Origin of the sequence: Salinivibrio sp. EAGSL (genome assembly GCF_013366455.1) — a bacterium.
GTDB classification, from domain to species: Bacteria; Pseudomonadota; Gammaproteobacteria; order Enterobacterales; family Vibrionaceae; genus Salinivibrio; species Salinivibrio costicola.
In genome coordinates, this window is the sequence record NZ_JABWMG010000020.1 from 1 (window position 1) to 57,671 (window position 57,671).

Annotated in this window: 41 protein-coding genes, 1 pseudogene and 1 riboswitch (1 of these 43 running past the window's edge); of the genes and pseudogenes, 11 read left to right on the top strand and 31 right to left on the bottom strand. The window is 48.2% G+C overall.

What is annotated here, in order from left to right; translation table 11 throughout:
• The 15 genes from HLG76_RS12285 to HLG76_RS15125 form a co-directional block, all read right to left on the bottom strand.
• Positions 1–199: hypothetical protein (locus HLG76_RS12285; protein WP_217706573.1), on the bottom strand; the 199-nt coding region annotated here is incomplete at its 3' end.
• Between the two features lie 693 nt (positions 200–892).
• On the bottom strand, positions 893–2,362 hold the full coding sequence (locus tag HLG76_RS12290) for a serine/threonine-protein kinase (RefSeq protein WP_077638404.1): 1,470 nt from the start codon (positions 2,360–2,362) through the stop codon (positions 893–895).
• Positions 2,359–2,961, bottom strand: coding sequence for a hypothetical protein (locus HLG76_RS12295; protein WP_254877688.1), 603 nt, complete (start codon positions 2,959–2,961; stop codon positions 2,359–2,361). The genes HLG76_RS12290 and HLG76_RS12295 overlap by 4 nt, the downstream gene beginning before the upstream one ends.
• The gene (locus HLG76_RS12300) at positions 2,909–4,594 is read right to left on the bottom strand and encodes an ATP-binding protein (RefSeq protein WP_077638405.1); all 1,686 of its coding nucleotides are present in this window, start codon (positions 4,592–4,594) and stop codon (positions 2,909–2,911) included. The genes HLG76_RS12295 and HLG76_RS12300 overlap by 53 nt, the downstream gene beginning before the upstream one ends.
• Positions 4,584–5,723, bottom strand: a complete 1,140-nt coding sequence (locus HLG76_RS12305) for a hypothetical protein (RefSeq protein ID WP_217706574.1) — start codon at positions 5,721–5,723, stop codon at positions 4,584–4,586. Before HLG76_RS12305 ends, HLG76_RS12300 begins: the two co-directional genes overlap by 11 nt.
• A gap of 20 nt (positions 5,724–5,743) precedes the next feature.
• Positions 5,744–6,592 carry a hypothetical protein gene (locus HLG76_RS12310; protein ID WP_175993748.1) on the bottom strand — a complete coding sequence of 283 codons (849 nt, stop codon included), beginning with the start codon at positions 6,590–6,592 and terminating at the stop codon, positions 5,744–5,746.
• Between the two features lie 10 nt (positions 6,593–6,602).
• Positions 6,603–10,889 (bottom strand): hypothetical protein, encoded by a 4,287-nt coding sequence (locus tag HLG76_RS12315; RefSeq protein ID WP_175993749.1) that lies wholly within the window; start codon positions 10,887–10,889, stop codon positions 6,603–6,605.
• Positions 10,890–10,909: 20 nt separating this feature from the next.
• On the bottom strand, positions 10,910–12,220 hold the full coding sequence (locus HLG76_RS12320) for a hypothetical protein (RefSeq protein ID WP_217706575.1): 1,311 nt from the start codon (positions 12,218–12,220) through the stop codon (positions 10,910–10,912).
• A 2-nt stretch (positions 12,221–12,222) separates the two neighbouring features.
• The gene (locus HLG76_RS14825) at positions 12,223–13,755 is read right to left on the bottom strand and encodes a hypothetical protein (RefSeq protein WP_217706576.1); all 1,533 of its coding nucleotides are present in this window, start codon (positions 13,753–13,755) and stop codon (positions 12,223–12,225) included.
• A complete protein-coding gene (locus HLG76_RS12330) occupies positions 13,755–15,899 on the bottom strand; it encodes a class I SAM-dependent DNA methyltransferase (protein ID WP_175993750.1) in 2,145 nt (714 codons plus the stop codon). Before HLG76_RS12330 ends, HLG76_RS14825 begins: the two co-directional genes overlap by 1 nt.
• 52 nt (positions 15,900–15,951) lie before the next feature.
• A complete protein-coding gene (locus HLG76_RS12335; RefSeq protein WP_175993751.1) occupies positions 15,952–16,335 on the bottom strand; it encodes a hypothetical protein in 384 nt (127 codons plus the stop codon).
• Positions 16,336–16,343: 8 nt separating this feature from the next.
• Positions 16,344–16,526, bottom strand: a complete 183-nt coding sequence (locus HLG76_RS12340; protein WP_158133152.1) for a helix-turn-helix domain-containing protein — start codon at positions 16,524–16,526, stop codon at positions 16,344–16,346.
• Between the two features lie 90 nt (positions 16,527–16,616).
• Entirely contained in the window at positions 16,617–16,820 is a 204-nt protein-coding gene (locus HLG76_RS12345; RefSeq protein WP_175993752.1) for an AlpA family transcriptional regulator, read from the bottom strand.
• A gap of 368 nt (positions 16,821–17,188) precedes the next feature.
• Positions 17,189–18,091 (bottom strand): homocysteine S-methyltransferase family protein, encoded by a 903-nt coding sequence (locus HLG76_RS12350; protein ID WP_175993753.1) that lies wholly within the window; start codon positions 18,089–18,091, stop codon positions 17,189–17,191.
• An 80-nt stretch (positions 18,092–18,171) separates the two neighbouring features.
• Complete coding sequence (locus tag HLG76_RS15125; RefSeq protein ID WP_077677444.1) at positions 18,172–19,272, bottom strand: methyl-accepting chemotaxis protein; 1,101 nt, start codon at positions 19,270–19,272, stop codon at positions 18,172–18,174.
• Between the two features lie 174 nt (positions 19,273–19,446).
• Here HLG76_RS15125 and HLG76_RS12360 point away from each other — a divergent pair, with 174 nt between their 5' ends.
• A complete protein-coding gene (locus tag HLG76_RS12360; RefSeq protein ID WP_077677445.1) occupies positions 19,447–20,472 on the top strand; it encodes an ion channel in 1,026 nt (341 codons plus the stop codon).
• Between the two features lie 23 nt (positions 20,473–20,495).
• Here HLG76_RS12360 and thiD read toward each other — a convergent pair whose 3' ends face one another.
• The 8 genes and pseudogenes from thiD to HLG76_RS12400 form a co-directional block, all read right to left on the bottom strand.
• Positions 20,496–21,365, bottom strand: coding sequence for a bifunctional hydroxymethylpyrimidine kinase/phosphomethylpyrimidine kinase (gene thiD, locus HLG76_RS12365; RefSeq protein ID WP_077660584.1), 870 nt, complete (start codon positions 21,363–21,365; stop codon positions 20,496–20,498).
• Positions 21,366–21,427: 62 nt separating this feature from the next.
• Positions 21,428–21,528, bottom strand: a riboswitch (TPP riboswitch).
• Between the two features lie 54 nt (positions 21,529–21,582).
• Positions 21,583–23,394 carry a bifunctional diguanylate cyclase/phosphodiesterase gene (locus HLG76_RS12370; protein WP_175993754.1) on the bottom strand — a complete coding sequence of 604 codons (1,812 nt, stop codon included), beginning with the start codon at positions 23,392–23,394 and terminating at the stop codon, positions 21,583–21,585.
• On the bottom strand, positions 23,391–25,262 hold the full coding sequence (locus HLG76_RS12375; RefSeq protein ID WP_175993755.1) for an ATP-binding protein: 1,872 nt from the start codon (positions 25,260–25,262) through the stop codon (positions 23,391–23,393). The genes HLG76_RS12370 and HLG76_RS12375 overlap by 4 nt, the downstream gene beginning before the upstream one ends.
• Positions 25,263–25,338: 76 nt before the next feature.
• Complete coding sequence (locus HLG76_RS12380) at positions 25,339–25,602, bottom strand: DUF3081 domain-containing protein (protein WP_025674936.1); 264 nt, start codon at positions 25,600–25,602, stop codon at positions 25,339–25,341.
• 18 nt (positions 25,603–25,620) lie between these two features.
• The gene (locus HLG76_RS12385; RefSeq protein ID WP_175993756.1) at positions 25,621–26,403 is read right to left on the bottom strand and encodes an HAD-IA family hydrolase; all 783 of its coding nucleotides are present in this window, start codon (positions 26,401–26,403) and stop codon (positions 25,621–25,623) included.
• A 458-nt stretch (positions 26,404–26,861) separates the two neighbouring features.
• The gene (locus tag HLG76_RS12390; protein ID WP_175993757.1) at positions 26,862–27,488 is read right to left on the bottom strand and encodes a GNAT family N-acetyltransferase; all 627 of its coding nucleotides are present in this window, start codon (positions 27,486–27,488) and stop codon (positions 26,862–26,864) included.
• 167 nt (positions 27,489–27,655) lie between these two features.
• Positions 27,656–28,534: a DMT family transporter gene (locus HLG76_RS12395; protein WP_077460821.1), complete on the bottom strand. Its 879-nt coding sequence runs from the start codon at positions 28,532–28,534 to the stop codon at positions 27,656–27,658.
• A gap of 326 nt (positions 28,535–28,860) precedes the next feature.
• Positions 28,861–30,839, bottom strand: a pseudogene (locus HLG76_RS12400) (replication initiator protein RctB domain-containing protein).
• Positions 30,840–32,199: 1,360 nt separating this feature from the next.
• On the opposite strand from HLG76_RS12400, the gene HLG76_RS12405 reads away from it, so the two are divergent.
• The 4 genes from HLG76_RS12405 (at position 32,200) to HLG76_RS12420 (ending at position 38,772) form a co-directional block, all read left to right on the top strand.
• Complete coding sequence (locus HLG76_RS12405) at positions 32,200–33,408, top strand: ParA family protein (RefSeq protein WP_077460967.1); 1,209 nt, start codon at positions 32,200–32,202, stop codon at positions 33,406–33,408.
• A 9-nt stretch (positions 33,409–33,417) separates the two neighbouring features.
• Entirely contained in the window at positions 33,418–34,389 is a 972-nt protein-coding gene (locus HLG76_RS12410) for a ParB/RepB/Spo0J family partition protein (protein ID WP_077460820.1), read from the top strand.
• Between the two features lie 102 nt (positions 34,390–34,491).
• On the top strand, positions 34,492–36,531 hold the full coding sequence (locus HLG76_RS12415) for a GNAT family N-acetyltransferase (RefSeq protein WP_175993758.1): 2,040 nt from the start codon (positions 34,492–34,494) through the stop codon (positions 36,529–36,531).
• Between the two features lie 576 nt (positions 36,532–37,107).
• The gene (locus HLG76_RS12420) at positions 37,108–38,772 is read left to right on the top strand and encodes a DUF342 domain-containing protein (protein WP_175993759.1); all 1,665 of its coding nucleotides are present in this window, start codon (positions 37,108–37,110) and stop codon (positions 38,770–38,772) included.
• 130 nt (positions 38,773–38,902) lie between these two features.
• Here the strand turns inward: HLG76_RS12420 and HLG76_RS12425 are convergent, their stop codons facing one another.
• Together HLG76_RS12425 and HLG76_RS12430 are read right to left on the bottom strand one after the other, a co-directional pair.
• Entirely contained in the window at positions 38,903–40,834 is a 1,932-nt protein-coding gene (locus tag HLG76_RS12425; protein WP_175993760.1) for an EAL domain-containing protein, read from the bottom strand.
• Positions 40,835–40,840: 6 nt separating this feature from the next.
• Positions 40,841–41,506 carry a transglutaminase-like cysteine peptidase gene (locus HLG76_RS12430; protein ID WP_077677452.1) on the bottom strand — a complete coding sequence of 222 codons (666 nt, stop codon included), beginning with the start codon at positions 41,504–41,506 and terminating at the stop codon, positions 40,841–40,843.
• A gap of 388 nt (positions 41,507–41,894) precedes the next feature.
• On the opposite strand from HLG76_RS12430, the gene pdxH reads away from it, so the two are divergent.
• A complete protein-coding gene (gene pdxH, locus HLG76_RS12435; RefSeq protein WP_021024053.1) occupies positions 41,895–42,533 on the top strand; it encodes a pyridoxamine 5'-phosphate oxidase in 639 nt (212 codons plus the stop codon).
• Between the two features lie 59 nt (positions 42,534–42,592).
• On the opposite strand, the gene HLG76_RS12440 is transcribed toward pdxH, so the two are convergent.
• The 3 genes from HLG76_RS12440 to HLG76_RS12450 form a co-directional block, all read right to left on the bottom strand.
• Positions 42,593–43,309, bottom strand: coding sequence for a PAS domain-containing protein (locus tag HLG76_RS12440; RefSeq protein ID WP_077460814.1), 717 nt, complete (start codon positions 43,307–43,309; stop codon positions 42,593–42,595).
• 498 nt (positions 43,310–43,807) lie between these two features.
• Positions 43,808–45,661: an SUMF1/EgtB/PvdO family nonheme iron enzyme gene (locus HLG76_RS12445; protein ID WP_077677453.1), complete on the bottom strand. Its 1,854-nt coding sequence runs from the start codon at positions 45,659–45,661 to the stop codon at positions 43,808–43,810.
• A gap of 164 nt (positions 45,662–45,825) precedes the next feature.
• Positions 45,826–46,011 (bottom strand): hypothetical protein, encoded by a 186-nt coding sequence (locus HLG76_RS12450; RefSeq protein ID WP_077669804.1) that lies wholly within the window; start codon positions 46,009–46,011, stop codon positions 45,826–45,828.
• A 323-nt stretch (positions 46,012–46,334) separates the two neighbouring features.
• On the opposite strand from HLG76_RS12450, the gene HLG76_RS12455 reads away from it, so the two are divergent.
• The 4 genes from HLG76_RS12455 to putP all read left to right on the top strand — a co-directional run bounded on the left by HLG76_RS12455 (position 46,335) and on the right by putP (position 52,749).
• Positions 46,335–47,108: an AraC family transcriptional regulator gene (locus HLG76_RS12455; protein ID WP_021024058.1), complete on the top strand. Its 774-nt coding sequence runs from the start codon at positions 46,335–46,337 to the stop codon at positions 47,106–47,108.
• Between the two features lie 241 nt (positions 47,109–47,349).
• Positions 47,350–50,472 carry a bifunctional proline dehydrogenase/L-glutamate gamma-semialdehyde dehydrogenase PutA gene (gene putA, locus HLG76_RS12460; protein ID WP_077669803.1) on the top strand — a complete coding sequence of 1,041 codons (3,123 nt, stop codon included), beginning with the start codon at positions 47,350–47,352 and terminating at the stop codon, positions 50,470–50,472.
• 22 nt (positions 50,473–50,494) lie between these two features.
• On the top strand, positions 50,495–51,205 hold the full coding sequence (locus HLG76_RS12465; protein WP_175993761.1) for an aldehyde dehydrogenase family protein: 711 nt from the start codon (positions 50,495–50,497) through the stop codon (positions 51,203–51,205).
• Between the two features lie 47 nt (positions 51,206–51,252).
• Positions 51,253–52,749 carry a sodium/proline symporter PutP gene (putP, locus tag HLG76_RS12470; RefSeq protein WP_077576158.1) on the top strand — a complete coding sequence of 499 codons (1,497 nt, stop codon included), beginning with the start codon at positions 51,253–51,255 and terminating at the stop codon, positions 52,747–52,749.
• Positions 52,750–52,833: 84 nt separating this feature from the next.
• Here the strand turns inward: putP and HLG76_RS12475 are convergent, their stop codons facing one another.
• The gene (locus HLG76_RS12475) at positions 52,834–55,785 is read right to left on the bottom strand and encodes a diguanylate cyclase (protein WP_175993762.1); all 2,952 of its coding nucleotides are present in this window, start codon (positions 55,783–55,785) and stop codon (positions 52,834–52,836) included.
• A 143-nt stretch (positions 55,786–55,928) separates the two neighbouring features.
• Between HLG76_RS12475 and HLG76_RS12480 the strand changes: the two genes are divergently transcribed.
• Entirely contained in the window at positions 55,929–56,663 is a 735-nt protein-coding gene (locus tag HLG76_RS12480; protein WP_175993763.1) for a GntR family transcriptional regulator, read from the top strand.
• Here HLG76_RS12480 and HLG76_RS12485 read toward each other — a convergent pair.
• Together HLG76_RS12485 and HLG76_RS12490 are read right to left on the bottom strand one after the other, a co-directional pair.
• A complete protein-coding gene (locus HLG76_RS12485) occupies positions 56,643–57,311 on the bottom strand; it encodes an HAD-IA family hydrolase (RefSeq protein WP_175993764.1) in 669 nt (222 codons plus the stop codon). The two genes, HLG76_RS12480 and HLG76_RS12485, sit on opposite strands and share 21 nt — an antisense overlap.
• Before the next feature lie 216 nt (positions 57,312–57,527).
• Positions 57,528–57,671: the 3' portion of a DUF1415 domain-containing protein gene (locus HLG76_RS12490; RefSeq protein ID WP_175993765.1), read on the bottom strand. 411 nt of this gene lie beyond the right edge of the window; the window shows 144 of its 555 coding nt (coding positions 412–555); its start codon lies beyond the right edge, outside the window; the stop codon is at positions 57,528–57,530.

Consider the following 57,671-nt stretch of genomic DNA (forward strand, 5'->3'; position numbering starts at 1 on the left):
TTTGCAACACTAAATGACAGTGGTTTTCTAACACCACCCAAGCGTATACCTTTAGGCCATCCTTGTTTAAAAAACGCAACGAGTCGAGCAAGATATTGACGGTGTCCGGGCGCGTGAATACCGGGATCCAGTGCAGCACGGTCAAGGTGACGAAGTGCGGTAAGTGAGGCTCGGTGATTTTATAGCGGCTTCTCCCCATGATTCACACTCCATATGCATTACCACGCCGGAGCGTGGGAACGAGGTACGACTTCTACCCGTTATTCACACTCCGTATACACTCCCACACCGGAGCGTGGGAACGCGCGAACAGCGCTCAAACCCAAACATAGGGCGCTTTATTCAGAATGCGCTCTCGATTAGCTTACAACTTCCTGCCATTTCGAGTAACTCGTAACAACATCATGTTTCGCGTTCTCACTCGTAATCTCTGCATTAATTTTTTCAGAGAATTTAACTCGTTCCCACGCTCCCGCGTGGGAATGCATACCTCGCTACCACTCACGACAAACCGCCAGCAACCCCGACGTACCCATGTAATCTCTGGCACTCTAATAACGCCAGTGTGCCGCGTCGTCGACATAGCCTCTTCTCTCGTTCCCACGCTCCTGCGTGGGAATGCATACCTTGCTACCACTCACGACAAACCGCCAGCAGCCCCGTCGTACCCATGTAAGCAGCTAAAGGTAGCCTTTCAGTGACGGGCATAAAGCAGCTTAAAGTGATCTAACCATAGACATAGAAGCCGACAAAACTCGCTACCTGAATACTCTGCTCTCCCTGCGTGGGAGGGCGGTTACGTGATTCTGTGATGAATCGTTGACATAGAACTATGAACACCCTCGTCATTCTGACCTCCTTTTCTCTAACCTCGAAAAGTTATCAACACAACTCACAACAGACCAATGTTGATATAAACCTGTTTTTTTTCAGTCAGCTTTTCGGAGTCGGGAAATAACCTCAAAGTGGCTTTAAGATAACCGACCGCTCCAGAGTAATCGCGCATTTGCTCACAAACCTGAATCAATTGAGTAAGCACGTGAAGCTTTCTTGGCGTGGCTTGGTTAACCTTTTCTAACAATGCTCGCGCTTCTGGATACTTGGCTTCAAGACCAAGAATGGAAGACTCTAAATACATGGTCGCGGAGTTTTCGTCTCCGACTTGCTTTCTCTGAAGCAACCAAAATTGAGCTTGATTAATATTTCTTAACTGCAGATTCGCCTTAACAATCAGCTCATACAACTCAGCAGATTGAGTGAGCTTTCCTTCAAGTAAACATGACCTATTGTTCTCGACCACTTTTTCAAAGTCGAAAAGCCTATTGTCCCGGTACAACGCAATCAACTGCTGGTGGAGAGCTTGAAGATCCTTACTACGGCTGTACTCTTGAGACGCTAACTGAGCGGCTTTCTTGTATGACTGCTCAGACATCGCCTCAAGAACCGCACTCGACCAATCTTGATCTGGTTTTGCCTGAAAAACAGGAGCGGTAGCTCCAATCTTCAACTGTTTCTGGGTAGCAGCATCGAATGCAGACATCAAAGCCGAGATAGTTGAAAAGCGCTCCTCCGGTCGTTTTTGCATACACGTGAGTACGACTTGCTCCAAATCCGCATGGATAGAACTATTAATCTCGGTAGGACGCTTGAAAGGTGCATGGCGCTGGACCTGGGCAGGGGTATCATGCGGCAACTTACCTGTCAGCAGCTGATATAGCAAAACACCTAAACTATATACATCTCCGAGCAATAGCTCTTCTAAACTTCCTTTACGGCTATCCACGTTGGAAAACTCAGGCGCGGAATACAACACTGTTCCACCGTTTTCCCGAGTGCGAACGTAAATCTCTTCCGGTAACGCAGAACTACCAAAATCGGTCAGTTTAACCAGATCACGTTCACCAACAAGGATGTTATGCGGTTTTATATCTCCATGTGAGATAGGGACTGGCAATTCAGACAAATACTGAACAGCACAAAGCACTTGTCGATAAATTCTGAACAACCTTTCATAGGTTTGGCCAAAATTGCGCTGTCTATCATCCAGTTTTTGCGCCAACGTCTGACTAGGGAAATACTCCATTTCAATATAGAACCATTCGTTATCGATTCGGCCCATATCAAAAATTTGTACAATGTTTTCGTGAGGCTCTACCTGCAATAACTCTTTACCTTCAGCAAGCTGACGGTCTTCCCTCGTTATATCTTTAGGTATTTTCACAGCAACAATTTGGCCATCATTTAAGCGCTCAGAACGCCATACCCAACCATGACTGCCATCACCAAGACATTCAAGCAATAGATATTTATCACCTAATCGCTTGTTTGTGCCGGGTAAAAAGTGTGCTGATTTTACATTCATATCAACACCTCATAGTGAATTCTATCCAAAGCGATAGTGTTTAGATTTTTAACAAACAGAAAACGGCTAAATACGACTTCAACATCGTTCGATGCCCTTACTTGGCTACCCGTGGATGAAGTAAACCCTGAGCGGCAGATCTCTTTAAGTTTTTGCGTATCAGGGGCATTCACTAGCCCCTGACTCCAAGCACTCAGCACCAAACTTTTCGGTGAATGGTCCCAACGTTGCGCTGCTTCCATTAAGTTCTTCAATTTCTCTTCAAGTTTTTGCTGGCCTCGGGAAGTGCCATCAAAGCGTTCAAACTCAATTAAACACATTGGTGTTGATGCGCTTTTATCAAACCAGCCGGAATCTGAACGAATATCGGCTCCAGAAGTGCCCGGCGCTGGGCACTCCACTACTGCCATATAAGATTGCTCATGACCATAAGTATTCCAAATACTGCAGCCCAAACTATGGACCAGTACATCTTGGTCCAATAACTCTCCGCTAGTCATAAGAGGAAACGCTTCACTTACCCAAGCAAGCGCTGGCATGGGCAGATTAGCCATTAAATGAACCCCAAACTCGCAATACTTCTGGAGATTCACCGCCATGAATAAGTGCCTTGCTACCGACCTTAACAAGTAGAGGGGCCGGAATAGACCGACCACAAACTAAAGCTTCACCGGTTGATAAAGTCGGTAGCTCATCCAAGTCGGCCTTGCTGACCATATCAGAAGCTTTGGCAATAAAACGCTGATCGTCTGGGTTTTTCAAACGCATGGTAATCAACGTATTGCACTGAGAGGTCACATCTGAGTCCAGTTTGGATGGGCGCTGACTCACAATGCCAAAACCGACACCAAATTTACGGCCTTCACCGGCAATTTTCTTAATGATCCGGTGACTTACTGCGTTACCACCAGCCGGCGCAAAGTTATGGCCTTCCTCGTACACAATAAAGCAAGGACGAAGTGGGTCTGTTTTGCTTGAAGACGCTTTTAGAATCTCACTGGAGAGCAGAGCACAAACGACTTGCTTCGCGGTATCACTCAAGCCTTGTAAATCGACAACGACCAACCGGCCTTGTTGATTACTTGGACGACCGACCATTTTATAAATGTCAGTTGGCTCGGCCATCGTTGCACTGTAAAAGCTTTGAGCTTCATTGAGCACGCGAGAGAGCTTCATTGATGCTACAGCAGCACTTCGACCTGACAAGGCTTTAGCTTCCGCTTCAGAGAGATCATCCCACTCTTTTAGCTCTTCAATGCCATCACCTAAAAAGTATCGTAGGCGGTTAATATCACGTGGTTCGGTTTTATCCACCGAGCGCCAATAGCGAATAGCCACATCCAACACACGCTGTTGCGGCTCGGTTAGCCCAGGTAAAATCTCGGCAATATCATCCATTTCAAAATGGTCGAATTGAAGCGCCAGTGGTGTGTTTTTGCTTGCATACTTGTGTTTAAAAGATTCATGCTGTGGTGAGAAAACTTTAATGCCCGCACCTGCAGCTTGTAACTTTTCAAAAGTATGTTTAATCAGAGGCAATGCTTCTTGATCGCGCTTATCGTCTGTTGCATCCAAAAGGCTAGAGAATTGCAGATTACCGCCAGCCAGAGCTTTGCCGTATTCTCCGTGAGGGTCGAACACCACGACAGTACCATTGTTAACGGCAACCAAGCGCTCAATAATACGGCCAACTGTGTAAGACTTACCTGAGCCCGTCATCGCTAGCACAGCCATATGCTCTGTCACTAGCTTGTTTACATCAATAAAGACCGGAACCGTATTTTCACCTTTGTCGTAACCAACCAGATTACCCATGTGCAAACTGGAGTGCTCGTTGAACTCGTAAAAGTCACTCAAAAACTGAAAATCAACGGTTTCAACTGCAGTACCGGGATTAAGCGGGCGACGCGGGATCTTGATCTGACGAGATACAGGATCGCGGTATCCCACCAGCTCTACCTGCGCAAACATGTTCTCACCAGTCACATTCGCGCCTGGCAACAACTCAAGCTCAGTCACGCCATCACCAAAGCCTGCGTTGTAAAGCATATTGGTTCGGCTGATCTTCGTTACACGACCTAATACGGCCACTTGCCCCTCGTCTTTACGCTCTTGGTGCATAATCCGCACAAATTCACCACGACGCACTGAAAACGAATCTTGCACCACCATAGTTAACTGGCTGGCATCGCCGGTATTACCGACTAATTTACCCAAAACTTTATAAGCCATTGTTCAATCCCTCATCCAAGCCAGCCAACCAGCCGGATTCAATATCATTATTCTTAAGTGCACCGTGCAAACCTTGACGGTAAAACTTGGCAAACTTCGGCAAAATGCCGAGCTGCTGATAGCCTAGTAATTGCGGCAAAGGCATGGCATTGCCTTTGTTCTGCATATCAAGCACCATCAATCGAGATGCCACTAAATCAAGATCTGCGCTCTGCCAATCAGGTTCATCACCAGCTAGCTGCACCATTTTGATTTGGCCACCACGTGCGCTGCGAAAATGAAAGCCAATTAGGCCTTGCTTCGCTTCGACACTTGGTTCTATGCGGTTCTCTTGTTCAGATAAACGAAACGCAATGGTCCGCGAGTAGTTACCTAAAATGCCATTAATAAAACGTAAATCCCCAACACCCACCAAACTTTCGTCCAGTCCAGCCAGATTTTGCATTAACTCACTAGAAAAACCGTCCGAATCTAAAATCTGCTTTCGCCCCTGCTCAGTGCGTAAATCTTGTTTGGCAATACTCACAATTGCACTAAAACGCTCGGCCAAAATGCTTGCTAGCACCACACCCGTCTTATTCCATGGGAACAGCTTTGCACGGTGGTTTTGCCAAAAGGATTCTATTGCTCGCTTGGTTTTGTCATATTCCTGCTTATGGCGAACATTCCGCTCCAGTGGCGCCATATCGCGCGCTAAAAACAAAGGAGTATCAAGTAAAATTAAATCACAGCGCTCTTTGCTCAACAGTTGTTTTTCAACCAACTGATACGCCTGGCGAATTTCAATCAGGTCAAGCCGCTTTCGTTGCGCTTCGAAATCAATATCATCCAGTTCAGATACTGAATCACTACCAGAAGTACTGACCTTGTTTTCTTCTATCAATAAATCTGTTCGTACAGCTGCGCTGGCATAAATAAATCCCCCCAGAGCTTTATCTAGGCACGATTTAGTGGCGATACCCGCCACGCTTAAATTCACTACAGTGGGCTTAGGAACAGCCTTAACTAAACCAGCATCACGAAACAGTGGTGCTACCTGCTCAATATCGCGAATTTGCTTAAGTAAACGCCCCGCACTGCCTGGTAAGCGAAGCTGGCTGTCTATGGCGAGTGATTGCGCTAAATTCATTGTTTTATTTTCATTCATTCTCATAGCGCTCCCGTATCTAACTGCTCGCTGAGTAGCGGTGCATAAGCCCAATATTGCGAAGCTTGTAAGCTGGCTTTGCCCGATTCAGTTAACCCCGCTTCATTGATAAAACCATGCAGCTGCAATGTTTCGCTCCGCTTAATGACATCAAGACTATTTACATCGAACATCAACTTAACTGTGTCATTGTCAACAAGTTCCGCCAAGCTCTTACCGTGTCCGGCGTCAAGCAGCAACAGCACAACCAAATCGTATTTGTCGGGCAAATACGCCGCCAGTTCTGCTTTTTCCTCAGCAACAGGTGTTGTGACGCCTGCATGATCAACGAACCAGTTTAACCAGTCTACTAAAGCCTCAGTATGATCAAGCAGATTTAACGACCACAAAGGCAAAGTCGTGACTGCAAACAAACCACTATTGCTGTGTTTTCGGACATAGCGAGTATGTACCACATCACCCGCCATATGCTGCCTCTGATCTGCACTACCAGCAAAACCAACAACGGCTTGGTTGGTTTCACTTGCCAGGACTGCCGTTAATCCTGAGTCTTCAGAGATCAAGCTAGCGGCTGCAAATGTCCAATCCAGTGTTGGTTGCAGTTCGGCAAACTCAACATGCTGTTCAGGCTGCGGGTTAATAACTAAAGCCGAACAACCCGTTTGCATCGCCCATTGGAACAAGCCAATTAAAGCTTGTTTCTCGTTCAACTCTTCAGCTTGCACCAACAACAAACCGCTGGCTGGTGGCGAGCTAAGCCACTCCGTATCGAGTGGTATTGCTCCTGCAACCGTTTGTAAAAAGCGCCCTTTACGATTGTTAGCCAATGCCGACGACAAATAAAAGCTCATCGCATGACCTCTACAATACTGAAGCAAAGGTTAAGCGCATTTTGACGATGCCTTTATTGACTAAACCTTGTTGCTGCTCAGGTGTTAATATCGGCTCTTGGTTTTGGCTTAACGCATCATAAACCGGCTTCCATTCTGCCAGCGTTAGCCCAGTGCCTTGTAAAATCGCTTCACCTTGGTTTTGCCAATCTGACAGAGTCTTATCACATACCATCACAAGCTCACTGACTCCTAATTTGGCGACGTCGTTTAGTGTTAACTCAGCAGGTAGCGGTTGCTGCTGGGAAGCTAATAGCGGCTTTAATACTGGCAACCAGCTATTTACCTGCTCGATGGCGGAACGTTTAACATTGTTTAAACGTTCCTCTATTTTTAATAACTGCCCTTGAATAGGCGCAATCTGTCCACGCGCCGATTTCATCAGCTCTTCCGGTAAATCACGTAATCCCGCGAACTGACCATTACGCAAACTGGCTTGCATGCTTTGACGTTTACTTTCAGCATCAACCGGCAAATCAGCAATTGCGTCTTCAATCAATTGCAACTTCATTACCAGTTTGGGAAGTTCAGCAATATCATCAGCATATTCATACGCAGCAGTTGCACTACTGAGCAGTTGCTGTAGTTTTTGAGCACGTTGGCTTTGCTCATCTAAGTTATTGATCAGCTTCTCAAAGCGCTCTTTACAATTTCGGTAGCTGGATAAAATACTGCCTTGGATTTCAGCCATCGGTAACTGCTGTTCTGTGTGCAGATTTAACCCGACTTCGGTAGCAAGGGCAGAAAGCTTGTCTTGCGCTTTACCCAAATCGAGTTTGCGTAGGTAGTGCAATAAGGTATCGCTGCCCGCCTGCTGCTCCTTTTTCCCCGTCACGCTGCTAGCATCCTCTTTTAAAGCACCATCTAAAATATGCCCAACCGTGCGCAATGTATTGGTATACAAACTTTTAGGGAAATGGCTGAGTGTTGCACAATCTGCGTCAACATCATTGATTAAGTCTGTGAGCCGATTACTGATGCGCTCAGCGCTTCGCTCAACAAACTCAGCAAATAAGCAAGCCTGTTCAACTCGCTGGTAGAGTGAGGTGCCTTTGTCTTCCAAATCCAGAATATGCGCATCTTTAAGCGTAGGTTGGCTACTGTTCAACGGCTTAACTTTGGCTACCAAGTCCAACACTTCAGCGCGCTTATTAACAAGCCCTGCTAAAATATGAGCCTCACCCACTTGGGTAATCTCTTCCAGCTGTTCCTCTTGTTGCTTAAGAGCACTAAAGAGTGTTTGTGCTTTTTCCAGCTGTTCTTTGGCTTCTACCGTGGCGTAACCCAGTTGGTTTTTACCTAGCGGCGCAAAGACTTCATTGATGCGGCCATAGCCATACACGCGGCTCATTACTTCTACTTTGGCTTTGTAACTGTCTTGGTCGTTACCACTGAACCAGTTTTGCGCCTCGGTAATTGCATTACCTAAACGGGAACGCGGGTAGCTTTCCCACGTTGCTTGTTTTTCATTTGGATTGGCTAAAGTGAGCAAATTCAGCTCGCCACACCACCACATCCAGTCGTTGAATACACCTTTGGCGGTAATATTGGTTTCAGCAACATAGGCAAAATAGAACTGCTGTTTAAAGCGTTCGAACTGCCATTTATGCTGTTTGTTTGGGTGAGCAATACGTGCTAAAAACAACGGAATTTGTGCTTGGCTGCGCTGTACATTATTTAGCTCTGTAAACAACCCAGCGTGCTCATCAGCGGTATAACCCTTCGCCATATAGCTCCCTGGCACTTTGAGTTTGTCCAGCAAACTGCTGAGCTCATCCACTGGCACACCATGCTGCTGTTGTAAATCCAGCACACCGTTAAGTTCTGGGCGTGCGATAGCTAGCTGATACCAACCTTTGAACAACAAGTCGCGATCATTCTGTGATAGCTTGCCGTCCACTTTTAGTGGCCATGCAATTAAGCCGCGCCTTTGCAAACGCTGGCGCCATTTATGGATTGCCTCGTTGGCAAAAGTACTCAGAGCATGCAGTTTGTTTTTAAACTTAGCCGTGAAGCTTTCGGGACACAAAGACACGCCATGTTGCTGGCAAACATCCACACTTAAACCAATACGCTCTAACTGGTCCGCCTCACTTGGGTTCACGTAGTGCAAAAGTATCGCATCGCGCAATTCGTTGTTTTCTTCTAGTCGGCTATATTGCTCCATTAAATGCGCAGAGGCCGTGAGTGCCAATACCGGCATACGTCCAGATTTACGGCAGAATTCGGTGGAAAAAGAATGAAGACTCTCCAACTCGTTTAGGTTGCTCACCCATGCAAACAAGGCTTTACCTTCTGGGTGCAACTTAAACCCTTCCAGCGTGAATAGGCCACCTTGGCGGCTTCTCGGCTCGGTTAGAATCGCCAGTGGCGCATCGTTTTGCCCGGCTTTGTTGTCCAACAGGCTCTCGTCAAAGCCCCAGTTGTTGTCCAGCAAACGCACAAAGCCAGTTACTCGAGTTAACGCTTTTATGATTGGCTTTTGGCTACTTTGTTTACCAAGCGTCGCCATAGCCTGTTCGTGACCATCGCCCATGCTTGGTTCTTTAAAGATCAGCGAGTTTTGTTGTGCACTTCGGTAGCGCAAATCCAAACGTAATAACATGGCCACGCTCGGGCCAATGTGGGTCGCTTCACTGGCATCTAGCTCGGCGGCTTCTCCGACCAACTTGTGCCATAAGGCATCGGCAGCGAATTCAATGGCAGGGTGATCGTACAATAAGCTCAATAAGTACTTAAATTCACCTTTAGACAGCGGCAATAACACTGCACCTTTATCACCACTGGCAGCCTGCTCTTTTATCGAGAACGTACGCAGGTTATCCAGCAAGGTATCTAAACTGAGCGCTTGGTCTACTGCAGGGTAATACCATTCATCGTTGTCGCGGCGAAATTTAGCTTGCTCGAGCGCTTGGCGACACTGCAAGCGGTCGATGCTCAGTTTCCGATAGTGCGCGGCTATTGGCTCTTGATCTTCATTCTTCAGTGCCAAAAGTTCCGTTGCTTGGCTTACATCGGCCAAACGCACAGGTAACTGGCCATAAAGCAAACTGCGGCACTGGCCTAATAAGCCTCTATCGCGAGTTTGAATCCCTTCAATCGCGCCTTTATCGAGTACATGCTTGGCCACACGGCCAGAGCCAGCCAACACCGCTTCAAATAATTCACCCACATCGTCAATGCTGCGGTCCGCTTGTTGATATTGGCTAAGTACTGCATCCACATTGGCCATAACCACGTTAAACCAACCGAAGTTAGCACCACTCATGGCATAAGCAGCTTCAACCAAACCCGCTGGGTAATCAAAACCCAGTTTGCCATCGTTTAGTAGGCTGGCGACATAGTCTGATACATCGGCAAATGCATTGTGCTCTAGTTCGACCAATTCAAAGCGGCGCGCCACTGATTGAATTTCTCGTAATTGTTGCCCCAAAAGTGGCGAACATAGCGCCACATAACGTAACCAAGGCAGTTTACGGCGTGGATCTTCTTCTTTAATGGCTTTACCAATTAAGCGAATGGCTTGGCCATCGAGGCGTTTGTCTTGTTCATCTTCTAAACCAAAGGTGGCGGCTTCGGCCACGGTTTCTAGCTCATCGAGTACGACTAACACATACTGCACACCAAAACGTTTGAGCACCTCGTAAGCCGCTTGCACTAATTCAACCACCAGGGTTTGGTCGGTGTAGAGAGCTTCTTCGCTGTGCTGTTTGTCCAGCTGCAGCGCCTCTGCCAATAGTGCAGCAGTAAAGCCAAACGGCATTAGGCGTTCGTAGGCTTGTTTAGCGATCTCACTTTGAATGGAGCCATCAAAGGATTGGGTCGCCAGTGGCAATAGCGCCTGGTACAAGCCAAAAGCAAACCAGTTATCGGAGTTTTGATAGTCTGATGCGACCTGCGAATAACGAATATACAAAGCCAAATACTTGTCTTGCGCTTCGCTATTAAACAACTGTTGATCGTGCAATTGGCCTTGCTCGTCACGTACAAACCACCCTTTCGAGCAGTCGTTAATTTGCGCCACCAGCTCATGGCCTAAACGAGATTTACCGCGCCCCCATTCCGCCTCTACGGCAAATACATGGGCAAAGCGATCATCGTCATGGTCAACCGTGTGTAAAAAGGTTTGAAAGCGCTTAAAAAAGCGGCTTTGACCAACCAATGGATCACGCGGCGGATAGTCCGACACACCCGTCGCCGCCCAGTGGTGTTGCTTGGCTAGCTTATCGACGACCACATCATCTAATTCAAAACTCATCACGAAAATCCTTTAACTGTTTATTCTGTTAGCCGAGCTGGCACTTTTTTGCTGGCATAGCTGGTTTGAGCCAGTTGCTTAATCGCCTGTTGTAAATGTTGGCTTTTATAGCCAAACAGCGGTGCTAGCGGCAGGCTGTAACAGGCATCGCTAAAATCTGGGTGAATCCGGTAATGGCCTGGTTCGCCTCGACCTGCTTCAGTGAACTGCCAAATTTTGTTTGCCAGTAACTCGGCAATTAATGGGCTAATTGCACGATTCAATCGCTGAAACTCTTCTGCGCTATTCGTTAGCGCGGGGTAAAGTGCGATATTTAGCTCGCCCAGCAACTGCATTAAAAACTCGGCCAAATTACCTAGGCTGACTTCATCACCATCAATGCCTTGCACCGTCACGTTCACTTGAGCTGGGGAAAAGGCATTTTGTCCGGCGGGCAGCGTCAGCAATAGACCGCCGCGCTGCTCGGCGGCCCATGCATCTTGCACAAAACTCACTAGGCTTAATAAAAACCACCAAGGCTGGTGGGCGAAGCGCTCAATAAGCTTCGCTCCATCATTGACAGGACGAGACACCAACAGCCAATCGTCATTGGGTTTAAGCGGCTGATTAAGGCAGTATTCGCTAAGCAAAGCGTCCGGCAGAACCAGCAAACGACCTCGACACCAGTTGTGGGCGAGCTGTTTTGCGCTACTATCGACCGGTTGGATAGGCGTTAAGGCTTCGGTTTGTTCACTCAAAGTGTGCAACTTAAAAAAGGCACGCAAAATACGGCATAACGCCGGTATAGCAGCGTTATCGTTTAGGCTGTGGCCGAGTAAGTCTCGCTCTAATTGCGCCAAGGGGCCTGCCACAATTTGTGGCGTAGCCCCGGTAGTAACACTTGTGTTTTCCAACTGCGCTAACACCCACTCACTGGCATTGCCCAATTGTTGAATGAGTTTAACCAACACCTGCGAGTCACTCATGGCTCCGGCTTCACGGCAGCGGGCAGCGGCTAAATTAAGCCAATGTGCGCGCACCTCTGGGTTTAACCCCAGAAGTGCTAATTGCCATTCACCTATTTGGCTGAGTTGGTTGTAAGCATCCAGCAAAGAGGCGCTTAGGCAATAGGCGTTGCTCTCTCCCTTTACATCACCATCTGTCTCGCCAGCTACAATTGGCTGCAACAGCTTTTCTAGCGTAGGAATGGCTGTCAATAACGCTGCGGCTTTATCGGTTGATAACCCGCCACAGGACAAAAGCTGACTAAGTAACTGGCAACCGCTTTGTGCTACTTCATGGGATAACAGGCTGCTGACTTGCAAATTGCCATCCATGTTGCTCGCCTCCATAGCTACTCCTCAGCCTCGGCTTGGGTAGCACTTTCCAGCAAGCGGTAAAGCTCATCGATATCGCTAAACAGCGGTGTCGCACCGTCAATACCGTAACCTTCACTGCTAAGTTTGCTTAAAATCGCTTGGTCTAAGCTGTTATCACCATCGTCCAAGGCTTGATGGGCTTGGTTCAGTTGCTGTTCTGTTAATTGACCTTCGATAAGGGTTTCGACTAGGTTTTTGGCAGCCTCGGTAAGTTTTCTTGCATAAACATAAGCAAATTGCGCATCCAGTAGCTTTTGGCCCCAGCTATCGACAAATTCTTGTTCAAATTCAGGAACAATAATGTTTAGTGGTACATCATCATCAATCGCAGGGTATGCACTTCCTGAATTCCAACGCATCAACTGAGTGGTCGCGTCATCAGTTCTTAACCACGAGTGATAAAAAGCAGCTTGTGCTAAAGACGAAAAGCGAAGCACGCTAAAGCCCGAAGTCGCAACCATTTCTGAGTCAGTTACGCTATCAACAATGAACCCAACATTCTTGCGATTTGGCCTTACGGTGGAAACCAGCACATCACCTTGCTGGACCTTTGTTTTAGCTCGTGAGGGTGCTCCAACTGTTTGCGTTTTTGTTGACGAAACTTGCCCCGTTGTAATGTCTAAACCGCCAATCTCATAATACTCGAACGTTTCAGCCTTCTTTTTATTCCATGAATCTTTGATTTGTTTTGCAACCAATCCAAGACGATTACAGCCTTTAGCCTTCATTTTACGTTCTAAAGCGATGTAATCTGGATGATAAAAAAGACTATCCAAGCGTTCTGGGACTATGTCCTTCGCTCTATAGCTTTTAGCCTCATATCGTTGGATTTCACGAATATATGCTGGAAGTAACTCTGCTGCTTGTTGCTGTACAGACTTCGCCCAAGCGCGAAGTTGCTCTGCTTTGCGAACTTTATCTCCGATATATTTCTGAGATTGTTGGTCAAATACAGGCACCGGAAGCCGTTTAACATGCTCGACAGATAAATTTAGCTGCCCCGTACTCCCATATACTCCTTTTTCTATCAACCTGTGACCAATAAAAGTGCTTAAGAATGCGCAAACATAAGCACTGTCAGCCTTGTCAATAGAAATTTTAAAAAGAGAATCATTAGTGTAAGCACCGGCTCCCAAATATATGCCAGCCCGTCCAATAGTTCCTGTACCCTGCCTTGTTAAAAGAACATCACCTGTCGACACTCTACTCTTCGAGTTTTTCTTTGCCCACTCATCATCGACGCATGTATCAGTAAAATCACTCACTACAATTTCACTTACTTGCTTTGATTTAAGACAAATTGGTCCTTTACTTGCGTAAACAGGAGTTGAGCCCTGCTGAATTTTAGACGCGCACAGCTGTTGAAGTGTTTTGTTCGGCAAATCAGATATTTTTTGATACGAGATCGTGATATCTGGTCTGTAAGTTTGTGCAGTTAAAAAATCTTCTAACTCTGAAGGAGTGATTTTGTTTATATGAAAATTTTCACGTAAATCATCAACAGCCATCACTCACCTCGCTTATAAGACGAGACAATCTTATCCAGATCGTTCGCCACACCGGCGTTATAGTCTTCGATATTGTTCTTCACCACATAGCCTAAGGTTTCAGCTACCGCCATAAACACGTCGGTTTGTGGCTCGGGTAAAAACTGCTCCGGTTGGTCAGGGTTAGCGTGGCGCTTTTGCAGATACAAAATCGAGGTTTTTGCGCCTGTACCTGAGAGCTTAAAGCAGTCGCTGGGTAGAGAAATTACTGCTTTAACGATGGCTTTACCGCCAACAAACTCGCCGGTTTGCTCATCTTTTTTGCCCATAATGTACTCGCGCACATAACGGTCGCCGGAGTTACACAAAATGCCATCAGGCAACACAATCATTAAACGGCCACCGGGCTTAAGCAGCTGCAAGCAGCGGTCGATAAATAGTACAGCGGGATCAATAGTGGCACTCACGGCCTGCCAGTTCCCTTTACCATCAGGTTTGCTACCAAGTGCCAAACCGGCTGGGCTAGGCTGCAGACTGTAAACTGGCTTTTTGTCGGTACCGCCAGTGCGGCGCAAGTCAGTGCGGTAACCCGCCCATTTAGGGTTGCCGTTTTCATCTAGCTCCAAATCGCCGGTATCTACCCACTTCATTTTTAAATGGTCGTAGTACGCATTGTAGCTATCCACCACTTTCTCAGTAGGACGAAATCCTCCAAGAATTTGCTCCATACTAGCTTCATATCTCTTTTTCGATTCTTTACCATTTTTGTCTTTTTTGAAGTCAGGAGTTCCAAAAGGCGGGTTGGTACAAATAAGATCAAAGCTATTTGGCTTCAGCGCTTGAGTCGTGAGCGAGTTATCGGTATAGAAAATTTGTGCTTTGGGTGCCCCTTGCAACGCCATATTGACGCGAGCCAACATCATCATTCGCGGTGCAGCATCGGCACCCGTAAAAGCATTGTCACGAAGCTGTTGCTTGAGTTCTTGTTTTTTGTCGTCGGCCAAGACCAGCTTAAAGTCGATCCATTTATCAATCTGACTGAGTGCCACTGAGCCAAAACCAAAGGAGCCACAAGTTGGGTCACAAAAACGAAAATCGCCATTGGCCAGTCGCGAGCGCATTTCATCGTCATCGTCGATATCGTGCATCGCGATTTCGAGCATGGCTTGTTTCACAGGGTTTGGTGTGAGGTAAACGCCAAGGCCGCCTTTGGATTCAAAGTTGGCTCGCAGGAAGACATCAAAGACACGACCGAGCAAATCACCAGACACATCGCCCAAGGTGCCTTGCTCTTTCACGGTTTTGCCATCGTTGGTTTTGACTGGCCCCAAGTTTTGAATGGCTTCAAGCAAATCTTGGTAGTTTTTGGCCACTGAGAGGCGCAAATGTGTGTCTTTACCAAAGATAGCGTTGCGCGAGCCATCGTCTGAGATCACTACGTAGTCTTCGTGACTTTTAAATGCTTCAAACGCAGCTTTGATTTGTTCTACCGCTTTATCACCGTGTGTGGCGACATACTCCCAATCGTATACATCACGAAAACGCAACGTATTACCGGCTTCATCTTTAAAGGTAAGATCTTCATCGTGGTGTACGCGGAAGCTCTCCAGAAATAGCAATTTAGCCACTTCTTCGATGATGTCGTTTTTGTCGTTCACCTTATCTTTGGTAACACGATAGACGTTTTCATGAAACGCATCAAAACGTTGCATCAAACGGGTGTAAACGCGCATAGACCAACGGAACGTAGGATCGCGTTCCAGGCGGTCAAAATCACGAAGCTCTTCCAGTGTTGGGAGTGCATCAACGCCATGAGTGCCGTCTGAACCATCCGCACCAAAAAGGGCAAGAATACGATGGTTGCTGCTATCTGCCACGACGGCAAAAACAGGCCAGTCGCCCTCAATATCACTTAACAGCTGATATGCCAAATCATCAAATTTTGCAGTATCAGCGGCATATTCCCAATGACCTTCAAGTAGAGAAACCAGCATGACAGGTGGCGTCAAGTTCCCCTCGACCAAGCCTTGAATAAGGCCCGCTTTGGCAAACTCATGCTCCGGCAGTTCTACTAATGGCTGAGTGAACTCGCTATGTTGCGCCACCAGCTTTTGAAATTGCTCGTTGAGCGCAATGGTTGGATCTATCTTTTTTTCTTTAGCCATGATGTCTTCTTAAAATCTGTTCTCTAATGATCATTTGAGTTGAATGCAGCAATTAATTTTCCAGAACCAAAAATGGCCCTTTGACTTGAAGCTGGCTGTGCTGCTGCACCAATTTGCGAATTTGTTGTTCTGAGGTCACAACCCCAGCAGGAAGCTTTTTCAACACTTGCGCCAAAGGCATTCGCCCACCTGCTTTCTGCAACAACTCAATGAGGTGCGAAGAAATATCCGTTGTGACGTTGTAATCTGCGCCTGGATAATTAATCTCGTTGTCGACTCGCAATGAAGCAAGCCACAGCCCCACTTGAGCTTGACTGAAGTTTAGTGTACGCCATAGTTCTTGGTGCTCATTAAAGATAACTTCTGCCGTTTTCGGCTGCGCTCTTAACTGCACAAGTAATTGGTTTAGCTTTGCTTTCTGAATCTCTTGGTCCACTGAGAGCCTCACCGATCAGTTTGTTGGATTTGCGTATTGATCCATGCATCTAAGTCTTCACGTTTGAAGCGCCAAGAGCCGCCGACTTTAAAGCCCGGTAGCTTTCCTTCGCTTGCAAGCCTATAGGCTGTTTTTTCAGCAAGCTTTAGATACGCTGCCAACTCTTTCAGGGTTAAAATTTGGTCATTCATATCAGAGCTTTAGCTTTCGCCAATCTAGCGATGAATAAGATAATGAGAGAATATGGGAAAATTGGGGAATGGACAATGATGAAGGGCAAATTATAGATCTCCATTAACAGCCATGCTATCCCTCTTCGCTATCCTTGCCATCACCCACTCTTCGACTTCACTTTCTACCCACGCGACCGTTCTGCCTCCCAGGGGCACACTTTTCGGGAAGGTGCCGTCTTTCATCAGGTTGTAGATGGTTGAACGGCCAAGGCCTGTCATGTGTTTTACTTCGCTCAATTTAATTAATCTCATGATGTTACTCCGTTATTGGACTCATGAGATTTCCGCGCACGTAAAGATTTACCGGTTTCACCCTCCCCTCTTGCACCCACTCCCCTAACCAACCTGATTTCAGATATATGTCATCGATACGCATAGCCACATCAATCACTTAAAGGAGACTCCCTATGCGTACATCACACACCCCTGTTCACCCCTGCAGACAACTACCCTGCCCATCAGCCATCTGAGTTGAACCAGCTCTTAGAGCACGCGGCGGAAGCGTGGGAACGAGTTGTGCATCGGCCACGGTATGCATTCCCACGCGGGAGCGTGGGAACGAGTGGTGCATCGGCTTCAGTATGCATTCCCACGCAGGAGCGTGGGAACGCGTTAAATCCTTAACCCCCCAACTGCGAAAACTTGATGATCTCGTGGGACTGCTCAAGGGTTTGCGCGAGGTGTTGGATGTGCGCGGGGGTGATTTCGCAGCAGCCGCCGACCACCAGGGCACCGTCGGCAATCCATTGTTGTACACGTTCGGTGTGGACTAAGGGTGAGAGATCTTCACGCGCTTCTAGGGCATCGGCTTTGCTGCCTTTGGCCATGTCTTCTACCGATTTAAAGGCGTTGGCATAGCCACCGACAATGTTAGCTTGGGTCGCCATTTGCGGCATGGCGGTGGTCAGCACGGCAGGATCGCAACAGTTTAGCATCACCGCGGTTGGGGCATACTCGGCCACGGCGTGCATCGCTTGTTCAAGTGACTCGCCCGAGCGCAAGGTGCCTGCTGCCTCTAACCGAAACGCGACGCCATAGGGTTTGCCTTGCTCTTGGGCCGCAGCACAGGCCGCGCGCGCTTCGAGGGTGTTGGTCATGGTTTCGATTAAAAACACATCCACATGAGGCTGCAAGCGGGCAATATGCAAAAACTCGGCTTTCATGTCATCAAAGCTGCGTTGCGGCTGGCCGAGGTAGCTGCCCACCAGCGGTGGCAAACAACCGGCAATATCGACATCGGCGCCTGTCTCATCCACGGCTTGCTGCAGCGCTTCAAAGGCTTTTTGATAAATGGTGTTGATTTTATCGCTCAACCCCGCTTTGGCCAGACGTGTGGGTGTCGCAGGATAGGTATTTAAGGTATGTGTTTTCGCGCCGGCACGGATAAAATCTTTGTGCACGTCTTTGACAATATTGGCATGTTTTAACATCACCGCAACCGACCAAAGCTTAGAGCTCACATCGGGGCCACGTTGATAAATTTCTTGCCCTAGGCCACCATCGAGTAGTGCAATCGACGTCATGGGTACTTCAGCCTCCTTCGGCCATCTTTCCTTGGTTTGACTTGAGATTACCATGAGCTCGTCGATTTAACACCCCGTTGTTACGCCACCTCTTCACTCCCTTCTATTGCGAGATGTTCAAGCTTATCGATCACCGTCATGCTGGCGTTTTCCATCTCTTTTAATGCGGTGACCATTTGATCCGGTTGTTGAGCATGAAACGCTGCCACCGCAGCCTTGGCATGGGTGTGCACTTGCTCGTGAGGCCCGGAAATGGCTTTAAACGTTTGCAACTGACCAAAATATTGCTGCCCTTCACCATGGTTATACCACTGGCCGAGTCGGCATTGGGTGTGATCGGTGACATCGTCCGCCATCATGCTGTCTTCGCCCAATACCACGCGGTATATCGCAAATTTAAAGCTGATATGGTCAAGTTTGGCCAGTTCACAAAAGGCGCGCAGTGCAGAGGCTTTAATGGTGGTGCGGCTGTGCTGTGCTTGCTCACTTTGGGTGGCCATGGCATCGGCAACCTGTTGGCCTTGTTCGCTGTATTGAATGGCTTCAGTGGCAAGGGTATCGGTGAGCGTGCACGCATGGCTGCTGCCCGCACGAATTTTTTCCACCAGCTGGGTAATATCTTGGGTGGCAGTGGACGTGCGCTCGGCAAGGTTGCGTACTTCATCAGCGACCACCGCAAACCCTCGGCCCTGCTCACCGGCGCGTGCCGCTTCTATGGCTGCGTTTAACGCCAGCAGGTTGGTTTGATCGGCGACATCACGAATCAAATTGACAATGCCACTCACCTCTTGTGCGTGTTGATCGAGCGAGCGAATCGCTTCCGACGATTGCTGACATTGCGAAGATAACGACTGCACATGGCGCGCAAGGTCATTGACTTGCTCGGCACATGATGCCGCTTGGTGGCTCACTTCGGTCACACGCTCTTTTTCACCGTTAATGGTGTCCGCCAAGGTGGCCAGAGAGGATTGGGTGGCGTTAATCGAATCACCAAAGTGGCATAAGTTGGCGTCGATCGCTTTGCCGGTTTGGCGTTTTTTCGCGACGGTATCCAGCTCTGCCTGCAATGCGCCTTTCTCTGCATTCAGCGCGTCGATGGTATGATTAATTTGCTCAATTTTTTGCTGCAGAGCAACCTGCTTTTGCTGCTCTTGTTCAAGTTGACGCCGAGATATAAACACGCTGACTCCTAATGACGTAATTAAGCTTTTTATAATATTTTAACGCTTTAAATTGGCTTTGTAGGATTATCCAAGCAAAGTGTGATCGCATTGACGCCAAGCGCCTGATTTACACTGTAAACCTGACGCAAATCACTTCATACTGCGATCACTGAAGTGAATGAGCGAAAATTTATGACCTTTTGGTTGCTTTTTAAACGTTGGATTATCAGTCGCTTCGCCCATTTGAACGGGCGTATGCTCGGCTTGGTGGTACTCGCCTATGGCGTGATTGGCTGGCTACTTTTATATGGGGCGGGCGAGACCGCGATGACCCAATCGCTGAGCCGCTATGTGTATTACTTGATTGTGACGGCCTCGACCGTTGGCTACGGCGATTATTCCCCCGTTACTGAGTGGGGGCAATGGATCACGGCTTTTTGGATTATTCCCGGCGGCTTAGGGTTGTTTGCGGTGGTGATTGGGCATATCACCGGATCACTGGTGGATTATTGGCGACGCGGGTTACAAGGAAAACGGAGTATTAGTGTGAAAAATCATCTTCTTATCTTAGGCTGGAACGGACAACGTACGATACAGCTTATTCGTTTATTGCAAAGCGGAGTGCACGGTGAGCGCCCGATTGTGCTTTGTGCGCGCGCAGAAATCGAAAACCCACTGCCTGGTGAAGTGGAATTTGTGCGCGTGGCAAGTTTTACCGATGCTGAAGGCATTGCCCGCGCCAAGGTCGAGCATGCCTCGAGTATTATTATTGATAACCCAGAAGATGATATTACTTTGTCAGCGGCTCTGTTCTGCGCACATAAAAATCCGTCAGCGCATTTATTGGCGTATTTTCAAGATGATGCGATAAGCCAAATCCTCAAACAGCACTACCCGCATGCGGAATGTGTGCCGTCGGTGTCGGTCGAAATGCTAGCAAAAGCGGCGGTGGATCCCGGTTCAAGTCAGTTGCATCATGAGCTTTTGAGCACGTCACAAGGGATGACGCAATACTGTGCCCGTTATCCGAGTAACGCAACAGAAATCGATACCGGCGATCTCTTTGGTCAGCTCAAGCAAGAATATGACGCCACCTTAATTGGGATCGACCAAGGCCAAGGTATTGTTTTGAACCCGCCAGTGGGGACAAAAGTATTGCCGGGCGACCGTCTTTTTTATATCGCCGCCCAGCGCTTGCCACATTGGTCCGCCGCGTAAGCACGCTATCTAATCAAAGTGCATTATTTAACGAGAGCGTGCGATTCAACCAACGCATGCTTGGATAAATAAACACTTTCATCAGCGGGGTAGGCGAAAAAATGATGTACCGGCCCTGCCCCTCTTCCAACGATTAACTGTTGGCTATGCGCTAAGGCGTCAGTGAGATAACGCTTAGCCGCTCGCCCGGCGTCAATGGGTGTCAGTCCCTGCGCATAAAACGAGGCAATCGCCGCCGACAGTGAACAGCCTGTGCCATGGGTGTTAGGCGTTTCAATGCGGCGCGCACTCAGGGTTTGACACGTATCTCGGCTAATCCACACATCCAGACTCTCTGGCGCATGATGCAAGTGCCCACCTTTTAGCATCACATACGGACATCCGAGCTTGCGCAGTGCCGGCACTAAGGCGTACATCTCTTCGGTGGTTGTCGGAACAGGACACCCGGTTAAACGCGCGGCCTCTGGCAAGTTGGGGGTTAAAATGGTCGCGCGCGGGATCAATGTATTGATCAGTGCATCCATGGCGTCATCATCTAATAACGGATCGCCGCTGGTGGCGATCATGACCGGATCGAGCACGACTGGTAAGTGCGGGGAACGCGCGAGCACAGCGGCTACTTCGCGAATAATCGCTTGGTTGGCGAGCATGCCGATTTTCACGGCACGTACCGGCATGTCGTATAACACAGCATTCAGTTGCGCGCGAACAAACGCTGGGTCGACCGGCGAGACGGCCTCAACGCCACAGGTATTTTGTGCAGTTAAGGCGGTGATCGCCGAGCAGGCATAGCCGCCCGTGGCTGAAATCGCTTTAATATCGGCTTGAATACCAGCCCCCCCACCGCTGTCTGAGCCGGCGATGGTGAGAATAACAGGTGGTGATTGGTTCATATTGGCCCCTTAATCATGAGGGGCGGAAGGAGACAAAACCACGCACGATGGCGCGACCTTGTGTGCTGAGCACGTCAGTTCCCTCCGCCAGTGCTAACTGGATCAGGTTCTACGGGTCCTGCTTTCGCAGTCTCAGCAATTGCTTGCTCCCCGACTAACACGGTCAGAATATAAACCTTAGTGATAAAGCGCAAGTATGATGGCGCTAATTGCGCGTTTAGGCCATCTCATTATTATTGCTGGTTGCATTGCTATTAATGGTTGCATTGCTATTGATCGTCGCATTGCTATTGATCGTCGCGTTGCCTTGATTGGCGGTTTTAAGCAGTTGTTCAAATCCTTCTTGGATTAGCGGCCGTGCGTATAAAAAGCCCTGCACTTGGTCGCAGCCAATGGTTTGTAGCACATACTGCTGGTCCTCTTTTTCAACACCCTCGGCGACCACACCATGACCAAAGCCATGGGCCAAATCAATCACGCTACCCACCAAGTGCTTATCACTGGCGTTGGTAGCCAAGTCTTGGATAAAGCTGCGATCAAGTTTGACCCAATCGACCGGTAACTGTTTAAGGTAACTGAGCGAGCTGTAGCCGGTGCCAAAGTCATCGAGGGCAATATGCATGCCTGCATCTCGCAATTGTTGTAGCTCTTTCAGTGCCACCGACATGTGCTGGATCAGTGCTGATTCTGTGACCTCTAATTGAATCAGATGCAAAGGGACATCAACTGCCTGGCACCGAGCTAAGACGCTGTCAGCAAAGCCGGGGCGAAACTGCTGGGCAGAAACATTGACTGACAGGTGAAAGCTATCGTTGATCAGTTTATTTTTTCGCCAACATTCAACCGCGGCTAAGGCCATCACCAGTACGTGGTCGCCCAGTTGGATCATGTCTGCGCTGCGTTCGGCGATGGGGATAAATTCCGCCGGACTGATGGCCCCAAGGGTCGGATGCTGCCAACGCAACAGCGCTTCCGCGCCTATCATCAAACCGCCGTCTAATCGCCATTTGGGTTGATACACCAGTGATAATTGTCCGCTTTGTAGTGCTGGCCCTAATTCGGTGCGAATCAAATGCGCGCGCTGAGCTTGGCTGTCAAGCTCAGGCTGATATTCGCCGATAAGTTGGTCATCCGTCGGAATCGCTAAAATGGCTTGACGAAACAGTTGCGCCACATCTTGTGTCTCAAGCTCCGTGCGGCTGATACCAATGTGGCAACGTAAAAACATTAAACGCCCATCGAGCGTGTGATGTCCGCTGATCAACCGATTGATGCGCGCGGCTTTTTCTACGGCATGGTTATCGTGTTCTTCAATCAGCATCACCAGTCGTGTGCTATCCCAAACGCCAATGCGATGTGGGCGCGCCACTGTACTATTGGCTAGCAGATTAGCCACTTGTTTGTATAGTGCCTCTGTCATTAAATGGCCTTGGTGTTTGGTCACCGCTTCCATGCCATCTAAGGCAATCATCATCACAGTCACCGGCCCTTTGCTCAGCTGGCGCTCAGCGGCATCTAATAATGCGCGACGATTTGGTAGCCCGGTTAACGGATGGGTCAAAGAAAGCGCGCGTAAAGCCGCCGTTTGTTTGTTAACCAGCATTTGCAGCCGTGCCGCTTGATCGCGCTCTTTACGGGTTTTCAATTGCAGATACAAAAGGTTTTGAATCCGTTGCAACACCTCATCGTGATCAAAGGGTTTGCTGATGTAATCAATCGCGCCACGGCATAACGCTTGGTTACGCAAATTCAGGTCATTATCTGCGGTGAGTACCATCACGGGCGGGCAATGCTCATCTAAAGCGTCATTAAGATCATCCAGCACCAGTAAGCCAGAGCGCTGCGGCATCCGCATATCGAGTAAAATCAGGTCAGGAACGGGGGAGAGAGCATCGGTAACAAGGCGAGGATCGGTGAGCCCATTCAGCTGTTGATAACCGGCTTGCTTGAGCATGGTAGACAGTAAGTGAATGTTTTCCGGTCGATCATCAATGATCAGTATATGTGCTTGTGACGGATCCTTTGTCATAGCCTCTCCTCTAATAATAATTGTATGGCCTCAGCCAAGTCCGCTGACGAGAGCGGCAGCGATAAACGTCGTAATGTCGGTTTGTTATGCGGTTCGTCGCATGGGTTGTCAGTCAGAACAATGAGTGGTTTGTCGCCAAATTGTGCTTGTATTTGTTCGGGCGTTGCCGCAACGCTATCAGCCGCTATAATGACTAACGATGGCGGAGAAGCGAGCGCAACAGCCTCAGCCAGTGACAGCTCATGCGCATGATAGAGTGTCAACATTGGCCAATCTTCAAAGCAATCGGTCATCAGGCGCTGGCGGGCACTGTTATTATCAATATAGAGCACGCGATGCGGCTGGCTCACGCGGAGACACGTACAACCTTGATCGTCAGGTCGCGTCGACGCTCGGTAAGGGAACGTTACTGCAAAACAACTGCCCTTGCCTGGCTGGCTTTTTACTGACATCTCGCCTTGCATTTGCACAACCAATTGATGGCTCACCGCTAACCCCACACCTGCCCCTTCAATCTGTGATTGTTCGGCGGCCAAGCGGTTAAAAGGCTCAAAAAGATGGTTTAACCGATTTTCAGCAATACCGATCCCGGTATCTGATACAGAGATCGTCAAGGTTGACGATGGTTGACTGGCTTCAACCCATACTCGCCCCTGAGGATGGTTATATTTAATCGCGTTGCTGAGTAAATTGATCAACACTTGTTTGAAACGGGTTGGATCCACATATAGGTCGCCACTCAGATTCGCGGGTAGGCACTCATCTAACTCAACGTGCTGTTGCTGTGCGAGCGGGAGTAGTGTTCGAACGGCATCACTGACAAGGGCGCGAACCGGATACCAGGTAACATTGACCACCGTTTTTCCTGCCTCAAGTTTGGCAAGATCCAGCACATCATTAATTAAGGTGAGTAAGTGGCGACCACTTTGGTGAATTTGATCGACATATTGCCGTTGCGTCTCCGTCAAGCGAGGAGAAGAGGATCGTTGTAGTAGTTGCGCATAACCGAGCACACTGTTTAAAGGCGTGCGCAGCTCATGACTCATGGCAGAGAGAAAATCACTTTTGGCTTGATTGGCGCGTTCTGCCTCGTGCTTCGCTTGCAGCAATGGTGTGGCATCATACCCAACAGTCACGATGGCGTAAGGCTCTCCCTCTACGTGGCGAATAAGCGTTTTAGCGAGCTTAAAAGTCCGACCATCTCTTAATGTCACATCTACATGAACGGGTTCACCATCGAGCGTCAGTTGGTGATCAAGCGCATTGAGGGTTTCGCGCATTCCCTCAGGCAAGGCACCATGAATTGCCTCAGCAAGCTGTTCAACATGCTCGACATTTAATGCTTGTAGGCAGGCGTAATTTGCAAGCGAATATTGTCCGCCCAGCTCTCGGACAAAAACAGGATTGGCGATCGCATTAATAATGGTTTTGAGTTGATTGCGTTCGTGTTTAATACGCGTCTGAGCCTGAGTCAGCGCGCGCATATCAGACATAATGCCAATAAACTCTCGCCGGTCTTCAACCCACACTTCACTGACCGCCAGATGAATGGGGACCACATGCCCCGCTTGATGCCGTGCCTCAACCCGCCGGCCGGTACCGATAATGTTTGCCTGGCCTGTTGTTATATATTGCCGTAAATAATGGTCATGCTTCCCTTGGTGCTCCGGCGGCATTAAACAATCAACATTCTTTCCGATTAGCTGTTGCGGGTGATAACCCAATAATCGGTGGGTGAACGGGTTCGCATCTAAAATAATGCCGCGTTCATCAATCACCAAGATCGCGGCTGCCGCGCTGTTGACTAACGCTTGATAATGGGCTTGGGTCCCGCGTGTTCGGTTTGTGGTGATTGGTTCGCTGTCCATGCTCCCTGCCTTTGACCTATAAAAAACGCCCCATTGTGGGGCGTGTGACGGTCCGGCATGCATTGCCTATCCGTCGCTATCTTTTATAGTTTTTGACTAGCGCATCGACCTTTTTCAGGAACTGCTCTTTAAGGTTCTCATGCTCGTAGTCGAGATGATACGTATTGTGAAACCCCACACGTAACTGTACCCCATTTCCTGCTAAATAAATGGTATAGCCGTCATAATCTGAGAAAGCGTCAATGCCATCCAAGCGGTGTCCATCTTCTATTTTCTCACCAAACTCCGTGACTATCTCAAACGCGCGAAGCAGATGGGTCGGATCGAGTTCGTTTTTCACGCTTCCCTCCTGGCTATATTATCGAAATTGTGCGCCCCCTTTAGGTCGCATCGCACGACCACGCAGTGAGCCCGCTAATACCGGTGGGGCGGTGACACCCTGTCCCGGTACACCCAAACGATTGGGCCTTGCAATGATATTGGGCAAACTGGCCAATGTATCAAGGGTAGTGTCCGGACAGGCCTTTTGGATCCCTGTACCGTAATTATAGCCATAGTTAACACAAATCACTGGCGAGCCAGCGGCGCGAGCCGCATGCACATCGCTGACCGAATCCCCCACCACCAGCAGTTCCAGGGGTGAAACGCCAAGTATGGCGGCCGCTTCGTAAATACCGTCCGGATCCGGCTTGCCAACAGACATTGCATCGGCACCCAATATCCGAGTGAAAAAATGCCCAACGCCAAGTGCTCTCAGTAAGCTGTTAGCATGCGCCGTTTGCATATCTGTGGTGCACACCATCGGGATGTGACGCTGCGATAAGGTTTCAAGGCACGCAAGCACGCCCGGGTACAGTCGAGTTTTTGGCGGTTTACTGCCTAGGTATGAGGACAAAAAGAGTGCGCGCGCTTGGTTTAGCACGCGGGTCGATACGCGCCCGTCGATGTGTCGAGTTAACACGCGGTGGATCAATAAATCCGCCCCATCACCAATCCAATCTTTTATTGCATGAGGATCTTCATCAGGCAAGCTTAAGCCACGTAACATACCGCTAACCGCCTCATACAGATCGTCAAAAGGGTCTGCGAGTGTGCCGTCTAAGTCAAAGCATACCGCAGAGACGCTCTTTAACTTAACCATAAAAACCCCTTTTTATTCATAATCTTAATAAAATTAAAAAAGATAGAACTGGATCAGAAATCGAATCCAACGACGTTTCAACGTTAGCAGAGAAGCTAGCGTCGTCCTATCAAAATACGACGGATAATATTTGGGATCATGGAAAAGAAAATGGATAAATGACCGGTAAAGTACAAACTTCAGTGTTGAATCAAGCCACTAACATCATGGTGATCAAAGTCACACTTTTAGATCTTGATTGGCGATGATACCGACGTTAAACCTGTATAAAAAACCGTCATATTTTTGACTTTTTATTAATAAGCGTGCTGGGTTTGCCACACTCCTATTCGTTGAGCGTGACGAGGGTGAATGGTCATTTGATGAAGGGGTGGATCACTGAACGGTAATGTCTCACCGTTCTTAATCGAGGGGGTGAAAGCGAAATGGCTAAGGCCTAGCGAGCGCCCAATCTAACTTCATGTATTCGGCTGGTACGCAACTGATGCGGCCGATTGGAGAGAAGCTGTTTGGGCTGCCGTTTTTTGTTGCGCGACGGGGACCTGGCTTTGCAGCCATTCTTCACGTAAAACGCCATAGCGCAGTGAATCGTAATATTCACCTTGATAGTAGCGGACAGCGCGTAAACGCCCTTCTTCGCGCATGCCTAACGCTCTGGCGCACCGCATCATGCCAATATTCCCGGACCAGGTCGTTAGGCCTATGCGATTCACCGCGTGGCGGGCAAACAGTTGGTCTAGCCATAGTGTCAGCGCTTGCCGCCCTGTTCCTTTTCCCCAACATGCGGGATCAAAGATGGTGATCCCCACTTCAAGCCATCGCGTGCGCTTGTCTTCCCAATAATAAGTGACGTAACCGACGGGCTTGTTATCAACGCAGATAACTTGAGCGGTATCTCCTGCGAGAAAACGCCGGAAAAGGCCAAACCGAAACGACCAATAGGATACCGGCTCAATAGGACTGTAAGGCGCGTCGTATTGCTTCCACGCACGGGAATGGTAGATATTATGCCAAAAATAGCGCGCTTCTTGACGCTGCGCTGCGCGAATACTCACCGCAGCGTGATGGGATAAGTCGACGTCCATGTAGGCTTATTGCTCTCCTGCTCCTTGTTACCATACGATCGGCGACGGCTCTGACACGTCAGAGCGACGCATGGTGGGGGTTACCCATAAAGGCATCCAGTTTAACTCAATTAACCACCACATTGGCTACCTCCGTCTCACTTTCTTTTTAAAAGTGTAGACGCTTATCAGCGTTGACGGACAGTTTGGCGCGTCGATTGCTGAGACAGCCCAACGCCCAATAAAACAAATCCTCCCCCGATAATATGATATGGCGTTAAGACTTCTCCTAGCCAGATGACGGCGATTATTGCCGTCATCACCGGTAATAGATTCATATACATTGCGGTACGACTGGCCCCATTGAGCGCGATCGCCTGTAGCCAGATTGCCGGTGCCAGCACCGATGCGCCTAAGGCGGCGAATCCCACTAATGGGTAGGCTTCAGTCGCAATATTTTGGCTGGGTGCCGCCAAAAGCACGGGGATCAGCATGATTACCGCGAATAAGGCCTGCACATAAACGGAGACCCAATTAGAAATCGCCATTGACCATCGTTTCAATAACACACAATACAGTGCATACGACGAGGCACAAATTAACATGAGCCCATCGCCAATGGTTGCCCCACTGGTCAACAACGTTAGCGGTTTTCCCATTGTCAGCATATAAATCAGCCCAGAGATAGATAACCCTGCACCGACAATGGCTCGCACTGTAAGTGGCTGAGACAGTAGTTGAATGCTCATAAAGAGACTGAGCATTGGGACCAAAGACATGATCAATGCCATATTCGTCGCTGTGGTGGTTTGCGCAGCAAAATAGGCGACAGACTGGTTTGTGACCATGCCAAGTAAGGCGAGTAAGGCAAGCCGCGGCGCGTAGGTTATCACCGCACGCCGCTGACGCCAAAGGGTAGGTAGGCAAAAGGGAGTAAGCACCAAGATGGCAAAGAACCAACGGTAAAAGGCCATCGCACCAGGTGCAATGACCGCCACTGACATTTTGTTTACGATGGTATTCACCGACCAAATAAAAACCGCGGCAAATGGCAACAGAACCGGCATAACTGCCTCATTGAAACGCGAATCGCGTGTAATTAAAACAGGCAGTTTACAGTGTAAATAGAAGAATGAAACCAAGTCGATAGAAACAGTTAGGGGGGGACTATGATAGGCGACCATGTCGAACGGGTTGTGCAAGCAACACAAGGTACAACTACGCGAAAAAACAATCGGAAAAAAAGCGGGCAAGGGCCCGCTCGGCAAGCATTTAGCCAAACGATGTCATAAAGACATCAAATAGGACAAAGGTATCTATCGGGATCTATATTAACGCCAATCCGTGAATGCATGTCAGTTATGCGTCAAGCCTGTGCAAAATAACGCGGTTGTTAGCCACTCATTGCAATGTCATCTAACGCTCTAAGCACTTGCCCATCCAGGTGGCCGTCAAACACGCGTTGACACACTTTACGGCGCACCGCTAACCCTGAGATTAATTTCTCAATAGATAGGTGACGTTCCTGCTGTTGCTGATTAAAAAATTCAATCGTACGGCTGAGTGTTTCATAAGGCACCACTTGATCACCAACGCGTAACCAATCAAGCTTTTCTAGATAACCTTGACACTCTTCAGTGATCACTGAAGACGGATGCCCTGTCATTGCTGAGAGCGCGGTGATACTGCGTTGTAACGCCTCTTCTGAGGTATATTTAGAGAGAACGATGGTCAGCTCGTCAGCATTGATCTCAACCAGATGCTTGCGTTGCTTAACACGGCGCCCCAAACGGCCGCTGGTTTTCTCTTTGCGTTGGATAGGCTCAAACTCGCCATCGATGATCCCGGACAGTTGATCAAGGTCTTGGCTGGGTAAGATCTCGTTGCGCAATGGGTTTGGCATGGTTGGCGCTAGCGAGCGTTTACCTTCGTTATACATTTTAGCGCGGGAGTAACGGATCACTTCATCGACATTACATTTAATATCCATCCGGTAATCCGGATATTTTTTTCATCGTCTTCGCGTGTCAGCGTTAGGTGATATCCCCAGAGGTTTACCGCAAAAATCGATTCAGTGACTTTGCCTTCTGCCAGTTTTCGAAGCTCTCTAATCAAATCACTCGAAAAACGTCGCCATTCAATGTTACGCGCCATTTTTTGGTTTAACTCGCTCAGTAGCATCGAATCTTCCAAACGACGTGACATACGGCTTCTGAAGAGCGAATAGAGCTGGAATACCAGTGTATGCTGACGCAAAATTTCAGGCGGGAACAAGAAGAAGTAATCACGCGTCATCAATTCTTCAAAAAACGACGGCTCCCACACCAGGATATACAGATTGGGTTTAATTTTAACTTCCCCATCTTCACCTTCTTTTGGTGCTTCCTCTGATGCGGTAATGGTCCGAGCTAAAAAGCGGAAGCGATCACTTTTAAACCCTTCAGGCATGTTTTCACTCAGCCAACGGCCGGTCAATTCGTGGAGTTGAAAATCCGTAAACTCTATTCTATCGATGCTTTCTCGGATTGCATCACGTGCCGGTCCACTGTCTTTTTTACCCCGTAGTTGCAAAATATCAGTGATGTAAATGGGGGTTTTATTGCCAATCGATTGGGTTTGTAGCTCGTAATTCGGTAAGTGGTGATCATGGTATTGCACGGTTAACGTAAATAATGCGAATAACGTCATCAGATCATCCACCGTCATGATCGACTTGGCTGATCGTGTCTCAATAATGGCTTTGGTCCCGCTGATCGCAACCATTGATTTTTGATAGGCTTTTTTTGTCCGTGGCGGCGCCAAAGCTTGATCAATGATCCCCGCCCAGCTTGTTGGAGAAACCAAAATCTGATCTTTTTCGCCAGGCATCATTGGGGGCGTTCCCAGTCCGTGCTCGCTCAGAAGTTGGCGGTTTACTTGCGTTTGTGCCAGCGCTTTAGAGCGTTTTTGTTTGACTTCATCTCGGCTTTTTTCTGTCATCAATCCCGCACTGCCAAGTGATGAAATGAGACGGCTTGGATTGACAAAGCGATGGAGCATCGTTTTACCTGCCAGCCCTTCTTCAAAACGAACCGGCTGCTGAAGAAAAAGGCCTAATTGCACCGCCGCACGTAATCGTTGCTGAATGGCAGCACGTGTTAATTGACCGTCGGTGGCGTCAACAAGTTCTGTGGTAGAGACATAGCCATCTTGAGATGAAAACCCGCGCACTGAAATCAAATTGAGCAGTTCTAAGATGCTTTTGGTCACCCCTTTAAAATGCTCATATTGCGCAAGCCAGTCGACCAGTTGTCCATGCACTTCGAAGAGATGCCCGTCTTTGTGGGAACGAGGTGCTTTTATTAATATTTTTTCCGGTTTACTGGCACTCATGTCAGTTAAGATCCTTCATAGCAGGCGTACTCAAAGCGCATTATTCTTTAATGTTGAGGTGACGAAAGCCGTAAATCGATCACACTTCCAGGGAAATCCTAATAAAAATAGATCCAAAAAGAAAGATCTTTTTTATTGCATCTTTTAACTGATCTTTATGATTATTCTGATCTAATTTGATGATCTGATCTTATGATCCGGGCGATGAAAAAACCGTAGGTAACTGATTTGTATGGATTATAAAACAACCCTTCTCGAAAGCATGATCAACAAAGCATTGGAGGCATGATCAACATACTTCACCAACGATGATCAAGTAAGGCCTGAACCAATGATCATCAGCGTATCGCATCAATGATCAAACAGTTACTGCATCAATGATCAAGTGTATTCCACACGTTATCCACAACCTCGGAACGCTTTTATTTGTTTAGATGATGTTATCAGAGCCAAACAGCCGTGTTTTCATCATGGAACAATGATCAAGTGATGCGAATTTTGCTCAATCAGACGGAATGCTGCCTATGTTGTGAGCAATGTGGCGAGAAAGTCGTGTCTCGCCTGCTCAAGTTGAAATGACATTAACAGTATAATCGCCATCAGTCAGCATGTGTCCGGATGCGGAACAATGATCATGTATGATGATCTTGTTGTTCAAGAGTCAGCCTATTTCTCATCAGTCGTACGATCGGAGAAGAAAATCGCGACGGATCGTCCTGGATCCCTTGGTACGCCTGACATTGTCCGTAAATTAGCGGTTTGGATATATCGTTCCGGTTAAGATACTGGCACTATTCAATCAGAAATATAACTTGATCATCGTTCCCAGGCTTATTGAGACATTGCGGTTGAATTTGCTGGTGATTTCATCGCAATACGTACTTGATCATGCTTCCTATCTACTCATGTTATCAACGAAAGCATGATCAAGGCTATTGAATCCATCGCTTTATTTTCCTTGATCATGCTTTCGGGAAATAGGATCAAATGGCATTAATGTTCATCGCACATCGCCAAAATGTGTAATAGAGGGTCGATCCTACTGATGATATCGATGAAAAATTGTCAGTTTAATGTTGAAATATCGACAACCGTAAATTAGCCAACCAAATACAAGCTTCCGTATTTATTCGCCATTTACATTGTAAATAAGTGACACTGTGACATTTTAAATCTTACTATGATTGGCTCTGATAATATTGGTTGAATTTGACATCAATGGTGATGATATTCAGCCCCACCCTATAATTACAATTGTGAGCAGGATCTGTATTTGATTGGCATTTGTTCACCTTTTTATTGTCTTGGATGGATTATGCTGTACAATCGACAATTATTTCTCGTGATGGCGAAAAAGAATATGGATAGGGAAAAGACGATTGAGAACCTCCGCAATATCGCGGCGCAGACAAAACAAGTGCAGTCTGATCGTGTGGAGATTGTCATGGAAGAGCGACACGATCAGCTCTTTCCGCCCATGTCGAAAGCGTTAATGGAAACACGTTCAGGGCTTACGCGGCGCAAGCTTGATGAAGCGATCTCTCGCATGGAGCAAGACGGGCATCAATTTACCAAAAATAATGCCAATCATTACTCCATTACCCTGGATGAAGCGCATCAAATTATGGACGCCGCGAATGTTCCGACGTTTCATGAACGTAAAGGCAAGACGCACAAACCTTGGGTTGTGAACATTCAAAACCAAAAAGGGGGCACCGGCAAGTCTATGAGTGCGGTGCACTTAGCGGCTTGTATGGCGCTGAATCTTGAGAAACGTTATCGCATTTGCTTGATTGACTTAGATCCGCAAGGCTCGCTGCGATTATTCCTTAACCCACAAATCAGTTTGACGGAACAAGAAGGGATTTATTCTGCCGTTGATGTGATGTTGGACAATACGCCCCAGGCTGCTGACAAAGATTTCATGATGCGTAATGTCTTGCTGCCGACACAATATCCTAATTTGAAAACCATGGCTGCCTTTCCTGAAGACGCCATGTTTAATGCGGAGGCATGGCAAGCGTTAGCAACCAGCCAGTCGCTGAATGTGGTGGAGTTATTGCAAGAGAAGGTGATTGATCCAATCAGTGATGAGTTCGACATCATTATGATTGATACGGGACCTCATATCGATCCACTGGTTTGGAATGCGATGTATGCGTCTAACTCTTTAGTGATCCCCTGCGCCGCGAAGCGACTGGATTGGGCATCGACGGTGAACTTTTTCCAACATCTTCCCCAAGTGTATGAGATGTTTCCGGAAGACTGGCACGGATTAGAATTTGTGCGTTTAATGCCAACCATGTTTGAAGATGATAATAAAAAACAGATTTCTGTCTTAACTGAAATGAATTATCTTTTAGGTGAGCAGGTCATGATGGCGACGATTCCTCGAAGTCGCGCTTTTGAGACCTGTGCCGATACGTACAGCACGGTATTTGATTTGACGTCACAAGATTTTGAGGGCGGTAAAAAAACGTTATCAACGGCGCAAGATGCGGTGCATCGAGTCGGACTCGAACTCGAACGTGTGCTGCATAGCTACTGGTCTCAGCTCAATCAGGAGTAAAAAAGAAAAATGGCAATTAAAACCTCTGATTTAAATGCGCGCTTGTTTGCAAAGGCGGATAAACGCCGAGCAACAACATCACAAGAAGCGCAGAGCGCGGCGAGCGAGAGAGCGGCAGTGATCGAGTTAGCTGTGGCGGGTGAGCGTACCGTCGAGTTCGAACTTGTTAAAGTCCCAGCGTTAACGATCCGAGATAAAACAACAGTATTTGATAAAAATGCGCGTGAGCAGTCGTTTCTTAACGAATTGGCATTATCAGATATTCTGACCACTTTAAAAGAGCACGGACAACAATACCCGGCTGTTGGGCGGTGGCTTGATGACGGTCGTATCGAGGTCCTCGATGGCAGCAGGCGCCGTATGTCTTGCATTATTGCAGAGCAGGACTTTCTGGTATACGTCGCAAAAGGGATCAGCACGCGTCATGCTAAGTTTTTGTCGGATGTCGCGAATGCGCACAAACCTTTATCCTTGTATGAACGCGGTAAAGAAATGCAAGCCATGTTAGACAGCGGTGACGTCAGTGATCAAAAGGCACTGGCGAGCGCATGTCAGTGTAGTGAAGCATTAGTCAGTGGTGCATTAAAGGCAGCCGCCCTGCCCTTGCCACTTTTGCAAGCTTACCCCAGTGTCTCTGAATTGGGGCGCCCGACTATCGTCAAACTACACCGTTTGTATTTTAGCCTTGATAGCCAATCGCAAGCGCAGTTGGTGGCCATGCTAGGTGAGACACCGTTATGGCAACAAGTTGATGCCCAAGGCGTGACACGCATTACGCGCGAAGTGACCCAGCGAATTGAGCAATATAAAGATGAGCTTGTGGCGCCGCAGCCGAGTGAAAAAGAACAAGCTCAAACCTTGTTAGAAGGACGCGCGTCTTATCGTCGTAAAGGCAATAATTTGAGTATCAATTTGAAAAAAGTGAGTGATCAAGATGCTGAGCAGATCTTGGCGCTGATAAAGGAACACTTTAACGGTTAACGCGTTCAAATCGAATAAAAAACGGCACGCCTTTGCGTGTCGTTTTTTTTTGCATGGTATCATCTTCTTTATCTGCTAAATCGACAAAACGGAACGCGTCCTATGGGGACATCAACGACCTCATCAACTCTGCAACAGTTTTTTGCAGATTTAATTCATTCCGCCACATTGCGTGCTCATCGACAATTGGTGTGTATCGATTATCCTCTCGATTTTATCGTGGCAGCCTTTGACGAGGCAGCTACCCCGCTGGTTATCGGTCATGCTGATGAAGGATTAAGTTGGCGTCAAGCGCGTCAAAAGCTGGGGCAAGAGTGCGGGCATATCGTGGTTGAGGTGGGCGCCGATTTTAATGCCGAAGCGTTTTGCGCTATTGCAGGCTGCTGTCGGGCGGGATCATTAATTCTTTTACGACTAGCGGCGCCAAAGGAGGCATTGCCGCCTTCTGTGCGGCGTTTAGTCAGACAGCTAGAGCTTAATGAATCGGTCGCCTTCTTTCTACGTCATCAGGTGCGTAGGCCCGCGGAGGTGTTGCCTTTGCCTGGCCAACATGAGGTGAGACAAGAGAATGCGATTGAGGCGGTCAAGAAAGTGGCCACGGGTCACCGGCGTCGTCCCTTGTTGTTAACGGCCGATCGTGGTCGTGGAAAATCGGCAGCGTTGGGAATCGCGGTGGCACAGTTAGTCATGAACAAACCACGAAAAATTTTGGTCAGTGCACCGACGCCCGCGCATGCCGCAACCTTGTTTAGTCATATTAAGTCAAGTTTGGGTATAGAGACCCAAGGTCAGGTAATTGACTATCAAGGCAGCGATATCCGCTATATTGCCCCCGATACCTTGTTACAAGAAACGCCGTTGGCGGACCTTCTTTTGATTGATGAAGCGGCGGCAATCCCATTGCCGATGTTGAGCCAATGCTTACATCAATATAGTCGCGTGGCCATTGCAACCACAGAGCATGGTTATGAAGGAACCGGACGTGCTTTTACGATAAGGCTGAAACAATTACTGGATGCAGAGCAACCACAATGGCGACCATTGAGATTAACTGCGCCAATGCGATGGGCGGATAACGATCCGGTTGAACGTGTGCTAAATGCATTATTCTTGCTCGATGTCGATCCGCCTGAGTTACTGATTAGTGACGACCAAAGCCAACCCGTTAAGTTGGATAATATCGTTGTTCAGCGTTTATCTCCCGCACAGCTATTGAGTGATGAAGCCTTACTGCGTTCATTATTTGCTTTGTTGCTGGCTGCGCATTATCAAACGTCGCCGAATGATTTAGCACGTTTACTTGATGACGATTCAATCATTGTTTGGGTGGGAAGCGTCGCGGGCGAGTTGGTCTCTGTGTGTGTGATCAATGAGGAATGTCGTCTTAGCGCCGACTTGAGCCGGGCGGTGGTTGCGGGGCAACGTCGCCTTAAAGGCCATCTTCTCAGCCAGTCGCTCGCTGCCCACCTCGGCGAACCAGCGATTTTGCACCAGAGCCTTTGGCGAGTTGAACGAATCGCGGTAGCCGAATCTTACCGATATCAAGGGTTGGGTCAGCAGCTTATTACTGCTGTGGCTCAGGAGGCAAGCAAGCTTGAGATATCGTGTCTCGGGGTGAGTTTTGGTGCGACGGCTCGTCTTAGTCGATTCTGGTTGAAGCAGGGGTTTGAACCAATAAAACTTGGCTTGAAGCGCGATCAAGCCAGTGGTTGTTATTCTTTACAAATGGTAAAGCCAATCAAACGGCTAGCGTGGTTGCAAGACGGTGTCGCCTTGTTTCGTCATAGCTTACCAATTCAATGGATGACAACTCATCAGGCCATGGAGGTTGATATTGTTGGCGCTATGATGTGCTTCTTATCTGATAAGCCACTGGCAGGCTGTATAGACCAACAGATTAAAGGATTTATTGCCGGGGGCGTTGGCGTTGATGCGTCATTGGCAAGCCTACAAATGTGGTTACGTCAGCACGTTAAAGCCTTACCTTCGCATCCAGACGATAATGCGCTCTATGTATTGATCAGTCGGATTATTCTTGGCCATTCGTGGTCTACGGTATGTGCGCGGTACGGACTGACGGGTAAAAAACAAGCTGAAGCGATGATCCGTGACTATGTTATGCGCCATGACGTCAGTGAGTGAGTCAGGCCGTTTTGATAGAGCTATTGGTTCAATTTACAGTGTAAAGATAAGGAAGCGCCAAACGTATCAATTTACACTGTAAATTCACATAAGGCTGTTAATAGAAACATATCTGTTAATGCCAACATAGCTTTCACTACAAATACCACGCTCCACGTAAATACCACATTCCATGTAAATGCAGTGCTCCATGTAAATGCAGTGCTCCATGTAAATACAGTGCTCCATGTAAATGCAGCGATCAATGCAAACATAGCCGCCAATGAAACGAGGCTCGGATGAGATTTACAGTGTAAATCGTCCATCATAGAAACTGAGAAACTTACTAAGTAGTGATCAAATAAATCCTATCGTGCTCACGTTTTTACTAGAGATCCTGCTCCCAAAATGACTAAACCTGTATAATTTATTACAAATGAGACATTTGCCCTCAGCGATCTACGACGTAGGCTAACCTAATCGTTGTTAAGGTTGTGGTGAGGCGTGGCGTTTCGTTTTATGACGAGACGAAAACAATGTCATACGGTTGGATCATCATATCGATAAAGCCGTAAGGCGTTTTTGGCAGGGAGCGACATGCTAGACGATATCCTCCGAGTTTCTCAGGATGGGCAACGTGTGTATTTATCGGCCGGTAATACTCAGCACACGAGTGATCAACCGATAGAGAAAAAACAAATTAAGGATTGGTTGGTGCATCACCAGGCCGACGCCTTCTTTTGTTTCGACGATACGATAGAGTCGGCTTTAACCAAGCTGAATACGTCCAACGATGATAGCGAGTCAGAAGACTTTATTATCGCCGAGCGACGGGATGCCACAATAGAAGCCCGTATCGCAGATGATAAGATGACGGCCTATCTTATCGTTAATGGTGCGTGTGGTGGGCGAGGTCTTAAAGGTGATGATATTCTGTCGACACTGCGTGAAGCAAATATTGTTCGTGGTATCAAAAAACCAACCTTACAAAAACTGTTGTCTGCTTCTGGACGATTAAAACCCGGTGAATATCTGGATGTGCCCGTAGCCTTTGGCCGACAGCCAGTGGCAGGAGAAGATGCGCACATTGTCTACTTAATAGAAGACCCCGCCGATCGCGTTCGTCGTCCAAGAGAGCGAGAAGATGGCACGGTAGACATGCGCGATCTCGGTGAAATGGTCATGGTGAAGCAAGGTCAACCTCTCGCAAAACTCGTGCCCGAAACGGCAGGCTATGAAGGCTTTACCGTAACCGGTTCAGTGCTCTCAACGTCATCAGGTAAACCGATGACATTAGCGGCCCACGAGGGCAGCGCATTCAGTAATAAAGATCCTAATATTCTTATTGCGACCATGGCAGGTGTCCCGCGTTTGCAAAATGACGGCGTTGCAGTTGACGATGCGCTGAGTTTAGATGTTGTCGATGTAGGCACCGGTCATGTCAATTTTGAAGGCAGCGTCGTCATTAAAGGCGATGTTGAAGTCGGCATGAAAGTGACAGCGTCGGGGACGGTGACAGTCGGCGGTGTGGTTGAGTCTGCCACGATTACCGCGGGAGCTGATATTATTGTTCAGAACGGTATTATTGGTCGACAAGTTGCTGCGGACTCAGACATCAACTGCATCTTAGTGGCTGATGGCAACATAGTGGCGAAATTTGCTCAATACGCGACCTTGTGCGCAAACAAAAACGTCGAGCTGACCTTGCATGCGATGCATTGTAATACGCAAGTGGGGCAGTCGCTTACGATAAGTGACACCACGAAGCGTAAAGGTACACTGGCAGGTGGGAAACATGAAGTCGGTGAAAAGCTTCAGGCGGTCATTGTGGGGGCCAGTGCGGGGGCACATACCTATATCCATTGTTTTCCGAGGTTACCTCTTCTCAAGCGGCAAATGGTTGAACTGAATAAAGATTGGGAAGATAAAACGGCGCAACTCGATAAAGTAAAAGCGGCGGAAGCGAAGCTAGAAGCGTTACCACCCGCCAAACGTGATGCGGCGATGGTCGAGCGCATTACCTCAACAAGAGATAACTTATTTGAAGCGCTTGATGAAATTGAGAAGGCGATAGAGGAAACAGATACCACGATAGAAGCGTCTTATCGTGCAGCCAGTATCACCGCCACTAAATCACTGCTAAATCGTGTACACTGCACCATTGGAGAAGAAAAACACAGTATAAACTCTGAGCATGGCCCTTCGGTTTTGTTTTATGATAATGCAGCGATAGAGCTGAAACCCTACCAGCAAAATAGCTAGCGTTGATTTGCAGTGTAAACGCAATTTACAGTGTAAATGTTTTATCTTCGGCGACGTATCGTTGCACAAAAAATCGCGTTACTGAGGTAACGCGATTTTTGATTTGAACGCTTCGCATGCGTCTAACCCTTTAGTTCTCTTTGTCCGTATTACTGAAGATATACCCTTGGAAGCCATTAACGAACAGTTCAGAAAGATGAGCGAGCTGCGCTTCTGTCTCAACCCGTGTGGCAATGGTCGTGATATTTAGATTGTGCGCTGTACGACAAATGGAGGCCAGGACATTGTCTTGCGCATCGTCCTCAATATGGCTTGTATACGCGAAATCAATTTTAACGTAATCGGGCTTAAAGCGTTGCAGATAATCAAGCGATTGAAAATTACGGCCGTAATTATCGACCCCGAATTGGAAGCCGGCTTGACGAATTTGATCCGTGAGCAGACCCGTATGATCGGCATAGCGAACAAATGCTCCCTCTGGAATTTCAAAAAGTAGTTGGCCGGCAAGTCTACGGTGTTGACTCAAGATTGTCCCCAGCCAGCGAATAAAGGATGCGTTGGTTATACTACTCAAGGTCAAGTTCACGGCGAGAGGGCCAACACTTGGATCTTGGTCTAGTGTTTTAAGCACATGTGAAACGACGTGTTTATCTAGAATCTCGCCCATTTGAAGTTGTTCTACCGCCCCTAAGAAATGACCGGCGCCATAATAGTTGCCATCTTTTTCAATTGCTGAGAACACTTCCTGATGGAGGCGGTTGGACTGACTGTCAGTGGCTGACTGATATTTGAACACAAAGAGTTCTTTCGCGACGGCCTCATGAAGCAGTGCTTTCCATTGCTGTTTGCCCATCGCCGCATCACCAATAGAATGGTCGATTAAGGTCAAAGGGTGCTCAGGCGTATTTCGTGCCTGTGAGAGTGCGTTGTCAGCTTGTGACAGCAATACACTGGCCTTTTGGTTGCCGCCGCCATTGACCGCTAACCCGACAGCAACCTTGGGTTGTATCAGCTCTGATGGATCCGCTTGCATGTCGACGACTATGGCAATGACGCGTTCGCCTAATACAAGCAAATCCTCAGAATCGGTGTTGGGTGCCAATACGACAAACTCGTCTTTGCTCAACCTTGCCGCTGTCATGCTATCGTCGCTGATAATGGTGGTTGTTAAGTGGTTAGCGAACTGCTCTACGACAAGATCGCCGGCTTCAAACCCCTGGTTTTCATATGCGTCGCTGATAAGGTCCACTTTGATGAGCGCCATTCCACCAATGCCAGACTCTGTTAACCAAGAATTAAGTTGAGCGACATAAAAGCTACGGTTTCCAAGGCCTGATACTGGGTCACGATAAGCGGCTTTTCGCAGGCGGTCTGCCTCTTTTGCTTGTTGTTCAAAATAACGCTTAAGTTGGTCTGTCATGACATTGATCGCATTAACGACCGTTTTGAGATCGGTCGTTGGTGGCAGAGGAATGGGATCGCCAAATTTGTTTTTCGCAATCTCGCCTGCTTTTGCGGTAATACGAGCAAGAGGTCTTAGGGAACGTTGCAGTTGCCAGCCGATAATTAATGAAGCAATGACAAAGATGATTGCCATGATTGTGCCGAGTTGAACAAAGGACTTCCATAGTTGTTTGTAGGCGTAGCCAGGATGGGCAACGACTTCTACTTCAGCAAGTTGCATCCAGCCGCTGGTGATGGTTTGCTTTTCAGTGATGACGGGGAAAATATCTAGATTGATAAACCACTGCGGCACACCTTGGATTTGGACAGGATATTCTCGCGTAATCTCACTGTTATCAGACAACAAGGTAAGATTAACTTCACGATAGAATCCTCCATCAAAAAAAGCGTTTATCACTGATTCGGCTGCCACCTTATCATCCGATTCAAGGTAGGGTGCGAGCGCTAGCCCCATTGAGTTCACGGTATTGTTGACATCAGAGGTTTGTTGACTGAGTAAAAAATTCCGCGTGGTGTTGAGTTCTATACCGAAGACGCCCAGCACTATGCAGAAGAAAATCACCAGCATCCACGTAAATATTTGATTGAATAACGTCATCGGTGTTTACCTATCGTATTGTCTAATCGGTTTTTGCATTTCTAGCGACTCGACACGAGTGCGCAAATCATTCCAAAGGCCAAGCCTTGAGGCGTTGCCCGCTAGTTCACCTTGTCCACGCTCTTTCATTAACCATAATCGGCTACCATTAAAACTATAGATAGGTAACAGATCGCGGCGTAATGACGCGCGTTTAATCTCTGGGTCTAAGTTGTCTAATAGCACCGGCTCGGAAGAAGGGGTTGGGTAATAAGCGACGACCATATGGAATTGGTCAAGGCGGATGGCTTTGACGTAAACAAGCCGCAACTTTTTATCATCGATTCCTAATTCTCGTAGCGAAAAATACTTAGCGATACTAAAATCTTCACAATCGCCAGCAGCAGCACCAAGAAATTCAAGCGGCGTTGCCCAGTAGTCTTTTTGGCCCCACAAGTCGATATCATCAACAAAATACAGTTGGTTGAAAAAATCATTGACGCGGTCGAGCTTATCGAGCTCTGATACATCTTGACTATTTTCGACCATATTCCGCCATGCGGTAACGCGTTTACCTGCACGATCACCGTAAAAGTTAGCGACTTTATCGACCCAGTGTGCTTCCTTTGTCGTCAGTCCAACCGTCCCAAATGAGATAAACAGGATCAGGACAATGATGTGCCATCGCTTCATTACTGATTGTCTCTCTCTTCTAAGGACTTAGTGACATCGCTTGATGCGTCGTTATGTCCAAACATAGTTTAATTTGACCAAGGTCTACTCAGTTTGCCATACCTTAAACATGAGTCATAGCAGTGCAAGATGGCTTTCTAAAAACGCAACTTACTGATATCAAAATAATGTCGAAAATACTGCGCCTCGATGGACTTTTCCTCGTATCAGTGTGGGTACCTTCAAGTTTAGATGAGCGAGTCACTTTTCACCGTATTGCTAGGAACAGGGTGACTTTGGTTAAACCATAAAAAGTCGCCTGGTAGGCACCATGTATAGATGAAAATCAACTTGTTAATCAGCGTTTTCCTGCGCAAAATAGTGGAAAGTAAATGAATGGGAGAGAGCAATGGATTTGTCCGATATTCGACGAGAATATACAAAAGGGGGATTGCGTCGCGACGATTTGCCGAGTACGCCAATGGATCTGTTTGAGCACTGGCTGCAGCAAGCGATTGATACTCAGGTGCCCGATCCGACCGCGATGACGATTGCGACTGTTGATGAGCATGGGCAGCCTTTTCAACGCATCGTGTTATTGAAAGATTTTAACCAAGATGGCTTTGTATTTTATACCAATCTAGGCAGTCGCAAAGCGCTACACCTCAAGGAAAATAGCCAAATTAGTTTGCATTTTCCCTGGCACTTTATCGAGCGGCAAGTCCACATTATGGGTGAAGCCGTGCCTTTGAGTAAAAAAGACGTTTTTAAATATTTTACGTCTCGTCCAAAGGAGAGCCAAATTGCGGCGTGGGCGAGTAAGCAGAGTGAACGATTGTCTGCGCGATCGGCGCTAGAGGGAAAATTTTTAGAGCTGAAAAAGCAGTTTGAGAAAGGTGAAGTGCCGGTCCCCACTTTTTGGGGCGGTTATCGTGTGATACCTAAGAGCATTGAGTTTTGGCAAGGCGGTGCGCATCGTTTGCATGATCGATTCTTGTATCAACGGCAAAAAGATGAAAGCTGGGACATTGAGCGCTTAGCACCGTAAACCTGCGGAAGAGGCCAATATAGCGATATATTGGCCTCTTTGTTTGTCGTTTTGTGTCATTAATCTCGAAGCACGATAGAGAGCTGTTGGGTTAACAGGCTTTCTGGTATTGCAGATCCAAACCCTTGCGCGAGTGCGCGTTCAAGTAGCGCCGCTTTGGAGTCAGCCTCGAACTTCTCGCGTAAGTGCGCAAAGTGGTTTTCGATGGTTTTGACGGAAACGGATAAGGTGTTTGCAATGCTCTGCGGCTTTTTGCCGTGTAAATGAAGGAATAGAACTTCCTGCTCACGCGCAGTGAGATGGATATGTGATTGGTGGTGGTGATGATCCGTTTGCGCTTCTTCCGGATGTGTCACCGCATGACATATCCAGTGACCCACTTCTAAAATAGCGGTATCACTCAGCTCTTGGCCACAAAACATCACACCGCACACTTCACCCTTGTCATTATACCAAGGCGTTTTTGTAAATAAGTGCGCGTACCAGCGGCCGTTCGCGTAAGGATGAATGTCGAGTACACGAAGACGCTTACCCGTTTCCATCACGTAATGATCCTGTGCCTGAAATTGACGCGCAAACCGTGTGGTAGGGCTAGGCATATCGTAGTCAGTTTTACCGATACAGTCTTGTGGCTGTTCGAGGCCGATGAGCCGGCAATATTCAGTGTTGGCATAAACAAACACTGAATGCGTGTCTTTACAGCCCCAACAACCGGGGAGCTGCTCAAGCATAGACAAAGCTGGAGGCACGGGGGAGGGAGAGAGCGGGTGATTCATATAGCTTACCGACGCGTTATTATTGTTTTGAGAGTAACGATTCTGGGTCGATAGTGAAAAGTCGACAAGCTATTGGAGCATAAAAAAAAGCCGGCATAAAGCCGGCAAAGACAAGATTTCCCCGAAGGGAGTTATCCTGTACGACGTGTAGAAGAGGTTGTCTAGATAATTCACTCATACCATGAGGGTAGTTGATATAAGCTCCTTATCTGACTGCACCTAACAGTGTTAGGAACTGCAAACGCGTCTATCGGGACAAATTGCGTTTACAGACTTTACTATATCTAGAAGATTAGACGTTGGGTAGGGGGGCTTTGACCTATTGACACAGGATAAAGCAACTTAATATCAAGATTGTTATGCTGCAAGATGGCAGAGCCGGTAATAGGCGAGTTAACTTTGGGTGGGTAAACGTAGTAAGCGTAAGTAAGAAACGTCCGATATAAAAAACGCCGCTTTTTTAGCGGCGTTTGTTTTATATGTGGGTGAATGCTTAATTTAGCGAGTTTTAATGTGTCTGATAACTCGAAAACCAAGGTAATTAGCACTGGTGTTCTCACCCAACTCTAGACGCTCAGAGGCACGTGAACGCTGAGGAGAGAAGTTCCAAGCGCCACCACGTGCAAGTGGCGTGTCACTGCCAACCCACTCCCAGACGTTACCCGCGGTGTCATAAACACCGAATGGATTAGGCGGAAAGCTTTTCACGGGGGAGGTACGATCGTTAGACCAGACTGTGCCGCTCCAACCGGTATTCGCATTTCCCACGCCAATGTCATTGCCCCACCAATAGTCACTTTCTGTGCCGCCGCGTGCCGCGACTTCCCATTCAACGTCGTTAGGAAGTGCATAATGTTGCCCAGTTTGCTGGCTGAGCCAATCAATATAGGCGTTGGCGTCGTCTTGGTTAACACACACAACGGGCGAATCAGCCGCTTGATCAAAGCCTGGCTGACGCCAATCTGATTCTAAACTTTGACTGATTTCACCGTTTACCAGCGTATTACAGCCATTGCCTTGTTCCGCGGCAGTGACATACCCAGACGCAGTGACAAAGGCATCAAACTGCTCGACGGTGACAGGTGTGGCGCCTATCGCGAATGATTGCTGAATTGCCACGTTTTCGCGCGCATCAGGGCCCACTTTGTACTCACCGGCGCCAATGACCACCATTTGCGGTGCTTCCAGATTTTTTGCAACGGGATCAGTAAACTTTTTGCCTGGACTGGGCGGCTGGTTTGGCTGCTCTCTAAGCTTGGCCCATACCACTTGATCTTTACCTAGATAAATTTCTCGATCATAGGGAATAAAGCCGGGTTTGGTCACCGTCAGATCGTGATTACCAACCGGTAACATCAGCTCGACGGGTGTACTGCCATAAGTCACATCGTTGATGGTTACGTTGTCATCATAACGGTTAGAGCGGACAGTCACGTTTACCCAACGTTTTGCCTGCTGCTTACGCTGTGCTTGTTTCTGTGCTTGTGTCGTCTCAACACAGTATCTGTCTTCCAAATCAAGCAAACGGCATGAGGCTGTCTTATCCGGACGGCTCACCAGCTCTGCTTTTATCCGAGTAGTGTAATCCGTGCCACCGGTAAAGCCCGCGTCCATGATCTCGCTGTTGGTCACGTGAATATTGAACGCCACGTTATCAATATTTTGTTTCACAGCGTCTGATTCGGTAACAAAGTTGGTTACCTGACCACGGAACTCTCGAATGGCTTTCTGCATGGTCAAGGTCTTGCCTTGATTTGCACAGGAAGACAATGTCATGTTTGGCGAACAAGTCAGGCTATGGACAACCTCAATGGTGTCTTTCTGCGTTAGCTCTTTGCGCAGACGCTCTGCACGGGCTTCGCGCATCGCTTCATGCAAGTTTTCTAACGTCGTTGCCAGCAATGCTTGCTCACGCTCGAGTTGTGCCAGATGTTTTTTCTGCTCAATAATCGCGGTTTCGTTGGCAGCCTGTTCGCGCTGCTGATCATTCACCTTCTGCCATGTTTGTTGGTAGGCCTGCTGATACGGGCTAATATCTGTGCTCGGATCGGCAATTAAATCCTGAAATTTTGCATCGAGCTCTGCTTTTGCATTGCTGCGTTTGCGCTTCAGGTTGCTCAGCTCATCTTCTAACGTCGCGCGCTTAACCAGAAGGTCATCCAACTTCGCCTGCTGCAGAGCCAGTTCATCGTTTCGAGACTCCAGTGAATCTTCTTTATCACGGAGTTTCTCTACCAACTCACTGACCGGATCGAGATTATCAGCGGAAGACGCGTTTTCAGCGAACGCCAACTCGGTTAGCAGTAGGGGAGGGAGCGCTAAGCATAACGCTTTTAAATATTTCGTTGTCATAGTTCCCTTGCTTACGCATGTCGCAATAATAATACCTATGTCCAAAAAGTAGACTATCACGGAAACCCGTGTTGCCACGCAAACCGTGTTAATTATTTGACGGCAGTCAGCATTCTGCGACGTGATCGGTGCAACTGTGCTCATGGTTTTAGGTTTATGGAAGATTACCTTAAGCGGTCCCATGCTTCAAATAAGATTGCATGATGACGGATTAAATCGGAAGAATGATCAAGGGGTTGATCGCCCGCGATCGCACCGAAACGATGATCAAGAGAGGCTTGTCCCCATCGAACCTTGACTAACGCCTTGATATTAAATTGTTTAGTTAGATTTATATCGTCTTTTTTCATCTTGTTAGTCTTGCCTTTTCGATGATCAATCGTAAAAACATGAGGGATCCTTCGCATTTTCAAGGTCAAAATGACATTCGCCGTAAAAAATGCGGTACTTGATCATAGTTCCGAAAAATTGCCATGATGGAAACCACATCCTGTGTGATTGGTCGTTTTAGCTATTAGTTATCCGAGAACAATGGTTAGCCGAGAACAATAGTTAGCTGAGAACAATGGTTAGCTGAGAACAGAGAAGCATTCGCGAATGGGAAGAAAGCGTGCCAGAATAAAGAAGGGTTAACAGACGATGAGCCAAAGATCGTGAATAAGGGAGGAGCATAATGGCTGCATCACCGAAGGTTTCAGAAGTCATTGCCTTACCCAGACAGCCACGGCACCACAGTCATGACTACAAACAAGTGGTCATTGGGCTGCAGGGGCAAACGGAGTTTGATGTTGGTGGACGAGGAAGTCTTATTGGTCCAGGACAGGGCTGTTTAGTCGCGGAATCTCAAGAACATGCTTTTACTGGCGTGGGACGAAACGAAATTTTAGTGATTAACCTTCCTTCGCAAGAATGGTCAGAGCAAGCGTTAATGCATGAAAATATTGCGCGCTTATTTGCTCGTGAGCCTTATTTTCAATTAGATACTCACGCACAAATACTGATCAAAGCATTATCGGCAGAGATGATTGCCAATCCCTCCGATCCTTTGCTCAGTCGTGCCTGTGCCGATACGTTAATGTGTGTGTTGCACCGTCACTTCCGGGATCATGTCTCTCCTCGTCGCGATGGCCATCGATTAAATATGGATATTATCGATCGCTATATTCATCAGCATATCAGCCGTAAGATCACAGTTGCGCAATTAGCGGGCAGTGTTTTCTTGGCAGAAAGCCAGTTTCATCAATTATTTAAACAACAAGTCGGAACCACTCCGCATCAATATGTACTGGATAAACGCTTTGCAATGGCAAAGCAGCTTATCAAAGACAGTGATCTGACCATGGCTCAAATTGCAGACAGTTGTGGTTTTTCTAGTCAAAGTGGATTTACTAATGCGTTTTCGCGCTATTTTGGTTTGTCGCCCGCCAGGTTTAAATGCACACCTTAAGCCAAAGATTATCGCAATTTACCCAGCATTACGTTGCACCACATCGACTCAGCTGCCGATCATTTGTTACGCCTCTATAGCGATCGGCGGCTTTATTTGTTAATCATCGGAGGATTTTGCAATAATGCCGGTGTTTTTTGTAAGACCTTACTGATAGACCACGCATAGAATCGATCGCAGAGTAACAATGACGTAACATTTTCCTGCCCGAGTTTGGGAGGACGTGAGTGAGGATACCGCTATGTTTAAAGCCATCGATGCTATGCAGCCCTCGTTTATCGAGCGCCCATTAGCGAAGATTTGGTCTGAAATCTCTCCGCTTTATTGTGTTGACGAAAGTGAGTGGCTGAAAGAACTCATTCCGCTTGCGCAAGCCTCAGAAAATGAGCGAGAGCAAACACGTCGTCAAGCGACTCAGTTAATTGAGCGGGTACGTGCTGATAAAAAAGCCGTACAAATGATTGATGCGCTGTTGTTGGAATACAGTTTAGACACACGGGAAGGCATTCTGTTGATGTGTCTTGCCGAAGCTCTGATGCGGGTCCCCGACGCGCATACTGCTGATGCGCTTATTCGTGACAAACTCAGTGTTGCTGACTGGAAAGCACATTTGCGTCACTCTGATTCCTTATTTGTCAACGCTTCCACCTGGGGGTTAATGCTAACAGGTAAAGTGGTGACCTTAGATGAGAGCACCGAAGGCAAACCGGCGTCAGTGATCAATCGCCTTGTGAATAAAATGTCTGAGCCAGTGATTCGCCAAGCGATGCATCAAGCGATGAAAATCATGGGTCATCAGTTTGTGCTTGGGCGCGACATTGATGAGGCGCAGAAAAACGGCGAAGGCCCGCGCACGAATGGCTTTACGTACTCGTTCGACATGCTCGGTGAAGCGGCATTAACTCAAGATGATGCCAAAGCCTATCTCAACGATTACTTACAGGCGATTGAGTCCGTCGGCGAGGCGAAAGCCAGTTATCAAGGACCGTCACCATCCGTCTCAATCAAGTTGTCTGCCTTGCATCCACGTTATGAAGCGGCAAATCAAGATCGCATGATGACAGAAATGTTTGAGACGGTTCTGGTTTTGCTCAAACGTGCGCGTGAAAAAGATGTTGCGATCACCATTGATGCGGAAGAAGCGGATAGGTTGGAGCTTTCGCTTGCGCTATTTGAAAAGCTATATCGCGACCCTGTGGTGAAAGGTTGGGGTAAGTTTGGTTTAGTGGTGCAAGCGTACTCTAAACGCGCGCTACCTGTGATCACTTGGTTAGCGGCTTTAGCAAAAGAACAAGGTGATGTGATCCCAATGCGGTTAGTAAAAGGCGCTTATTGGGACAGTGAAATTAAACTGTGTCAGCAAACTGGGCATCACGGTTATCCGGTATTTACCCGCAAAGAAGGGACAGACGTTTCTTACCTAGCCTGTGCACGCTTCCTACTTAGCGAGCATATACGCGGTCTGATTTATCCGCAATTTGCCAGCCATAATGCCCACACGATTGCGGCGATTGCGTCTATGGCGACACATAATGACTTTGAGTTCCAGCGCCTACATGGCATGGGCGATGCGCTTTACAATCACGCCAAAGCCTTGTTCAACACCGAAGTGCGTATTTATGCGCCAGTCGGCAGCCATAAAGATTTGTTGCCTTATCTGGTTCGCCGTTTGTTAGAGAACGGTGCCAATAGTTCGTTTGTACATCGTTTAGTTGATGCACGTTGCCCGATTGACGATTTGATTGCCGATCCGGTTGATACTTTGTGTGCTAATCACACCTTGCACAACGATCGCATTCCTATGCCGCAAGATATTTTTGGGCCCGCCCGTAAAAACTCGCAAGGTGTCGCGACGGATATCGAATCAGAATGGCAACCCTTCCAGGACAGTGTTGTTCCTTTCATGGGCGAGTACCAATGGCAGGCTGGCCCCATTGTTAACGGTCAGCGTCTGAAAGGCGATACGCATGAGATAACCGCGCCCTATGATCGTAATGAGTCCGTAGGTCACGTTGATTGGGCAACGGCTGAACAGGTGAATAACGCCCTCGATATTGCGGCACAGGCTTATCCGACATGGCGAGATACCGAGGTTAGCCAGCGTGGTAAGTACTTACTTGACCTTGCTGATAAACTAGAAGCAAATCTGGGTGAGCTGGTGGCGATCTGTCATCGTGAGGCGGGTAAAACTATCCACGATAGCATTGATGAAGTCCGAGAGGCCGTCGATTTTTTACGTTATTACCCCGAGCAGGCTAAAGCGTTGCAAACGGAGCCACTGGCCTATCAAGGCTTCGATGGACAAGCACAATCGGTGACCTATCAAGGACGCGGTGTCTTTACATGTATCAGCCCTTGGAACTTCCCATTAGCGATTTTCCTCGGCCAAGTTGGCGCGGCGCTTGTGGCCGGTAATACTGTCGTGGCCAAGCCGGCCGAACAGACATCTATTATTGCTTATCGCGCGATTGAGTTGCTGTTAGACACTGGGATCCCTGCTGGGGTGATTCAGCTATTACCTGGCAGTGGCCCTGTGGTGGGAGCCCCTCTCACTGAGGATACGCGTATTGCAGGGGTCGCATTTACCGGATCCACACCAACAGCACAGCGTATTACCCGCACCTTGGCAGAGCGCGATGCCGATCCTGTGCCAGTTATCGCGGAAACCGGGGGGCAGAATGCAATGCTAGTGGACAGTACGGCATTGCCCGAGCAGGTGGTGCGCGATGTATTGCGTTCTGCTTTCGCCTCTGCGGGTCAGCGCTGTTCAGCATTGCGTGTGCTTTATATTCAAGAAGACATTGCTGACCGCGTGATTGGCTTAATAAAAGGGGCGATGGCGGAGCTGTCTGTGGGACGCCCAGAGCGGCTATCAACCGATGTGGGGCCAGTGATTGATCAAACGGCGAAAGACAAGCTTCTTGCTCACATAGAACAGATGAAGCGCAGCGGTAAGTTGGTCACGCAAGTTCCACTCTCTGAAGATTGTGATAAAGGAACGTTTGTGCCACCAACGGCGTTTGAAATCCGCAGTATTGATCAACTGAGTGAGGAGCATTTTGGTCCCATTCTACATATTGTTCGCTATCGCGCGGATGCGCTCGATAAGGTGATTGATGATATCAACCAAACAGGTTTTGGCTTAACCATGGGGGTGCATAGCCGCAATGAAACGACCTGCGCCCATATTGAGCATCGTGCTCGGGTAGGTAACTGTTATGTCAACCGTGATCAGGTCGGCGCTGTCGTTGGCGTTCAACCCTTTGGCGGTCGCGGCTTATCGGGAACTGGGCCTAAAGCGGGTGGACCACACTATCTGTATCGCTTTACGCAAGCATCAGTAAACGTGCAACAAGTCGGTTGATATCAGGATCAGGAGAAGCGTCATGCATCAATTAAATAGCGTTTTAGAGCAGTGTGAAGCGGTTTGGGAAGACTGGAATGATCAAACTGTCGCCGGTCGCATTGCGTTATTGCAACGGTGGTCTGACACGGTCGCCGCTCGCGGCGATGACTTTGCCCACGCAGCGAAGATGATTCGTTTTCAGTGTGAGAACGCTCAGCGCTTGCTCGATAAGGTTCACGAATTGCCTGGCCCGACAGGTGAAACGAACGAGCTGTATACGGCAGGAAGAGGGACTATCGCCATGACAGGTGATGCGTCTCTGACGTCTATTGCTTTGTGTGGTCAGTTAGCGGCTGCGTTGGTGGCGGGTAACTGTGTCGTCGTGAGCGTGGAAGGTTCGCATGCGGACAATGCCGACGCGGTCATGGCGGATCTTGTTAAAGCTGGATGCCCAGATAGAGTTGCTGTACGTGTCGATCTTGAGGTGTGCAGTGATCTATTCAAGCATCCGCAGGTCGTTGGCGTAGCGACGACTGGAACCAAAGAACATGTGCGAGACGTCAATCGTCAGCTCGCACAACGACAGGGTGTGATTGCGACACTGGTTGCGGAAACCGACATTGAGCAGTATTCAGTGATTGGTAGCCCTGACTATGTGTTGCGTTTCGTGACCGAATGCACCCGAACCATAAATATCACTGCTGTAGGTGGTAATGCCACGCTTCTGGAACTCGGTAGTGGTGAACATTAACTTTCCAGAAATGGCCCCAATTGGGGCCATGCAATTGAGGGACACATATGATAGACAATAGCTATGCCATCAGTGCAACCTTTCTGGCATATCTCATCATGATGCTTGCCATTGGTGTGTATGCCTACAAACGGACTTCTAACTCCGAAGATTATTTCCTCGGTGGCCGGTCGTTAGGCCCATGGCCCGCTGCGTTGTCAGCAGGGGCATCAGACATGAGTGGGTGGTTGCTGCTTGGGCTTCCTGGCTATGCCTACGCTGCGGGAATGGAATCACTTTGGCTTGCGGGCGGTTTGTTGTTGGGCACTTATCTTAACTGGTTAATTTGTGCCAAACGCCTGCGGACTTACAGTATTGAAGCAGATAACGCGCTGACGTTACCGGAATTTTTTGCTCGCCGTTTTGAGGATAAATCAAAATTGCTGCAAACCATCTCTGCTTTCTTCATTTTGCTTTTCTTCCTTTTCTACACCAGCTCAGGCTTGGTTGCAGGGGGTAAACTGTTCACCACGGTATTCGGGTTTGATTACACAACCGCGGTGGTGATTGGCACGATTTGTGTTGTGTCATACACCTTGTTTGGTGGCTTCTTGGCGGTATCTTGGACTGACTTGGTGCAAGGACTGTTGATGGCCGCGGCCTTGTTGATCGTGCCGTTTGTTATCATGGACGGCAGCATTTTCAAATTGGGCCGTGATGTTGCCGCAATCAACCCTGAGCTGATGACGTTATGGCGTGATGTAGATGGTGAGCCACTCACTTGGATCAGTATCGTCTCTTTGGCGGCCTGGGGCTTAGGTTACTTTGGCCAGCCACATATCTTGGCGCGTTTCCAAGCGACTCGCTCCAATAAAGACATTACCACGGCGCGTCGTATCGCAGTGGGTTGGTCTGCATTATCCATGGTCGGTGCGGTCTTGATCGGTTTAGTGGGTATTTTGTACGTGCAGAATGATATGTCAGGCACCCTGGCTGATGGTGAAAAAATCTTCATGTTGTTGGTCAATGCGGCATTCCATCCAGTGATTGCAGGTATCCTGTTGGCGGCAATTTTAGCGGCGATTATGAGTACAGCAGATTCTCAACTATTGGTATCGTCGTCTGCGCTCGCGGAAGATTTTTACAAGCAAGTTTTCCGTCCGGACGCATCGACCCAAGAAGTGGTCATGGTCGGTCGTGGTGCGGTTATCTTGCTGTCTGCGATTGCGCTTGGCTTAGCCATGGACCCTGATAGCTCTGTTCTGGGTCTGGTGTCTTATGCTTGGGCTGGCTTTGGTGCCGCATTCGGTCCTGCCTTGTTGCTCAGCCTGTTCTGGCGTGACATGAACCGCAATGGTGCGCTGGCTGCGATTCTTGTGGGCGGGATTACCGTGGTGGTTTGGAAACAAATACCTGGCGGTATCTTCGATTTGTATGAAATCGTCCCTGGCTTCTTGTTTGCGGGCTTGAGTGCCATTATCGTAAGTAAGTTGACGGGCGGGCCAACTGATTCTGTTACTAAACAATATGAATCATATGAAAAGAGCTTAAAGACTATGCCTTAAACGCAATGAGCGTATAAGCCCATTGGTTTATCCTGCATGTGAAACTTATCAGGGAGCGTTTAACGCTCCCTTTTTACATCATCATCACGCAGTATCATTGCTTTGGCGAACACAGTTACGTCCATCGCGTTTGGCCCGGTATAAGGCTTGATCGGCTTTCTTTAACCCATCGACATAGTCTGATGCCTGGTGGTTACTTGCCACGCCAATACTGACGGTAATACTAAGCGAGGGAGCAATATCGTTTAGATCTAACGCCGCAATTCGGCGTCTTAAGCCGTCAAAATAGCGATAACCGTCTGCAGGCGTTCCCGCTAATAAAAGCGTAAATTCTTCACCGCCCCAACGAGCGATATGACGCAAATGTGTCTGCTCGCGAAGAAGTAAGCTACCGACTCGCTGAATAATTTGATCCCCCACCAGGTGAGAATAGTGATCATTAATGCGTTTAAAATGATCAATGTCTAAGATCGCGACTTGCAAATCTGTCCCGGATTGGCGCGATTCTTCGAATACCTGATGCCAATATTCATCAAAGGCTCGTCGATTGGCCAGTCCAGTGAGGGCGTCTTCTTTAGACATTCGTTCGAAGTCATCGGCTTGGGCTTGTAAGGCCTGGGTTTTCTCTTCGACTAACGCTTCGAGTTGGATAGCTTTTTTCTTCATGTGTCGAATACGCCACATAAACGCGGCGTAGGCCGCAAGCACAGTCAGCAAAAAGCCTAGCGCTCGCACATCAGCGCGTTGCCAAAGTGATGGCATAACGCTGAAGTGATAACTGAGCACATCATCACTCCAGTCGCTATAAGGATAGCGAGCACTTACTTTAAAAGTGTAATCACCTGGTGGTAGGTTCGTATATTCGGCAATATGGTTTTCATGTCGGTATGCCCAATCAGATTCGAACCCTTTTAACTGCGTTCGATATTGGATTTGCTCCGGCATGGTATACCCGAGGGCGGCATAGGAAAACAAGATACGGTTGGTCCTCGCTGGTACCTTTCCCGTCGTTTCAGGGTTAATCTCTTTGCTATCGAACCGCACGCTTTGCATGACAATGGGTAAAGGGTGACTCAGTAGTTGGGATAACCGAGTCGGATTAACGCTAGTAACGCCTTTGGCAGTGGCAAAAATAATGTCTCCACGTGATGTTTTGGTTGCCGCAGGGTTTGAGCCACCGTTAGCTTGGCTGTTCAGCATGCCGTCACTTTGATCGTAATGTTCAAAGTCGATACGCGAGCGTGTTTTATCTGCAACTTGATGGGCGTGATCATAATTGATACGCCAGATACCTCGGTTACTGGATAGCCAAAAGCTTTGATCATCACCTTTCACAATTTGAAAGAACTTATCAATTGGTAGGCCCTGCGGTCTGCCGACTAAAGCTTGGTGGCCGTCAGCTTGTCGATAGCGCACAATACCGCGATCGGTGGCCATCCAAACGTACCCCGGCTCGTGGAAAAAGCCAAAAACATATTGAGCCTGCTCTTGTGCAGAAAAATCGAGCGTAGTGATTGTCTTTTCTAACAGATAGCTGGCACCGCGTCCGGTGCCAATCCATAGCTTATCGGTGTCATCAAATGCCAGCGACATAATGTAGCTGCCAGGTAACGCACTGTTTTGGCTATGATAGAGAGCCTGTTTTTGATAAGGCACTGATGCTGCGGTTGGTGATTTGCTTTGGTGTTGATCAAACTCGACTAAGCCACGTGGTGTTCCCACCCATAAGACGCCATTACGTTCGACAACTGCTCGTATTTCGCTATCTGGCAATTGGTCATTGATGGTGTTGGCCGCCGTGAGTGAGCCTTGGTGCCAGTAGTAGAGCCCTTTTTGATAAGTCCCTACCCATAGTCCGCCTTGCTGTCGATGCGCAAGACTAAGGACTGAAATATTATCGGCGAGTACGCGTGCGTTGCCCGCTATCGTATTAATCTGACTCAATCCTTCGCTGGAACCCGCCCAAACAGTATCGCCGTCACCTCCCAGTACGGTGCGCACGTAGTTACCTGCGAGTCCATTATCTTTGGTTAAGGTGACAAAAGGGGCGTAACGAAGCCGCATTGCTCCGCCGTTAGTGCCTATCCAGATACTGCCCTCATTATCCTCAAACCATGAAAGAATACGATTATTCGGGAGTCCTCGATGACCATCCAGGAAGTCGAGATGATTGTCACGCAGGTGTGCGATCCCACGGTTGAGTGTGCCAAACCAATAGGTCCCGCGGCTGTCTTGTTCGACCATGGTGATCGCTTGGTTGAGCAATGCGCTTGCCAGTGGCGTCCAACGTTCGTTTTTATAGCGCCATGCACCGCTTTCAGATCCCACTAACAATGCGCCATCTTGACTGCTGGAAACATAAAATGCTTTGGTAAAAAGGTTATGAAACGAAAGATGAGCGGCGCCGGCATGTTTGGAAAGCTGGTAAACACCGTCCTCAGTGGCGGCATAAACATGGCCTTGATCGGTTTGTGCTAAGTGGTAACTACTGGTCGTCTTAATAAAATGCTGAGGGTCGGGGCTTGGCTGCCTCAGCTGTTTGGACGTGTAATAGAGCACGCCCATCCCCTCTATAGCAAGCCACAATCCTCCAGACTGGTCATGCAGCGCATCGTTAATTAAGCTTGGTGCCACCGGTAAGTTCTGCCAAGAAAAGCCGCTGCGCATCACTAGGCTGCCGCGAGCGCCCCCTGCGTATAATTGGTTATCAGGTCCAGTGGCGAGTGCACGGGTACCGGAGTCTTGCATGTGCGTGTTCGGGCCGCGATCAAACAGGACAAATTCGAGTCCGTTGTAGCGAGCGACGCCTTCCCACGTTGCAAACCACAAGTAGCCATCAGAGGTCTGTTCAATGGCATTGATGCTGTTATGCGGCAACCCGTTGGCCGTTGTCCATGTTTCAATAAAATAGTCAGAAAGCGGGTTATCATCCGCATAGCCTAACGGTGTAAAACCAAGCCAGCAAAAAAGTAAAGTGCATACAAGACGTTGGGCTAGTCGTGTGGGGAAAAGTTTTTGTACGTTCCTTGGATGCATCTTTTGTTCTTTGCTCCGATTGCAAGTAGACTGGCGATTCTATCTTAATCACTGATTGATTCTTGGACATTGTGGTCAGGTTTTAACAGCAAGTTGAGAGAGATCACACCAAAAATATGAACATCAAGCAGATGTGACCTTTGATGATGCAGTTTATGGCGATTCGCCAGCAATTATTAACACAAATCGATCGCGGGCTACTTGCTCCGGGGAAAAAGTTACCGGGGGAGCGACAGCTCGCGGAGACGTTTTCGACTACGCGCGTGACCTTGCGCGAAGCGCTTGCTGTATTAGAAGCAGAGGGGCGCTTGTATCGGCGAGATCGTCGAGGTTGGTTTGTCGCACCCACGCCGTGTCCTTATGATCCGACTCAGTTAAGCGATTGGCAGGAGTATTTTGGACCGTATGGTGGCCAGTTTGTTTGGCATGCTCAAACCAAGAAGATGGCTGATGCTGCGATCAGCGATCACATGTTACTTCCTCCTTTCGGTCAAGTGTATGAAGGCGAGGGGCGCGTATGTATCGAGCAATTACCGGTGGGATGGATACGGACGTTTCTGCACCCTGATTTCTTCCCCGCTGTGTGGGAGACTGGTGACAAGGCGAGGCTAGATCATACGATACGCACTAACCGGGCGCTTGCAATGGCTGAGGTCAGTTGGTCAAGTGCTTGGGAGGCGCTCGCATCGTCGCAAAGTGGTGGCTTAGAGGTCGCGCCAGGCACACCGACATTGACGTTGACACGCTATTGGCGGATACCGCAAGCAGACACGTGGCAAACCGTGCGTATTGATCAAGAATGGTGGCGGCAACATGCAGTTGCGCTGTGTGGACGATCCACTAACCAGAAGAGCGGATCAGCACAACAGGTTGATTAAGTCTTCAATACTGAATGCGCGCGTCACTAAAGGATGATCAGTCGTCCGCACATTGGGGTTAGCGTTAAAATGGACAGTACGCATGTGTGCGTTAATCCCTGCTTGGATCCCTTTGTTGGTATCGTCGATAAAGATGCATTGCTCTGTGGGGCAGGCCATATTCATTGCGGCATAGTGAAGGAGATCAGGGGCAGGCTTCCAGCTGTTAGTGTCAAAGGCACTGAACAAGCGATGTTGGAAATAAGGCAGCAGCTTGGTGAGTGCTAATGCGTGTTCCATTTTTTCAACAGGGCCATTGGAGGCGACACAGATATCAATACCTTGCTGATTAAGCGTCTTGATTAGCGTTTCTATGCCTTTAACTGGTTGCAGCTCCGCTTCAAAGTACTGATGGCATAAATCACGAAAACGCGGCTCGAGCTGGTCGATAGGGATATGTGCGCCGCTTCGCTCACATGTGCTTTGCAGTACATCTGAGAGCTTTCCACCTTCGAAGTGATCAAGAGATTCTTGTAAGCTAATCACGACGCCAAATGTCGCGAAAGTTTCCACCAAGGCTTTATGCGATAGTTTCTCTGAGTCAACCAGCGTGCCGTCGCAATCGAATATGACGCAGCCAACTGGGGCCTTAAATCTGTTGTAAGACATAGTCACTCCCTTGTTCCTCTCCTTGTATCCTTAGATGCGCACGGTCAATCAACAAGTCGATGACATCGGAAATGCCAACTGTGTCTTACATTCTTGCCTGTTTCGTTATCAAAGTTAGTCAGGGATCGACTTTTGCCATACCCAATATTGGCGATGGATGATCACCGCTGACACTTCAATTAAAGGTAGGCACTTCAATCAAACGCAGGCCATCATTTAATTTTGATCATCGTTTATCCAAGGGAACAGTGTTTGACGTTGAGAGGGTGTCAGCGCTTCAACGCAGGCAACGTTGCGCTCAGGGATAAGTGCGGGATCTTGACCATAATGCTCAAGCGCACGCGACATGCTTGATTCTCG

Excerpts from the sequence above, each read along its gene's own strand:
- HLG76_RS12290 (WP_077638404.1), bottom strand. The coding sequence starts at position 2,362 with ATGAATGTAAAATCAGCACACTTTTTACCCGGCACAAACAAGCGATTA.
- HLG76_RS12295 (WP_254877688.1), bottom strand. The coding sequence starts at position 2,961 with ATGGCGGTGAATCTCCAGAAGTATTGCGAGTTTGGGGTTCATTTAATG.
- HLG76_RS12300 (WP_077638405.1), bottom strand. The coding sequence starts at position 4,594 with ATGGCTTATAAAGTTTTGGGTAAATTAGTCGGTAATACCGGCGATGCC.
- HLG76_RS12305 (WP_217706574.1), bottom strand. The coding sequence starts at position 5,723 with ATGAATTTAGCGCAATCACTCGCCATAGACAGCCAGCTTCGCTTACCA.
- HLG76_RS12310 (WP_175993748.1), bottom strand. The coding sequence starts at position 6,592 with ATGAGCTTTTATTTGTCGTCGGCATTGGCTAACAATCGTAAAGGGCGC.
- HLG76_RS12315 (WP_175993749.1), bottom strand. The coding sequence starts at position 10,889 with ATGAGTTTTGAATTAGATGATGTGGTCGTCGATAAGCTAGCCAAGCAA.
- HLG76_RS12320 (WP_217706575.1), bottom strand. The coding sequence starts at position 12,220 with ATGGAGGCGAGCAACATGGATGGCAATTTGCAAGTCAGCAGCCTGTTA.
- HLG76_RS14825 (WP_217706576.1), bottom strand. The coding sequence starts at position 13,755 with ATGGCTGTTGATGATTTACGTGAAAATTTTCATATAAACAAAATCACT.
- HLG76_RS12330 (WP_175993750.1), bottom strand. The coding sequence starts at position 15,899 with ATGGCTAAAGAAAAAAAGATAGATCCAACCATTGCGCTCAACGAGCAA.
- HLG76_RS12340 (WP_158133152.1), bottom strand. The coding sequence starts at position 16,526 with ATGAATGACCAAATTTTAACCCTGAAAGAGTTGGCAGCGTATCTAAAG.
- HLG76_RS12345 (WP_175993752.1), bottom strand. The coding sequence starts at position 16,820 with ATGAGATTAATTAAATTGAGCGAAGTAAAACACATGACAGGCCTTGGC.
- HLG76_RS12350 (WP_175993753.1), bottom strand. The coding sequence starts at position 18,091 with ATGACGTCGATTGCACTACTCGATGGTGGCCTAGGGCAAGAAATTTAT.
- HLG76_RS12360 (WP_077677445.1), top strand. The coding sequence starts at position 19,447 with ATGACCTTTTGGTTGCTTTTTAAACGTTGGATTATCAGTCGCTTCGCC.
- thiD (WP_077660584.1), bottom strand. The coding sequence starts at position 21,365 with ATGAACCAATCACCACCTGTTATTCTCACCATCGCCGGCTCAGACAGC.
- HLG76_RS12370 (WP_175993754.1), bottom strand. The coding sequence starts at position 23,394 with ATGACAAAGGATCCGTCACAAGCACATATACTGATCATTGATGATCGA.
- HLG76_RS12375 (WP_175993755.1), bottom strand. The coding sequence starts at position 25,262 with ATGGACAGCGAACCAATCACCACAAACCGAACACGCGGGACCCAAGCC.
- HLG76_RS12385 (WP_175993756.1), bottom strand. The coding sequence starts at position 26,403 with ATGGTTAAGTTAAAGAGCGTCTCTGCGGTATGCTTTGACTTAGACGGC.
- HLG76_RS12390 (WP_175993757.1), bottom strand. The coding sequence starts at position 27,488 with ATGGACGTCGACTTATCCCATCACGCTGCGGTGAGTATTCGCGCAGCG.
- HLG76_RS12395 (WP_077460821.1), bottom strand. The coding sequence starts at position 28,534 with ATGCCGGTTCTGTTGCCATTTGCCGCGGTTTTTATTTGGTCGGTGAAT.
- HLG76_RS12405 (WP_077460967.1), top strand. The coding sequence starts at position 32,200 with ATGGATAGGGAAAAGACGATTGAGAACCTCCGCAATATCGCGGCGCAG.
- HLG76_RS12410 (WP_077460820.1), top strand. The coding sequence starts at position 33,418 with ATGGCAATTAAAACCTCTGATTTAAATGCGCGCTTGTTTGCAAAGGCG.
- HLG76_RS12415 (WP_175993758.1), top strand. The coding sequence starts at position 34,492 with ATGGGGACATCAACGACCTCATCAACTCTGCAACAGTTTTTTGCAGAT.
- HLG76_RS12420 (WP_175993759.1), top strand. The coding sequence starts at position 37,108 with ATGCTAGACGATATCCTCCGAGTTTCTCAGGATGGGCAACGTGTGTAT.
- HLG76_RS12425 (WP_175993760.1), bottom strand. The coding sequence starts at position 40,834 with ATGACGTTATTCAATCAAATATTTACGTGGATGCTGGTGATTTTCTTC.
- HLG76_RS12430 (WP_077677452.1), bottom strand. The coding sequence starts at position 41,506 with ATGAAGCGATGGCACATCATTGTCCTGATCCTGTTTATCTCATTTGGG.
- pdxH (WP_021024053.1), top strand. The coding sequence starts at position 41,895 with ATGGATTTGTCCGATATTCGACGAGAATATACAAAAGGGGGATTGCGT.
- HLG76_RS12440 (WP_077460814.1), bottom strand. The coding sequence starts at position 43,309 with ATGAATCACCCGCTCTCTCCCTCCCCCGTGCCTCCAGCTTTGTCTATG.
- HLG76_RS12445 (WP_077677453.1), bottom strand. The coding sequence starts at position 45,661 with ATGACAACGAAATATTTAAAAGCGTTATGCTTAGCGCTCCCTCCCCTA.
- HLG76_RS12450 (WP_077669804.1), bottom strand. The coding sequence starts at position 46,011 with ATGAAAAAAGACGATATAAATCTAACTAAACAATTTAATATCAAGGCG.
- HLG76_RS12455 (WP_021024058.1), top strand. The coding sequence starts at position 46,335 with ATGGCTGCATCACCGAAGGTTTCAGAAGTCATTGCCTTACCCAGACAG.
- putA (WP_077669803.1), top strand. The coding sequence starts at position 47,350 with ATGTTTAAAGCCATCGATGCTATGCAGCCCTCGTTTATCGAGCGCCCA.
- HLG76_RS12465 (WP_175993761.1), top strand. The coding sequence starts at position 50,495 with ATGCATCAATTAAATAGCGTTTTAGAGCAGTGTGAAGCGGTTTGGGAA.
- putP (WP_077576158.1), top strand. The coding sequence starts at position 51,253 with ATGATAGACAATAGCTATGCCATCAGTGCAACCTTTCTGGCATATCTC.
- HLG76_RS12475 (WP_175993762.1), bottom strand. The coding sequence starts at position 55,785 with ATGCATCCAAGGAACGTACAAAAACTTTTCCCCACACGACTAGCCCAA.
- HLG76_RS12480 (WP_175993763.1), top strand. The coding sequence starts at position 55,929 with ATGATGCAGTTTATGGCGATTCGCCAGCAATTATTAACACAAATCGAT.
- HLG76_RS12485 (WP_175993764.1), bottom strand. The coding sequence starts at position 57,311 with ATGTCTTACAACAGATTTAAGGCCCCAGTTGGCTGCGTCATATTCGAT.